The 46,914-nt window shown below is 36.7% G+C and carries 48 protein-coding genes, 1 other RNA gene and 1 pseudogene; 26 read left to right on the plus strand and 24 right to left on the minus strand.

Annotation, left to right across the window (positions count from 1 at the left end; genetic code table 11):
- Nucleotides 1-113: 113 nt before the first annotated feature.
- The 3 genes from VB715_RS20215 to VB715_RS20225 are packed head-to-tail and all read right to left on the minus strand — an operon-like array spanning nt 114 to nt 2,121.
- A complete protein-coding gene (locus VB715_RS20215) occupies nt 114-1,175 on the minus strand; it encodes a glycerate kinase (RefSeq protein WP_323303003.1) in 1,062 nt (353 codons plus the stop codon).
- Between the two features lie 17 nt (nt 1,176-1,192).
- Entirely contained in the window at nt 1,193-1,525 is a 333-nt protein-coding gene (locus tag VB715_RS20220) for a DUF565 domain-containing protein (protein ID WP_323303004.1), read from the minus strand.
- Nucleotides 1,526-1,551: 26 nt separating this feature from the next.
- Complete coding sequence (locus tag VB715_RS20225; protein ID WP_323292931.1) at nt 1,552-2,121, minus strand: DUF3611 family protein; 570 nt, start codon at nt 2,119-2,121, stop codon at nt 1,552-1,554.
- 167 nt (nt 2,122-2,288) lie between these two features.
- Between VB715_RS20225 and VB715_RS20230 the strand changes: the two genes are divergently transcribed.
- The 4 genes from VB715_RS20230 to VB715_RS20245 all read left to right on the plus strand — a co-directional run bounded on the left by VB715_RS20230 (nt 2,289) and on the right by VB715_RS20245 (nt 6,719).
- Nucleotides 2,289-3,488, plus strand: coding sequence for an aspartate aminotransferase (locus VB715_RS20230; protein WP_323303005.1), 1,200 nt, complete (start codon nt 2,289-2,291; stop codon nt 3,486-3,488).
- 105 nt (nt 3,489-3,593) lie between these two features.
- Nucleotides 3,594-4,589: a hypothetical protein gene (locus VB715_RS20235; protein WP_323303006.1), complete on the plus strand. Its 996-nt coding sequence runs from the start codon at nt 3,594-3,596 to the stop codon at nt 4,587-4,589.
- A 35-nt stretch (nt 4,590-4,624) separates the two neighbouring features.
- Nucleotides 4,625-5,329, plus strand: a complete 705-nt coding sequence (locus tag VB715_RS20240; RefSeq protein ID WP_323303007.1) for a PspA/IM30 family protein — start codon at nt 4,625-4,627, stop codon at nt 5,327-5,329.
- A 34-nt stretch (nt 5,330-5,363) separates the two neighbouring features.
- Nucleotides 5,364-6,719 carry a 1-acyl-sn-glycerol-3-phosphate acyltransferase gene (locus VB715_RS20245; RefSeq protein ID WP_323303008.1) on the plus strand — a complete coding sequence of 452 codons (1,356 nt, stop codon included), beginning with the start codon at nt 5,364-5,366 and terminating at the stop codon, nt 6,717-6,719.
- 45 nt (nt 6,720-6,764) lie between these two features.
- Here the strand turns inward: VB715_RS20245 and selD are convergent, their stop codons facing one another.
- A complete protein-coding gene (gene selD, locus VB715_RS20250) occupies nt 6,765-9,029 on the minus strand; it encodes a selenide, water dikinase SelD (protein WP_323303009.1) in 2,265 nt (754 codons plus the stop codon).
- A gap of 139 nt (nt 9,030-9,168) precedes the next feature.
- Between selD and VB715_RS20255 the strand changes: the two genes are divergently transcribed.
- The 4 genes from VB715_RS20255 to VB715_RS20270 all read left to right on the plus strand — a co-directional run bounded on the left by VB715_RS20255 (nt 9,169) and on the right by VB715_RS20270 (nt 12,910).
- Nucleotides 9,169-9,417 carry a hypothetical protein gene (locus VB715_RS20255; protein WP_323303010.1) on the plus strand — a complete coding sequence of 83 codons (249 nt, stop codon included), beginning with the start codon at nt 9,169-9,171 and terminating at the stop codon, nt 9,415-9,417.
- A gap of 11 nt (nt 9,418-9,428) precedes the next feature.
- Entirely contained in the window at nt 9,429-10,151 is a 723-nt protein-coding gene (locus VB715_RS20260) for a 16S rRNA (uracil(1498)-N(3))-methyltransferase (protein ID WP_323303011.1), read from the plus strand.
- Between the two features lie 15 nt (nt 10,152-10,166).
- On the plus strand, nt 10,167-11,258 hold the full coding sequence (locus tag VB715_RS20265; RefSeq protein ID WP_323303012.1) for a tetratricopeptide repeat protein: 1,092 nt from the start codon (nt 10,167-10,169) through the stop codon (nt 11,256-11,258).
- Between the two features lie 401 nt (nt 11,259-11,659).
- Entirely contained in the window at nt 11,660-12,910 is a 1,251-nt protein-coding gene (locus tag VB715_RS20270; RefSeq protein WP_323303013.1) for a DUF3747 domain-containing protein, read from the plus strand.
- 131 nt (nt 12,911-13,041) lie between these two features.
- On the opposite strand, the gene ssrA is transcribed toward VB715_RS20270, so the two are convergent.
- Nucleotides 13,042-13,429, minus strand: a transfer-messenger RNA (tmRNA) gene (ssrA, locus tag VB715_RS20275).
- A 136-nt stretch (nt 13,430-13,565) separates the two neighbouring features.
- On the opposite strand from ssrA, the gene hemB reads away from it, so the two are divergent.
- The 3 genes from hemB (at nt 13,566) to VB715_RS20290 (ending at nt 16,739) form a co-directional block, all read left to right on the plus strand.
- Complete coding sequence (hemB, locus tag VB715_RS20280) at nt 13,566-14,561, plus strand: porphobilinogen synthase (RefSeq protein ID WP_323303014.1); 996 nt, start codon at nt 13,566-13,568, stop codon at nt 14,559-14,561.
- A gap of 139 nt (nt 14,562-14,700) precedes the next feature.
- Entirely contained in the window at nt 14,701-16,098 is a 1,398-nt protein-coding gene (locus VB715_RS20285) for an AAA family ATPase (RefSeq protein WP_323303015.1), read from the plus strand.
- 11 nt (nt 16,099-16,109) lie between these two features.
- Nucleotides 16,110-16,739 (plus strand): hypothetical protein, encoded by a 630-nt coding sequence (locus tag VB715_RS20290; RefSeq protein ID WP_323303016.1) that lies wholly within the window; start codon nt 16,110-16,112, stop codon nt 16,737-16,739.
- Nucleotides 16,740-16,766: 27 nt separating this feature from the next.
- Here the strand turns inward: VB715_RS20290 and VB715_RS20295 are convergent, their stop codons facing one another.
- Entirely contained in the window at nt 16,767-17,327 is a 561-nt protein-coding gene (locus VB715_RS20295) for a Uma2 family endonuclease (RefSeq protein ID WP_323303017.1), read from the minus strand.
- A gap of 189 nt (nt 17,328-17,516) precedes the next feature.
- Between VB715_RS20295 and VB715_RS20300 the strand changes: the two genes are divergently transcribed.
- From VB715_RS20300 to VB715_RS20320, 5 genes are all read left to right on the plus strand, one after another.
- Complete coding sequence (locus VB715_RS20300) at nt 17,517-18,029, plus strand: hypothetical protein (RefSeq protein WP_323303018.1); 513 nt, start codon at nt 17,517-17,519, stop codon at nt 18,027-18,029.
- A gap of 14 nt (nt 18,030-18,043) precedes the next feature.
- Nucleotides 18,044-18,823 (plus strand): photosystem II S4 domain protein, encoded by a 780-nt coding sequence (locus VB715_RS20305; protein WP_323303019.1) that lies wholly within the window; start codon nt 18,044-18,046, stop codon nt 18,821-18,823.
- A gap of 196 nt (nt 18,824-19,019) precedes the next feature.
- Nucleotides 19,020-19,265, plus strand: coding sequence for a hypothetical protein (locus VB715_RS20310; RefSeq protein ID WP_323303020.1), 246 nt, complete (start codon nt 19,020-19,022; stop codon nt 19,263-19,265).
- Nucleotides 19,266-19,420: 155 nt separating this feature from the next.
- Nucleotides 19,421-19,657 carry a type II toxin-antitoxin system HicB family antitoxin gene (locus tag VB715_RS20315; protein ID WP_323303021.1) on the plus strand — a complete coding sequence of 79 codons (237 nt, stop codon included), beginning with the start codon at nt 19,421-19,423 and terminating at the stop codon, nt 19,655-19,657.
- 21 nt (nt 19,658-19,678) lie between these two features.
- A complete protein-coding gene (locus VB715_RS20320) occupies nt 19,679-21,772 on the plus strand; it encodes a hydantoinase/oxoprolinase family protein (RefSeq protein ID WP_323303022.1) in 2,094 nt (697 codons plus the stop codon).
- Here VB715_RS20320 and VB715_RS20325 read toward each other — a convergent pair.
- On the minus strand, nt 21,759-22,115 hold the full coding sequence (locus VB715_RS20325; protein ID WP_416336966.1) for an aspartyl protease family protein: 357 nt from the start codon (nt 22,113-22,115) through the stop codon (nt 21,759-21,761). The two genes, VB715_RS20320 and VB715_RS20325, sit on opposite strands and share 14 nt — an antisense overlap.
- Nucleotides 22,116-22,182: 67 nt before the next feature.
- Nucleotides 22,183-22,422: a hypothetical protein gene (locus tag VB715_RS20330; protein ID WP_323303024.1), complete on the minus strand. Its 240-nt coding sequence runs from the start codon at nt 22,420-22,422 to the stop codon at nt 22,183-22,185.
- A gap of 406 nt (nt 22,423-22,828) precedes the next feature.
- Here VB715_RS20330 and VB715_RS20335 point away from each other — a divergent pair, with 406 nt between their 5' ends.
- Nucleotides 22,829-23,152 (plus strand): hypothetical protein, encoded by a 324-nt coding sequence (locus VB715_RS20335; RefSeq protein ID WP_323303025.1) that lies wholly within the window; start codon nt 22,829-22,831, stop codon nt 23,150-23,152.
- Nucleotides 23,153-23,224: 72 nt separating this feature from the next.
- On the opposite strand, the gene VB715_RS20340 is transcribed toward VB715_RS20335, so the two are convergent.
- Both VB715_RS20340 and VB715_RS20345 read right to left on the minus strand, forming a co-directional pair.
- Entirely contained in the window at nt 23,225-23,575 is a 351-nt protein-coding gene (locus VB715_RS20340) for a type II toxin-antitoxin system RelE/ParE family toxin (protein WP_323303026.1), read from the minus strand.
- Nucleotides 23,565-23,807, minus strand: coding sequence for a hypothetical protein (locus VB715_RS20345; protein ID WP_323303027.1), 243 nt, complete (start codon nt 23,805-23,807; stop codon nt 23,565-23,567). The genes VB715_RS20340 and VB715_RS20345 overlap by 11 nt, the downstream gene beginning before the upstream one ends.
- Before the next feature lie 119 nt (nt 23,808-23,926).
- On the opposite strand from VB715_RS20345, the gene VB715_RS20350 reads away from it, so the two are divergent.
- Nucleotides 23,927-25,483, plus strand: a complete 1,557-nt coding sequence (locus VB715_RS20350) for a hydantoinase B/oxoprolinase family protein (RefSeq protein WP_323303028.1) — start codon at nt 23,927-23,929, stop codon at nt 25,481-25,483.
- 20 nt (nt 25,484-25,503) lie between these two features.
- On the opposite strand, the gene VB715_RS20355 is transcribed toward VB715_RS20350, so the two are convergent.
- From VB715_RS20355 to trmB, 4 genes are all read right to left on the minus strand, one after another.
- On the minus strand, nt 25,504-26,661 hold the full coding sequence (locus VB715_RS20355) for a nuclear transport factor 2 family protein (protein ID WP_323303029.1): 1,158 nt from the start codon (nt 26,659-26,661) through the stop codon (nt 25,504-25,506).
- A 77-nt stretch (nt 26,662-26,738) separates the two neighbouring features.
- The gene (locus VB715_RS20360) at nt 26,739-28,241 is read right to left on the minus strand and encodes a multicopper oxidase family protein (RefSeq protein ID WP_323303030.1); all 1,503 of its coding nucleotides are present in this window, start codon (nt 28,239-28,241) and stop codon (nt 26,739-26,741) included.
- A gap of 61 nt (nt 28,242-28,302) precedes the next feature.
- Nucleotides 28,303-28,860 carry a DUF411 domain-containing protein gene (locus VB715_RS20365; protein ID WP_323303031.1) on the minus strand — a complete coding sequence of 186 codons (558 nt, stop codon included), beginning with the start codon at nt 28,858-28,860 and terminating at the stop codon, nt 28,303-28,305.
- Between the two features lie 93 nt (nt 28,861-28,953).
- On the minus strand, nt 28,954-29,610 hold the full coding sequence (trmB, locus tag VB715_RS20370) for a tRNA (guanosine(46)-N7)-methyltransferase TrmB (RefSeq protein ID WP_323303032.1): 657 nt from the start codon (nt 29,608-29,610) through the stop codon (nt 28,954-28,956).
- A 61-nt stretch (nt 29,611-29,671) separates the two neighbouring features.
- Between trmB and VB715_RS20375 the strand changes: the two genes are divergently transcribed.
- Together VB715_RS20375 and VB715_RS20380 are read left to right on the plus strand one after the other, a co-directional pair.
- The gene (locus tag VB715_RS20375) at nt 29,672-30,763 is read left to right on the plus strand and encodes a metallophosphoesterase (protein ID WP_323303048.1); all 1,092 of its coding nucleotides are present in this window, start codon (nt 29,672-29,674) and stop codon (nt 30,761-30,763) included.
- Nucleotides 30,764-31,286: 523 nt separating this feature from the next.
- Nucleotides 31,287-32,954, plus strand: coding sequence for a hypothetical protein (locus tag VB715_RS20380; protein ID WP_323303033.1), 1,668 nt, complete (start codon nt 31,287-31,289; stop codon nt 32,952-32,954).
- 14 nt (nt 32,955-32,968) lie between these two features.
- Here the strand turns inward: VB715_RS20380 and VB715_RS20385 are convergent, their stop codons facing one another.
- The 6 genes from VB715_RS20385 to VB715_RS20410 form a co-directional block, all read right to left on the minus strand.
- Entirely contained in the window at nt 32,969-34,555 is a 1,587-nt protein-coding gene (locus tag VB715_RS20385; protein WP_323303034.1) for a S8 family serine peptidase, read from the minus strand.
- A gap of 64 nt (nt 34,556-34,619) precedes the next feature.
- The gene (locus tag VB715_RS20390) at nt 34,620-34,850 is read right to left on the minus strand and encodes a DUF4058 family protein (protein ID WP_323303035.1); all 231 of its coding nucleotides are present in this window, start codon (nt 34,848-34,850) and stop codon (nt 34,620-34,622) included.
- A 54-nt stretch (nt 34,851-34,904) separates the two neighbouring features.
- On the minus strand, nt 34,905-35,489 hold the full coding sequence (locus tag VB715_RS20395) for a Uma2 family endonuclease (protein ID WP_323303036.1): 585 nt from the start codon (nt 35,487-35,489) through the stop codon (nt 34,905-34,907).
- Nucleotides 35,490-35,557: 68 nt separating this feature from the next.
- Nucleotides 35,558-36,937, minus strand: a complete 1,380-nt coding sequence (gene trmFO / locus VB715_RS20400; RefSeq protein ID WP_323303037.1) for an FADH(2)-oxidizing methylenetetrahydrofolate--tRNA-(uracil(54)-C(5))-methyltransferase TrmFO — start codon at nt 36,935-36,937, stop codon at nt 35,558-35,560.
- A 60-nt stretch (nt 36,938-36,997) separates the two neighbouring features.
- The gene (locus VB715_RS20405; RefSeq protein WP_323303038.1) at nt 36,998-37,387 is read right to left on the minus strand and encodes a transcriptional regulator; all 390 of its coding nucleotides are present in this window, start codon (nt 37,385-37,387) and stop codon (nt 36,998-37,000) included.
- 35 nt (nt 37,388-37,422) lie between these two features.
- Nucleotides 37,423-37,524: a DUF29 family protein gene (locus VB715_RS20410; protein WP_323303039.1), complete on the minus strand. Its 102-nt coding sequence runs from the start codon at nt 37,522-37,524 to the stop codon at nt 37,423-37,425.
- Between the two features lie 96 nt (nt 37,525-37,620).
- On the opposite strand from VB715_RS20410, the gene VB715_RS20415 reads away from it, so the two are divergent.
- From VB715_RS20415 to psbA, 5 genes are all read left to right on the plus strand, one after another.
- Nucleotides 37,621-38,364: a biotin/lipoate A/B protein ligase family protein gene (locus VB715_RS20415; protein WP_323303040.1), complete on the plus strand. Its 744-nt coding sequence runs from the start codon at nt 37,621-37,623 to the stop codon at nt 38,362-38,364.
- Between the two features lie 9 nt (nt 38,365-38,373).
- A complete protein-coding gene (locus tag VB715_RS20420; RefSeq protein ID WP_323303041.1) occupies nt 38,374-39,621 on the plus strand; it encodes an ABC transporter substrate-binding protein in 1,248 nt (415 codons plus the stop codon).
- Between the two features lie 18 nt (nt 39,622-39,639).
- Nucleotides 39,640-41,004, plus strand: a complete 1,365-nt coding sequence (locus VB715_RS20425) for a mechanosensitive ion channel family protein (RefSeq protein WP_323303042.1) — start codon at nt 39,640-39,642, stop codon at nt 41,002-41,004.
- A gap of 166 nt (nt 41,005-41,170) precedes the next feature.
- Nucleotides 41,171-42,220, plus strand: a complete 1,050-nt coding sequence (locus tag VB715_RS20430) for a leucine-rich repeat domain-containing protein (protein WP_323303043.1) — start codon at nt 41,171-41,173, stop codon at nt 42,218-42,220.
- 209 nt (nt 42,221-42,429) lie between these two features.
- A complete protein-coding gene (gene psbA / locus VB715_RS20435; RefSeq protein ID WP_323303044.1) occupies nt 42,430-43,509 on the plus strand; it encodes a photosystem II q(b) protein in 1,080 nt (359 codons plus the stop codon).
- 113 nt (nt 43,510-43,622) lie between these two features.
- Here the strand turns inward: psbA and trmH are convergent, their stop codons facing one another.
- Entirely contained in the window at nt 43,623-44,282 is a 660-nt protein-coding gene (gene trmH, locus VB715_RS20440) for a tRNA (guanosine(18)-2'-O)-methyltransferase TrmH (protein ID WP_323303045.1), read from the minus strand.
- Between the two features lie 62 nt (nt 44,283-44,344).
- Here trmH and VB715_RS20445 point away from each other — a divergent pair, with 62 nt between their 5' ends.
- Nucleotides 44,345-45,511, plus strand: coding sequence for an FAD-binding oxidoreductase (locus VB715_RS20445; protein ID WP_323303046.1), 1,167 nt, complete (start codon nt 44,345-44,347; stop codon nt 45,509-45,511).
- On the opposite strand, the gene VB715_RS20450 is transcribed toward VB715_RS20445, so the two are convergent.
- The 3 genes and pseudogenes from VB715_RS20450 to VB715_RS20460 all read right to left on the minus strand — a co-directional run.
- The gene (locus tag VB715_RS20450; RefSeq protein ID WP_323303049.1) at nt 45,482-45,895 is read right to left on the minus strand and encodes a DUF2809 domain-containing protein; all 414 of its coding nucleotides are present in this window, start codon (nt 45,893-45,895) and stop codon (nt 45,482-45,484) included. The genes VB715_RS20445 and VB715_RS20450 overlap by 30 nt on opposite strands.
- Nucleotides 45,879-46,622, minus strand: a complete 744-nt coding sequence (locus VB715_RS20455) for a DUF2993 domain-containing protein (protein WP_323303047.1) — start codon at nt 46,620-46,622, stop codon at nt 45,879-45,881. The genes VB715_RS20450 and VB715_RS20455 overlap by 17 nt, the downstream gene beginning before the upstream one ends.
- 123 nt (nt 46,623-46,745) lie before the next feature.
- Nucleotides 46,746-46,914: pseudogene (locus VB715_RS20460) on the minus strand (photosystem II D2 protein (photosystem q(a) protein)); the annotation flags it as partial.

The raw sequence follows: 46,914 nt of genomic DNA on the forward strand, positions 1-46,914 counted from the left end.
TAGCCCACCGGGACAATAGCTCGATGCCAGGATTAATCTTAAAGCCCAAAAGCTCCTCTAAATATTGAGGGGCTTTTTGGTTTAATGAATTTCTGATTTAACATATCCTTGCATCACAGGATAAATGATCTTTTATAAACATTTCCGGGACTGTGATCAGAATTAATTTCAATCACTAAATCCACCAATTTAGAATTTTGGAGTAAAGAAGTGATAAATAATTCTGGGTGCAGTGATTTCCAAAAATAATCTACAAATTCATCAATTTCTTGTTCACTCATTCCTGTTTTGCCTGAAGCAATCATTTGTTGTTCAGCTTCTTTACGCCATTCTTTACTAAAATGATAGTCAAGAGGATAAAGAACCATCAGACTATCTAAGGGTTTCCATAGGGGTAAATAGTCTTTTAACTTCTGATTAATATCCTTGGCAAATTGTCTATCTTCTTCTGTTTTAATGGGATCTGGGGAGTTATTAAAGTTAGTCTCATCGATGGGACTAACTCCCAAAAACCAGCCTTCAAACAGGATAATATCAGCCTGTTTAATTATTTCTGGTTCTATTCTATCACCTTGTCCATTCCAGAGAGATTTATCAAAACGAGGAATAGAAATAGGTTGAGAATTATGAGGATCACGCAATTGATTTAAAACCTTAATTCCTAATTCTATATCATGAGTTCCTGGGGGGCCACGCCAAATTAAACGGGGGTCAATTGCTTTCAGTTTCTGGCGTTCAGCATAGGTTTTATATAAATCGTCAAGAGAAATATCAATTGTTGTGTAACCAAGCTGTTTTAAAATTAAGCGAATAATTGTTGAGAGGGTTGTTTTCCCCGTACCTTGTCCTCCTAAAATTCCTTGAATTAAAGGTCTTTCAAGCTTGTTTCTTTTCTCAGCTAATTGGATTGATAAAGGGAGCCAAAATCTCCATAAGATTGAAAGTATATCATTTCTTTCTAGTTCTAATTTTTGATATGTTTTTTCTAATTCTTTATGAGTTTCTCTAAATAATTTAGCACGATTGTTTATTTTTCCTAATCCATTAGATTGTGTGATTTTAAAGGCTTGACATTGATTAATATTGGTTAGCTCTTCTTGCAATAAAACCTCTAATTCCAGGGACGATAAAAGTTTTTTTTGAGTTAATTTGTTAAGTATTTGTAGATAACTCATAGATAATTAATACGAAATTATGAACCAAGTTTCAGTGCCTCTAAATACAGACTATAGGTGACACCAATTTTAAAAAGGTTTAAAATATCAAGCCAAAGTGATCGCGCCTCGCGCTTGCGACGACGATAAGCTATATTACTAATTGTTTCTGTAAAGAGGAGAAGAATTACTCCCACAGTGACATCCCAATAGGCTTCTTGTCCAGCAGTAAGTGAAACAGCTTGCCCCACAAAAAAGCCTAATAATACACTTATCAGACTTAAGGAAATCCGTCGCCAAGGATTACTAAAAGTTTGATTTAATCGACTTTGTGTAAATTCAACTAAAGTATTCAGTCTAGTTCGCTGCATTCCTTAAATTTTCCTATTTTTTGATTTTATCTATCAAGACGATCTAATAAATATAAACCAACAACAAGCCCAACAAAATGACATAAAACCGTATGGGTATTAGCAAGAAGTAGTAAAATTTCGCTGGGTGTTGGTAGCTTGCTGGTATCATAAACAGCCGCGCCTTGAGGAATATTGGATAATTTCTGCCAGAGAATTCCAACAAATCCTTCTGCCCCAATAATTGAGAAGAAAATACCCACTAAATTAGATAATAACCCTGCCCTAATCAGTTGTAAAGTTGATGCTTTTTTCGGGCGTTGTGTGGCTTCAGGATTTCTCATCAACCGAGCAATTTTTTTATAGCGGAAACAAATAATAATACTGATAATTAGAGCTAAAACACCAGCAATGGAGCAGAAGATACTAAAGCTAGTTCCTTCAGCCGATTTTTGTTGAACGACTAAACCCGCTAAAGAGAGGGATAAAAGAGCAACGGCCAACACTCCTAAAATTAACTGTCCCCAGAAACCAATATTTCCTGCCCATGAGAGAATGGTTGCAGCGCGTTTGACATTAGGGGGAAGAGGGCGAGCAATTTCGTAGTTTTGACTCATAAGGCTTAAAACTAACACAGTTTCCAATTAAACTACTTTTTAATGATGACACAAAGCTCTCAGTCAGGCATTAGTTTAAGATTGACTTAACTGTCATATCCTTCAATAGTGTACATAGATTTTGCTACTATTAAAGTTTAACTCTATTTTCCTAAGCTCCTGTCCCTATGAGTTTGAATTGGATTCGCCGTGCCGATCGCTTAAAGGCTTTACCTCCCTATGTTTTTGCCCGCTTAGATGAACTCAAAGCAAGGGCTAGGGAACAGGGGTTAGATTTGATAGACTTGGGTATGGGGAACCCTGATGGGTTGGCCCCTCAACCTGTGATTGATGCTGCGATCGCGGCGTTACATGAGCCGCAAACTCATGGATATCCACCCTTTGAAGGAACAGCTAGTTTTCGCCAGGGGATCACTACTTGGTATCAACGCTGTTATCGGGTAGATCTCGATCCCAGTTGTGAAGCTTTGCCATTAATTGGCTCTAAGGAAGGGTTGGGTCATTTAGCCCTAGCATATATTAATCCTGGGGATGTGGTATTAGTTCCCAGTCCTTCTTATCCGGCTCATTTTCGGGGGCCATTAATTGCGGGGGGACAAATTTACCCATTGATTTTGTCCGCAGAAAAAGATTGGTTGATTGATCTAAGTTCCATTCCTGAAAATATAGCTCAAGCAGCTAAAATTCTTTATTTTAACTATCCTAATAATCCCACAACGGCAACGGCACCAAGGGAGTTTTTTGAAGAGATTGTAAAGTGGGCCCATCATTATGAAATCATGTTAGTACATGATCTATGTTATGCCGAATTAGCTTTTGACGGATATCAACCAACCAGTTTATTAGAAATTCCTGGGGGGAAAGAAATTGGGGTGGAATTTCATACCTTATCCAAAACCTATAATATGGCGGGATGGCGTGTGGGATTTGTCGTGGGAAATGGGTCGATTATTCAAGGGTTACGGACACTTAAAACTAACCTAGATTATGGGATTTTTGCCGCCGTACAAGCGGCAGCAGAAACAGCCTTACAGTTGCCTGATATTTATATTAAACGAGTGCAGGAACGCTATCAAACAAGACGAGATTTTTTGATTAAAGGGTTAGGAGAATTAGGGTGGAAAATCAAGCCATCTCAAGCAACCATGTATATGTGGATTCCTTGTCCAGTGGGGACAAATTCGACAGATTTTGCCTTAGATGTCTTGGAAAAAACAGGTATTGTTTTTACCCCTGGCAATGCCTTTGGTGAAGGAGGAGAAGGCTATGTTCGGGTGAGTTTAATTGCGGAATGTGATCGCTTGGGAGAGGCGTTAAACCGTCTGAAACAAGCGGGAATTTATTATGACAAAAGTTTGATTGTTTAACTTCTGCAAAGCAACCTAGGCTAATTTTGTCCAAGTGTGCTAAACATTAACAGTAAGTCATCACCCGATCGCTTTTAAGATCTTTTTAGAAACGCCCTAACCACCATGAATCTCTCTGATAACCCTAATTCATCGGAAAAAATAACCCATCAACCTCACCCCAGTTCAATCAACCATTCTGAACCTCCCATTGAGGGGGAAATTATTGCAGAAACCCAGATTAGCCCGAACCAGAGAGAAGCAGTAGACGAAACCCCCATTAATCTCATCTATCAACCTTCAACCTGGGAAGAAGAATTTAGCTTTGAAAAAGACTCCCATAACCCTCTTCCTTTGTGGTTACAACAAGCATTAATGCCCTTTACAAGCCCTTGGGGACTGGCTTCTTTATCATTGATTGTAGCCGCTAATTTAGTCATCTGTGGGGTACAGATATGGAAAGGGAATATCTCAACCCCAGAGACAACCGCTACCTTAACCCCAACAGAAATCTTATCGAAGTTGCCAAACCCTAGCCCCACAAAAGACCCTTCAGACTCAATGGAGTTAGATTCATTGAGTACCGTCTCGACTTCAACTGTTCCTAAGCCACCGAATCCCAAAAATCAAACCTCCGGGCCAAAACCTCAACCTGTTGCGGCGAATGTGGTCAATGTTAATCAACCTTTAAGCCTAAGCAACGCCATTTTACCCCCTTCCTTGCAACCCCAAGTTCCCCCCAACTATGAAGTCTCTGCCACTGCCATTCCCATTCCTCCCCGTCCCGTTCCTCTCCGTCCAATAACCCCCCCCTTGCCCCCCCCTCCACCCCTTAACAGCTTTCAACCCCCTGCGGTTCAACCTGTGGCTATTCAACCCCCACCACCTCCATCAAATGGGATAGAAATAGAAATTTCCGAGGAGGAACAAGTTCGTCAAGCAATTAAACAACAACTCCAGAGGGAAGAAAGCAACAATAGAGAGACACCCCTTGGTTTTAATCATAAGACTCGTTTAGAACTGCAAAATGGGCTTAACCAAGTCCCTCCTGAGTTATTGCCTCGACAAGTTAACCAACTTGAACAACTTCAGCAAAGACAGGTCTTAGATTCGGTAAAGTAGAGTCATACGGGTGATGATAAGTTAGGAGGCTCATAATGGAATGGTTAGAACGGGTTAGTCGGGCGGTACGGGCGCAAATTAATAGCTTGGTGCAGGAAGCAGAAGATCCCGAAAAGCTACTAGAAGAAGCGATCGCCCAAATGGAACAGGAATTAATTGCCATGCGTCGTGCCTTAGCTGAGGCGATCGCTACCCATAAGAGTGCAGAACGCCAATTGGCCCGTTATGAGGCTGCGGCTAGTAAATGGTATGAAAGAGCAGAATTAGCCTTAGAAAAGGGCAATGAAGTCTTAGCAAGAGAAGCGTTAGTTAATCGTCAATCTTATCAACAACAAGCCCAAACTATTCAAAATCAACTGGGTCAACAAACGCAAATTATTCAGAAAGTTAAGCAAGATTTACGGCAATTAGAACAAAAATATAGTGAAGCAAAAGCGAAAAAAAGTCTTTATTTGGCCCGACTTCGTTCTGCGATGGCTTCTCAAAAACTTAATGAAGTCATGGGAAATTTTGTGCCTGGTAGTTCTGATAATCTTTTTGAGAAAATTGATGCCAGAATTTTAGAACTTGAGGCCCAATCAGAATTAATGGGACATCTGGGTGATCCTCTAGAAAAACAGTTTACTGAACTTGAAGGAAACAAAAATATTGAGGCTGATTTAGCTAATCTTAAAGCTAAGAAACTTAAATCTTCTCCTTCAGAACTCGAAGAACTGCGGGCTAAAATTGATAAACTATAACGCGATCAACTAGCACAAAAATCTACAATCTACCATGAGTCAATTATCACAACAAGCTCAACCTCCTTTAGAATTTATTCCTCCGGCTTTTAATCCTTTAATTTTGCGAGGATGTCAAACTATTTTACCATTGTGGTTACAATGGCAAACTAATATTAAACAAATTGATGGGAAAAATATTGAAAAATTAGCCCATCTTTATCAGGAATTTCAATCGGGTAAAATTCGCTTTCTTATGGCGTTTCGTCATCCCAATGTTAATGATCCTTATTGCATGGGATATCTCGTTTGGAAACTCCTACCACGAGTTGCAAAACAGCATAATATTAGCCTGAATTATCCCATTCATTCTCATTTTATGTATGATCGCGGCATTCCTCTTTGGGCAGGTTCAGCAGTGGGTTGGTTATACTCACAATTAGGGGGAACATCGATACAACGGGGGAAATTAGATATGCCTGGTTTGCGATCGGCTAGAGATTTATTTGTTAATAGTAAATTCCCTCTTTCAGCAGCACCAGAAGGGGCAACAAATGGTCATAATGAAATTATTAGTCCCTTAGAACCAGGAATTGCTCAATTAGGGTTTTGGTGTGCGGAAGATCTCCGAAAAGCTAACCGCGATGAGGAGGTTTTTATTGTTCCTATTGGCATCCAATATCATTATCTTACACCCCCTTGGGATGAAATAGAAGCCTTATTAACTCAGTTGGAAAAAGATAGCGGAATTCCTACTAATAACAATCAAAAAAATGGGATAAATGAGGAAGACCTTTATAAAAGATTATATCAGTTAGGGGAACGGATGTTAACGGTGATGGAAGACTTTTATCGTAAGTTTTATCATCGAGATTTACCGAATACATCTGAACAAACTTTACCTGAAAGATTGAATAATTTAATGAATACTGCGTTAGAAGTAGCAGAAACCTATTTTAATCTGAGTCCAAAAGGTAGCATTATTGATCGTTGTCGTCGTTTAGAACAAGCAGGATGGGATTATATTTATCGAGACGATTTTAAACAAATTGATCAATTGTCAAAGGTAGAAAAAGGATTAGGCGATCGCATTGCTGAAGAAGCGAGTTTTAAGATGTGGCATATGCGTTTAGTGGAGTCTTTTGTGGCAGTTACGGGACATTATGTACAGGAAAAAAGTACCGCAGAACGGTTTGCAGAGACAACCTTATTATTGTGGGATTTAGTGACAAGAATTAAGGGTGAAAGTGCCTTTTTCCGTCCCCAATTAGGTCAACAAAAAGTGAAAATAACTATTGGTGATCCGATTTCCGTTTCTGCGCGTTCTGATAATTATAAAAAATCCCGTCGTCAAGTAGTAGAAAGTTTAACTCAAGACTTACAAGAAGCGTTAGAAGATTTGATTGATTAAACCAAATTCAGACTTCAAGTCTGTATGTAGGTGTTGATTTAGCTGTTATTTCACTATCACTTTAATTTCATAATTTTTCTCTAAAACTTCCCCCATAATACTACTTTGATTATATCCTAAATCAATCAGTTTTCGCAAGCATTTTTCAGCATTTTTTTGAGGAATCGCTGCCAACAGTCCCCCAGAGGTTTGCGGATCAAATAATAGGGAGTATTTAGGTAAATTAAGAACTTTTTGTCGATTACTAATATAAGTTGCTACTGCCAAATTCTGGGAATGTAAAGAACTAAAAATTCCTTGTTTTACAGTATCGATAGAACCAAGCAAAACCGGAATATTATCTAAGTCTAATTTGACTGATACTTGAGATGCTTTCATCATCTCTAACAAATGACCTAATAACCCAAACCCTGTGATATCTGTACAAGCAGTTGCCCCAAATTCTAACAAGATTTCTGAGGCTTTTTGATTAGAGATTAACATAGATTCAATGGCATTATCTATCCAGTTTCCTTTCGCTTTGTAAACCATATCAGCAGCAAATAAAGTTCCCGTACCAATAGCTTTCGTTAAAATCAGTAAATCTCCCGGTTTCATGCCGCTTTTTCTTAATAAATTTTCAGGTGAAATAAAACCATTACAAGATAAACCAAATCCTAAATCTGATCCCTGTAATGTATGACCTCCAATTAAAGAAACCTGATCATTATTGAGGACTTTAAGACAACCTTGTAACAGTTGATATAAGATTTCTTCTACAATTTTATCATCACCATAAGGCAAAGTAACAAGAGCTAAAACACTATGAGTAGTCGCTCCCATTGCCCATAAATCACTTAAACAATGATTAGCTGTAATTTGACCAAAAATAAAGGGATCGCTGACTAAATTCGGAAAGAAATCAATGGTTTGTACTAATAATTTTTCACTGTTTAATTTAATTACTGCCCCATCATCAGGAAACTTTAACCCGATAATTACTTCTGGATTTTCAATAAAGTTTAATCTGTTTAAAGTTCTTTCTAAAATTTGACTACCAACCTTTGATGCACAACCAGTACAAGGTAAAAAGTCTTGATTATTTTTGCCATTTAACTGTATTTTTTGAGAGCTATTTAACCCTGATGACATCACAGGTAAATTCTTAAATTGATTCATGAATTTACGGTCAATATAATCCTTCCACTTCCATAAAAAAGCTGCCTCTAGCCCCAAATAACCCCAAGATGCGATCGCCTTCTTATTTCCTGTTCCAATTAAACTCAAATAATAGTTTTGAGGATAATAAGCTTTTAAGGATTTACCTAAAATAATGCGCTGTAAATTCTCAAATAAAGGTTTTCCTTGACGCACAGCAAAAACACCAGCTTTTGGACGCATATAATGTTCTATTGTCGCTATATCTCCCGCAGCAAATATATGAGAATGACAGACAGACTGTAAATAATTATTAACTAATATAAACCCCTTTTTATTAGTAGTTAACCCTGATGCTTTTATCCATTCAGGAGCAGAAGCTTGAGTAACCCAAAAGACAATATCACAACTTACATTTAAACCAGATTCACAGAAAACTTGATAGGAATTTTCTGATATTTTTTCTAGTTTAGATACCTTTGTATTCAGATGAATATTTATGCCTCTAGTTGATAAAATATGTTCTAATTTACTACTCACCCAAGAATTATGTCCTGTTAATAAAGTTTGACCTTGATGAAATATATGAATTATTAAATTGCTTAAAGGTTGCTGAGCTTTTTCTAAAATTGCTTGTAGATGTGTCTGCATATTTAAGGCTAATTCTACGCCACCTGCACCTCCACCAACAATAGTGATTTTATAGATATTTTTGGAATTATTTTCAACAGTTTCAATAAGCTGATTCCAAGCAGCTAAAAATTGGGGTACTGGTTTAGCAGAAATACTATATTGAGAGGCACCTGGTATGGTATTAGTATTAGGGGTACTGCCAATATCAATAGATAAATAATCAAAAGAAATAGGCGGATGATTTTTACAAATAACTTGCTTATTATCTAAGTTTAAACCAATGGCTTGATCAAGATAAAATTGTGCTTGAGAAAACCGAGCAAGACGACGTAAATCTATATGAGTTTCCTCAAAGGTATAGAAACCAGCTACATGACCTGGTAACATACCAGAATAAGGGGTGTGAGACGTATCACTAATTAAAGTTAAACATACCCCAGGAATAGGATTCATTCCCCATCGCTTTAAGAGAATAGCATGACTATGACCACCTCCAATTAAAACTAAGTTATGAGTCAAAGGAATTGGTTTAGATAGCATTGATACTTTTTATGATTATTGATTAACGATAACTGTTATTTATGATAAACTAATCAGGAATAAATTTTAAACCTAAATTAATTTGCGATCTCTTAAGGTGAACTTTCTAAAACTCTTATTGATCATTATCTTCTCATTGATGATGACATTGCCAGTTAATGCAGCATTATGTCATCAGACAGATCATCATACCATTTGTATCTTAAAGATCAAACGGAGTGCTAAGAATTATTGGGAATATCGCGCTGCTGTTACAATTGATCAAGAAGTGAGACCAATGGAGATTTATAATTGTCGAGAACAACACCGCATTACCAAAGAGGGAAATATGATACCCTTTGAGTCTGATGGTGCTGGAACCTATATTTGTCGTGTATTAAAGAGGTAAGTAAGTATAAATTGGTTTACCGAATTGTTATTGATACGACACAATATCACAGGGGAGTTATTCACCTCAACCCTGAGCAAAGACATTATTTGAAAAATGTTCTACGCTTAAAAGATCGGAATACTTTTATTGCCATAGATAGAACAGGAAATACTTATTTAGCACAATTAATTGGTGACAATGCCCAAATTATTCAAAGCATTAAAGAATCAACAGAATTACCCATTCCTGTTACTTTGATGGTGTCTCTTCCCAAGGGAAATGGTTTTGAGGACATTATCCGTAGTTGCACGGAATTAGGGGTAAATACTTTCATCCCAGTGATCAGTGAACGTACCCTTCTTAAACCCAGTAGTCATAAATTAGAACGCTGGCGAAAAATTGCTACAGAAGCCACTGAACAATCAGAACGCCAAATTGTTCCCCAAATTTTTGACCCCGCTTCTTTCTCCGAAACGTTAATAAATGTAGACAAAATTAATAGTGATTGCTATATTTGTGTTACACGTAGAAAAGCTAATCATTTGCTCACCTATTTGTCTAACTCCTTAACGGCTCCCATTACTATTGCCACGGGATGTGAGGGAGGTTGGACAGAACAAGAAGTAAACGAAGCGATCGCCGCAGGATTTGTTCCTGTTAGTCTAGGCTCTCGTATTCTTCGTGCTGTCACTGCCCCCATTGTTTCCTTGTCTTTGATTACCTCTTTCGTCGAAAAACAGTCTTTCCCTTAAACCTTTTTTCTTTCTATGTTTGAGCCAATCATTGAGGCGATCAATAGCCAAGACTATCCTAAAGCATACCAACTTCTTGCACAGTGTAAACAGCAAGAACCGGATAACCTTTGGTTGCCCTTTTATGAAGCAAGTTTAGAAGAGGCACAAGGGAATTTAAGCACTGCCAATGAACATTATCGGCAATTATTACCCCAAGTGGTTAATGCCAAGCTCATGGCTCAAATTCGTCAGGGTATTCAACGTATCGCTAAACTGGAAGAAACTCAACGAAAAAACACCCTCGCTCAAGTTATGGAAGAAGCGGGGAGTTTGGAGATGGGAATATTAGTTTTAGAAGCCATTCCCAATGAATTAAAACAAACGGTAGCGCAAAAATTTGGGAAAATTATGGAGATTGATCCCTATACGGCACGCCTCCAATTACCCAGTCGCTCTTGGCGATTATATCGTACAGGGGCCATTGGTAAACTGCGATTTTATGAGGAGCAGTTAAAACAAGGAGAAATTCCTTGTTTTACAGCCTTAACGCGAGATATTAGCGCGTTAAAGGTTCATCAAGTCTTGTATATCGAGTCCGTTGAGCCTAAAATAACGGTAGTCTATCAACCCAAAAAAGGACAGCGAGACATCTTTACTTTTGATTGGTCAGAAGTCGGACAACGGGTGGAAGGGTTATTGCCTTTGTTTGAAGAATGTGTTGATGTGGGGTTAAGAGGGAAATTGGAACGGAAAACTAAAACTTCTGACTATGCCAAATTCTGTGATCTACATCTACCCCAACACAAGATGATTATTCGTCTCTGTGACCAAACCTATCGTTTCCTAGAAGGTGTTGCCTTTTCTGAGGTTCAAAAAGCGACTGATGGGAGAGCCACAGCTAGGGACAGTTGGCATCATATCCTACAGTTTGTCAAGGAAAAAACCCCAAATATCCCCGTATTGTCCGAATTTACTCCTTTTGGAGAATCAGCCATTGATTTTCAAGAATTACTCAAATCAATTGATCCCCGCATTGACTTATTGCGTCGGGAAGATACCCCTTGGGATGCTGCTTTTCACCTTTACAGTGGGTTGGCTTTTGTGAAGACATTCTCAAACCCCTAAAGGAGACTACAGGTAGACACAGAAAACCCAATATATCATCTTACTTCCCTTTCATGATACAAAAAATACTACAGTTTGTCAACCCCCATTACTGCGTTAATTATTAAGAATTATTTTTAATAAAATAGTAATATTTAATACATTTTTTCTGACTTTGGTAGCAAAAAATACAACATTTTTCAAATTAGGCAAAATTTTGGAAGATAAAAAATACAAATATATTACAAAAAAAGTCAATCAATTAAGCGTCACCCTCATCGCCCAAAAATTTGTTAACTTTGTGGTAGTTCTAGAGAGAGTGGAACTCGACTTCTCTTGAATTGGTCAAAAGAACTCGATCACTGCGATAATCTTTCGCTATTATTCAATAAACCCAAAAGGATAACCTTATACTTCAAGCCATGAAAATATCTACCCTACCTTTAAAATTAGCCACTCTAGCGACTGTCACCTTAAGCAGTCTAATTCCTTTTAATACTCCTGTTAAAGCCTCTACTTTTAGCGAAACTGAGGTCGAGCAAAGTCAAGTCATTGCCATTGCCAGACCCTATGGAGAAGGGAAATATGACCTTTTAGTCATCGAACAAATCCCAGGGAAACAAGCTTGTTGGGCTGAAAATGGTGCCAGTCCCGTGTTAGTTGACCCCTTACTGCTCAAATTTGACTTTACAGGAATCTGCCGACGCTCAACGGACAGTAATGGCTATTCTATTCGTGTTGATGGTAACGACTTAGGTTTAGATTATTTATTGCGTTTAGTTCCCCGTGATGGAGAATTAGTCTTAGTGGGGACTCCCAGAAGTGGCAACTACAGCGAAATTGTCTTAGGTAGTACCAAAGGTCTGGCTTCTGGATTTATGAAAGTGCAACTCTATTCAGGCTGGAAATTTACCAAACGGACTTATCAAGATAAGATACTGGGCCACTTCTATTTTAGCGGTTCTCAGGCGGCGATCGCGGGTGGGGGTGCAATGCCGGAAAATCCTCCCGCAACAGCAACCCCTGTCGCTACCAACAATGCCAGTCCTAGTTTCGTTGATATTAGTAGCAACATCTATCAACCTCAGATTGAAAAAGCAGTACAAATAGGCTTAGTATCTGGCTTTGACGATAACACCTTCCGTCCTGAACAAGCTGTCACCCGTGAACAATTAATCTCCATGGCCGTTGATGCCATTGGCACAGTGTATAAAGTAGATTTAGAAGCTTCCCCTCAACGGGATGTGATTGCCTTCAAAGACGTGGATGGTTCCCGTTGGAGTGCCAAGAAGATAAAATGGGCCCAGTCGAATTTTCTGAACATTGGTAATCCTAACAATACCTTGCAGCCAACTGAATCCATTACTCGTGCTGAGTTAGTTGATACCATGCGTCGTATGGCTATTCATCTGAGAAATAAGCTTAATCTTCCCGAAGAACTGCCACAAACTCAAGAACCCGTGGCCTTTTCTGATATTTCCAATAATTGGGCCGAAGGTACCATTACTCAAATGTCAGGATACTGTGGCATTGCCTCACCGATAGGAGAAAAGGGAATGAAGTTTGCCCCTGATAGCAAAGCAACCCGCGACTATACTACCTCTGTTATGGTAAGGGTTTTAGAATGTGTGCAGTCAGAAGCACAACAAGCAAATCAGCAGAGTCAAAGGTAAGTTAAATTAGGGGCAATGGGTTCATACTTGCCCCTAATTGCTCTTAATCCTTAAAATATTAACATAACGACAGTAAAATCCCCGTTATCCAGGCGATAGCCTCTGACGGGGATTTTAGGGGATTCATAGTATAATGGAGCCGAGCAGAGTCGAACTGCTGTCCAGACTGGGTATTGACTTCCCGCTCATTCACAGGTTTAGTCTTTCTAATCCTCAAGACGGGAACCGTTCCTTATCCCGAACGGTGGGATTCTCTAGTAAAGTCTTTACTTAATAGCCAACCAGAGGTAGCTAGTAAGTGCATCCGTTGGGGGTTACCTCTAATACTTAACGGAGTCACATTAGAAGTAAGCGCACTCTAAGAAAGAGTTTTTTAGGCAGCTACTGCCACGCGCTTGAAGTTTACGATGTTGTTCGCAGTTACTTTTTTGTTTGAGCCTTTGATTTTCGAGAGGAGACTCACTCTCGACCTGAATCACGAATTAGCTTTCGCCAACCTGTCGAAGCCGTTGCGGCCCCTTGTGTTCTATTTATATTATAAACGTCATTTCAAGTTTTGGCAACGTTACAAATCATTGAGGATTGATCAAATTTTGGGGTGGGGAGAAAGCGATCGCCGTACACTAATTAAGCTAGTCGTTATGTATTGATGCTTATGTTTCCCATTAATCGTCCTCGTCGTTTGCGCCAAAATCCCCAATTACGTCGCATGGTGCGCGAAACTATCCTGACCCCTAATGATCTAATCTACCCTTTATTTGCGGTTCCTGGCAACAGTGTAGCCAAAGAGGTGAAGTCTATGCCTGGGGTTTATCAGCTATCGGTTGATAAGATTGTAGATGAGGCTAAAGAAGTCTATGATCTAGGTATTCCTGCCATTATTCTGTTTGGTATTCCTGAAGATAAGGATATTGAAGCAACAGGGGCCTGGCATGATCATGGGATTGTACAAAAGGCTGCAACTGCGGTGAAACAAGCGGTTCCCGATTTAGTAGTGATCGTGGATACTTGTTTATGTGAGTACACGAGTCATGGTCACTGTGGCTATTTAGAAACAGGTGACTTGACGGGACGGGTACTTAATGATCCTACCTTAGAATTGTTGAAAAAAACGGCTGTTTCTCAAGCGAATGCCGGGGCTGATATAATTGCTCCATCGGGTATGATGGATGGATTTGTACAGGCCATTCGTGAAGGTTTAGATGAGTGGGGATTTGAAGATATTCCGATTCTTTCTTATGCTGCTAAATATGCCTCAGCTTATTATGGGCCATTTCGAGATGCTGCGGATTCTTCTCCTCAATTTGGCGATCGCCGTACCTATCAAATGGACCCTGGAAATGCCAGAGAAGCGTTAAAAGAGGTTGATTTAGACATCTCTGAAGGGGCGGATATGTTGATGGTTAAACCTGCTTTATCTTACATGGATATTATTTGGCGGGTCAAGGAAATGACGGATCTTCCTGTGGCTGCTTATAATGTTTCTGGAGAGTATTCAATGGTGAAAGCTGCGGCCTTAAATGGTTGGATAGATGAGAAAAAAGTTACCTTAGAAACTTTAACCAGTTTTAAACGGGCCGGGGCTGATTTAATCTTAACTTATCATGCTAAAGATGCTGTCCGTTGGTTACAAGAAGATGGGTTAGTATAGGTTTTTTACTGCTTTTTAGAGCATCTATTGACAATTTTAGGTAGATGCTCTTTTTTTTGTGCAATTTACCTCTGTAGTGTCAATTCATGAATTGACACTACTTGTTATAATCAAGTCATTGTATTTATAGTGGTGGAATATGAAGTTTGAAATATCTAATTTAGGTTATATAAAACAAGCAGAAATTGAGTTAGGAGACTTAACCATTATCTGCGGTAAAAATAATACAGGGAAAACTTATGTTAATTATGCTATTTATGGATTTTTTACGGCTTGGAAATCTAGAATGGATTTTAAGAAGAAGTTTGATATAGGTATAGAAAATAAACTCAATAAACTTTTTGAAGATGGATTTTTAAGACTTGAGTTATCAAATTATTATGAACAAGTAATTTGTGCTATAAATGATTATGCTCAATTATATTCAGAAAAATTAAATTCTATTTTTAATATTGACAGAAGATTATTATCTAATGTGTCATTGATATTTAAAATAAATGGCTATCAACAAATCTATACTGATAATACTAATATTAATATTAATCTATCGCCAGAGTCATTTGAACTATCAATGCAGCTTCAAGAAAATGATATTTTAGAAATTTTATTTTCTGCATCTGAGACAATAGATGAACGAGATATTGCACTGAATAAAAGTTTTATCCGTTCACAACTGCGTGATCTATTTTTTTCCCAATATTTTCCTAGTACGTTTATTATTACTTCTGAAAGGACAGGAGTTTCTTTATTTTATAAAGAGCTTGATGCTCAGAACAATATGATTTTTGAGGAAATGAAAAGGATAAAAAATATTAATTCGCTTACTTCCGATGAAAAGATAAATGTTGTTTTTAGATTAATTAATCAAATTTCTAGATATTCTCAACCTATTCAAGACGAAATTAATTTTGTTAGAGATTTAGATACAATTAGTAAAAGAACAGGAGAATTGGCTAAAAATAATCCAGAAATAATAAAGTTATTAACAGATATAATAGGAGGTGATTACAGTGTAACAGATTACTCTATGTCTTTTACGTTTACAGAAGATAATAAACAGCAAGAAATCCCTTTATATTCAGCATCTTCAACCGTTAAATCTCTCGTTAATTTATATTTTTATCTTAAACATCTTGCTAAACCAGGAGACATTTTAATCATTGATGAACCCGAACTTAATTTACATCCAGAAAACCAAAGAAAATTGGCTAAACTCTTTACAAGATTAACCAAATGTGGTCTAAAATTATTGATGACAACCCATAGTGATTACTTAATTAAAGAACTCAATAACTTGATTGTCTTAAATAATGACTTTGACAATAAATCTAAGTTAATGGAACAATATAATTATACTGAGCAAGATATTTTAGATCCTGATAAAGTTAGAGTTTATATTGCAGAAAATCATACACTTAATCTTGCTAATATTACCCCATTAGGAATCGAAGTTCCAACATTTGATGACGAAATTATCAACATGACTGATTTTTATGACGAGGTGTATGACAAGGTAATAGATAACAGAGATATATAAATATAATACTTATGATTATTCAGTCACTTGAAAAAATAATTGAACCTCAATATAAGCTTTCTATCAACTCTCATGATCCCAAAAACAATAGTATAATTATCAAGGAAACTCAACAGGATGCAAAACTCAGAAAAGTGGAAATAAATGGATTTTCATCAGAAAAAACTTATGGTTTTACCCTCGATGTAAAGGTTAAAAATAGGGTTATCTTCAATTGTTTTAATAGTGGAGAACCTAATATCAATAAAGTATGTGATGGTATAATCTTTACTGAAATAGAAAACAAAGATTACATTTTTTTCTGTGAACTTAAATCTGATCGACCTCAACCTATCAGTTATTTGGTACAATATCAAAATTCTCAATTATTTGTTGATTATCTGATCAATATTTTAAACAGTTTTTATCTAAAAGGATCTAAAATAACACCAAATTATAAGTATCTATTATTTTGCACCGATACGAAACAAGATAGTAAAGCAAGAATAACTACACAACCAGCAAGATTAGAAGGAGTTAAAATGAGAAGAAATGAAGATAATGGATTTGAAATTCCTATATATACTATTCGCCGTCAAATTCCTAAAAATAGAAACACTACTAATATAAGTTTTGATATCAAGAAAATATTAGAAACTTAGCGATTTGATTTTTCGAGACAAATATAATTAAATTAAACCTGCTTTTTCAAAAATCTCTTGAGGTGTTAAACTTAAATTAGGTAATAAATCATCCCCTAAACTATCATTACTTTGTTTTGTTTGTGGAGGTGAGTCAGGATAAAAAATAGTAATTTTTTTAACTTGTATATCAATTAACCAAACCCGATCAACCCCTGCTTTTAAATAAGCTTCTGCTTTCTCACTAAGCTCACTAAAAGATTGACCAGGAGAAATAACTTCAATAGCTAAATCAGGAGGAATGGGACAAGCATCATCTTCTAAAATAATATCTCCTAATTTCTCAAAAGATACATATAATAAATCAGGAATAGGACACCAATCTTTTCCATTTCGTTTTAAACAAATAGCCCATTCTATGCCAACTTCTCCTTTATTTTGACTCCAATTTTCGAGAAGCAACAATAATTTACCTTGAACACGGGAATGAGAGCGTTTGGGTGACATTTTTTGAATTAATTCTCCATCAAAAAATTCGTAATTTTCATTTGCTAAGGGAGAGGAAAGAAACTCATCTAAGGTAAGAGAAGTTTGGGTTAAAGATGCCATAAAATAATCCACTAATAAAGATTTATTTTTTAGTTTATCTCACATTATCTTATCTAGGGGTCAACGGCCGTTGACCCCTACAGATGTCAGCCTATACAATAAGATGAAAATAGAATTAGCGATCACCTACCAATTTGGACAAGAAAAATGTCACAATAAACGATAGACATTGATCATCTAAATTATCTTATGGATTATCTTATAGCTGTTGTCAGCGATCGCATTCAAGCAGAAGAAGCTTATACTGCCTTAGAAAAAGCTGGCATTCCCACTAATCAAATTAGTATCTTAGGAAAAGGATACAAAAACGCCGATGAATTCGGATTCATTGACCCCGGACAACAAGCCAAAAAACGCGCTATCTTAATGGCATACTGGCTCGTTCCCTTCGGATTTATTGGCGGCTATACCTTTGATTTGATTACAGGAGTCAATAGTTTTGATTGGGCAGTCGAACCCTTTAATCATATTTTAGGGGGCGTTGCTGGTGCCATTGGTGGGGCAATGGGCAGCTTTTTTGTTGGGGGTACTGCCGGGTTATCCCTGGATAGTGGAGACGCTTTACCCTACAGAAATCGTCTTGATGAGGGAAAATATATTATCGTAGTACAAGGAACAACCAGCATTAAAAACAAAGCAACGGGAATTCTTCGTCCTTTAAACCCCGAAAACCTCCAAGGTTACAGTCAACCTGCTGTTTAATTTTAGACTTAATAATGTTGCCAAGAGAAACACTCCTCAAAGGAATCGAAAACCGCGAAGAAATGGCCCAAATTATTGATAAAGCAGAAACAGCTATCAAAACTTGGGAAGTGGTGGTTAGTGATTTTTTGTCCCCTCCTGTTGTTGCAGAAGTGCAAAATGCCTTCAAAAAATTGAGTGAGGTGGAAATCTTGGTCTGGGGAGGTTATCCTCAAGCAGAAAGGCAGCGCATAGGTATAGCCCGCCCTGAAATCCCCCTAGAACAGTCTCAAATTCCCCTAGCTGCCCTGGATATCGCGGGAAACTTTCTTTTTGACCCCGCAACCCATCGAGACTTCTTAGGGGCGATTTTAGGCACAGGTATTGTTAGGGAAAAAATTGGGGATATTATTGTTTTGGGGGAACGGGGAGGACAGGTGATCGTTGTCCCCGAATTGGTGGAATTCCTGGAAACTAGCTTAAATCAAGTGCGATCGGTTCCTGTGAAGACTCAACCGATTGAACTGAGTGAGTTGAAAATTCGTCCCCCCAAAACCAAGGAAATGACAACGGTTGAAGCATCTATGCGTTTAGATGCGATCGCTTCTGCGGGGTTTGGGATGTCTCGTAGTAAAATGGCTGATGCGATCAGTTCGGGAGATGTGCGGGTAAATTGGAAGGACATTACTCAAGCGAGTTACAATGTGCAACAGGGAGATTTAATCACAGTGCGGGGAAAGGGACGCTTAGAGGTGGGAGAAGTCGCCGTTACTAAAAAAGAACGTTATCGGGTGCAATTGACGCGATTTCAATAAATTTTGGCTAAACAATTGGAAACTCAAGTCGACATGATTAAGTTATGAAACGTTGACTTGACTTTTTTATCTAATTTTTTGTAACTTTAGATACAGAAACTATTTTTGTTTTCTGTATCTACGAGGTTGGTAGTCAGCCTTTTAAGGCTAAAGCCTTCACTACAAACTTATTTTATCGGTTGAGAAGGAGGGTGATATGGTAGAAGTTAAGACAGTTACGGGTAATAATAGGGTGCGTTGGTGTTCTCCCTTTTTAAATAATACAAAAAACCCGCCTAAATTAGAAGCAAATATGTGGGTTAGTTTGTTTAATCCTTTGACAGATTTTTGTTACGATGAAGCAATCTTATTGTGTCAAAATTCAGAGAGAGAATGGGTTATTTGGATACCTGATCATGGGGAAGCAAAAATTACCATTGAAGAATTTTGTCTTATGGCATAAAAAGCAACTATCATTAACGTAGGGTGGGAATTGCCCACAATAACCTCTGAATAGGAGTTTTAGCCTTTTGTTGGGCAATCCCCACCGTGTAATTAATTTTGTTTAAGCACTTATCAAATTCAACAATTTATTAATTATCAGCAGGAAGCATAAAAATGTCTTTAGAAAATTATAATTTTGACGGTTTTGTGATTAATTTATATGTAGATGAACAAGGAGATTGGTTAGCCCATTTTCAAGAAATGCCTAACATTTCCGCTTTTGGAGATACGCCTCAAGAAGCTTTAGAAGAATTAAAAATTGCTTGGGAGTTAGTGAAAGAAGATTATCGAGAAAATAATCGGGAAATTCCTATTGCTACTGATAGGATAAAATTATATAGTATAAGATAAGACAATAAATGCTATTCAAAAATGCTAAAATTTTTTGTGGATCGGGGTGGAACTTTTACGGACATAGTTGCCGTTGTCAATGATTCAGAAATCATCAATAAATTATCCCAACAACCAGAAAGATTTTTAATCGTTAACCTTCCTAAACAACAATGTATAATTGTCTATAAATTACTCTCAGAAAATCCTGAACGCTATCAAGATGCTGTTATTCAAGGAATCAGAGACATCTTAGGTATTTCTAGTAATCAACCCATTCCTACAGAGAAGATAGAAGTGGTAAAAATGGGAACAACTGTTGCCACAAATGCCCTATTAGAAAGAAAAGGCGATCGCACTGTTTTATTAATAACCAAAGGATTTAAAGATGCCCTGAGAATTGGTTATCAAAATCGTCCTAATATTTTCGCTCGTCAGATCATTTTACCCTCAATGTTGTATGAGTCAGTCATTGAAGTAGAAGAAAGATATGATACTCATGGTAATGAATTAATCCCTGTTAATTTAGACCAAGCTAGAGAAGATTTACAAACTATTTATAATCAAGGTGTAAGAAGTTGTGCTATTGTTTTGATGCACAGTTACCGCTACCCAAAACATGAAAATCAAGTCGCTGAAATTGCTCAAAGAATTGGCTTTACTCAAATCTCAATCTCTCATCAAGTTAGTCCCTTAATGAAACTGGTTCCTAGAGGAGATACTACTGTAGTTGATGCTTATTTATCCCCAATTTTAAGACGGTATGTTGACCAAGTTTCGGCACAGTTACCAAACACAAAATTGATGTTTATGAAATCAGATGGGGGGTTAATTGATGCTCATAAATTCCAAGGAAAAGATAGTATTTTATCGGGGCCAGCAGGGGGAATAGTTGGGGCAGTCCAAACCAGTTTAAGAGCAGGTTTTAAACAAATTATAACCTTTGATATGGGGGGAACTAGCACTGATGTAGCTCATTTTAAAGGTGAATATGAGCGACAATTAGATAATGAAATCGCTGGCGCAAGAATGCGAGTTCCTGTATTAAGTATTCACACCGTTGCGGCTGGTGGTGGTTCAATTTTATGCTTTGATGGAGCCAGTTTTAAAGTAGGGCCAAACTCCGCAGGTGCTAACCCTGGCCCCGCTTGTTACCGTCGCGGTGGCCCATTAACAGTAACAGATGCGAATGTCATGTTAGGTAAAATTCGTCCTCAATATTTCCCCCATATTTTCGGAAAAGATGGCAATTTACCGTTAGATAAAGAGGTAGTTAATCAAAAATTTGTAGAACTTTCTCAAGAGATTAAAAAAGCAACAAGTTATCAAAATAGTCCTGAAATAATCGCCGCAGGATTTATTAGAATAGCTGTCGAAAATATGGCTAATGCTATTAAGAAAATTAGCTTACAACGGGGTTATGATGTGAATCATTATGCCTTATGTACTTTCGGAGGTGCAGGGGGTCAAGTTGCTTGTTTAATTGCGGATACATTGGGAATAAAAAGGGTGTTTTTGCATCCCTATGCAGGGGCATTAAGTGCTTATGGAATGGGTTTAGGGGATATTCGAGTAATTAAAGAAAGTGCCATCGAAAAACCCTTAAATCAAGACTTAATTACCGAATTAAAACAAATCATCAATAAGCTAGAAAATCAAGCAAGAAATGAACTTGATTTACATGAGTCTATCAAAGGGGAAAAAGTTGTACCAAAAGTCAGTTTAAAATATCAAGGAACTGACTCAACATTATTCGTTGATTTTACTGATAATATTGCTATAATGCAGCAAGAATTTGAAAAAGAACATCAATTAAGATATGGTTTCATTCAACCTCAAAAAATGCTTATAGTTGAATCAGTTTCTATAGAAATAATTCAAATGATGGAGACTCCAGAAGAACCTTTAATGACTCGTATTCGTTCTTTAGATGAGTTACCTAATCCGATAGAAACTGTACAAGTATTTAGTGAAAATAAATGGCAAGACACCCCAATTTATAAACGGGAAGATTTACAACCTAACGATATAATTAAAGGCCCAGCAATTATTGTTGAAAAAATTAGCACTATTATGGTTGAACCTAATTGGAATGCGAGATTAACTGAGTATAACCATTTGGTTATTGAAGCTTAAATTTTGTTGATGACAACGCAACTTCAAAGATAAGCTGAGAACCATAAAAACAGACATCAAATGCCTGAAAAAAATTCACTCTTCCTAATAATAAAGGAATGTTTTGAGCTTGAGTCCATGCAAAAACCAAAGTTACTGAATCAAATCCTTCAATTTGTGCTGATAAAATCACACCTTTAGCTTGAAATTGAGCTAAATTTCCGGTTAAGATAACCTCAGTATTATGTTCATCCCAATTTAATCCTAATTCTAATCCTATCTCATGAGGAAGAACATTAACACTTGCACCTGTATCTAATAATCCTCCTGTATTTAGAGAAACGTCATTATAGATTAATAGCAAGGGTAAATAAGGAATGAAAGCAGTTTCTCCCTTTTGATTGATTCTTTGATTGTATTTAAACTGCCTTTTAATCATGATTAGAATCTTTATTTAACCCTTGAGAATGTTTTTCTAACATTTCCGTTAAGACAGCTTCTGCTGAAAAAGCATCATAAGGGGACCAAACCTCATAGGTTTTATTCTCTGTTAAAGAAGATAAGTTTTGCTCATCATCTTGTTCTAACTGTTTAGCTAAAAACTGAATTGCTTTTAGTTTATCTTGAGGTGATAATTTTTCTAAAGAGGGGATTAGTTGATTAAGATTCATTCTTGAAGTCTGGAGTAAAACTCATCCAATTATATCAAAAAAAGTTGTAAGAATTCTATGAAGTATATTATTGAATTAGTTTCTGTAGAAATTATTCAAATTATGGATAGTCCAGCATAACTTTATTCTGGTTAAACCTAACTGGAAAGCAAGATTAACTGATTATAATCATTTGATTTATTGACATAAAACGCTAGATCTTTTACGATAAAGAAGGCTGTTTACAAAATAAGCAATGATAACTGATTGGTTATTTGGATTAGCATTCTGGTTTCTACAACTATGGAACCGCTTAGATGAAAAAACAAAACGTCAAATCATTGAAGTAGTTATTAAAGCATTTAATGAACTACTTCGAGCTTTTTATAGACAATGGCAAAATAGAAAGAAATAATAAGGAAGAATTATGAGTAGTTTTCAAGAGTTTATGGATAAAGCAGAGGAGTCACCTACCACAGATTTACCAGGATCTAATGTATCTCTTTCAAGCATTGAAACTTCTCTCAAGTCAGTAGTTAGTGACCTCTTGACACCCTTTTCAGTTCGAGTTGATAAAAAGCAAGAATTTGCAGAGAAAGTTTCTAATTTAGTTCGAGATAAAGAGTTTATATCTGAATTTAGTGATCGTATCGGTGAGCCGTCAGAACTTGAAACTGAAGATGAGTTTGTAGAACGTGGTAGCAATGTGTTGAGAAAAATGTTGTACGATAAATTTGGCATTAAGGATTAGTGCGATCCCGCTTTGCGAGTTCGGCTGCACCGACAATTTCGTAGGTTGGGTTGAGGAACAAAACCCAACATTTTAAGCTTTAAAACTATCTAAAATTTTCTTAATGGTATTGGCTGTAATATCTCCTTGATCTGACTTTGAATAAATAGTAACTAAAACAATCTTGGTTGAAGTTTTGAGGTAATAAATGAAACGATAACCGCCACTTTTACCCTTTTGAATATTACTATTTTTAATTCTAACCTTAAATACTGTGTAAGGAATACCTGAAATTTGATCTCCAACAATTTTACCTGCTTGCAGCTGGTCAATAATTGACTGGATATCAGAGCGAATATTACGGTATCGTTTAGCTAGAGTCCGTAAATTTCGCCTAAATTCAGGTGTTACTTTGATCTCAATTTTATTTGATTCATTCTGCATCAATATCATCCCAAAGTTGAGACACAGGCAAAGTATTATCTGTCATCGCTTCTTGCCATCCCTGATGAAAGCTTTCTTCTGCTGATTTCAATGTCACACTCTCACGAAATAAGCGAATTATTTGTAATAAATTAGGTAAATATTCCTGGGGAGTTTGTTTAATTTCCTCAATAACTTGTTCTTGTAATTCTGTCATACTAGCGTTATCGGATATAAAATTTTGCTTTGTCATTTTCGACAGCCTGTTAGTAACAATCTGATTAATTGTAGAAAAAGTTACTATAATTATAGTTGAATATAACTGCTAAGTGCTATTAACTAAATATCATCATCGAATTTCATAACCAGAAAATGTACAACTTATCTAAACCAGACCCCATTTATCTCGAAATCTTCAAAAATCTCTATCAGTTTATTGCCGAACAAATGGGGATTACTCTACAAAATACAGCATCTTCTGTTAATATCAAAGAACGCCTTGATTTTTCCTGTGCTATCTTCGATCAACAAGGCTTATTAGTGGCAAATGCACCTCATATTCCTGTCCATTTAGGGAGTATGAGTGAAAGCATTAAAAGTCTCATTCAAGATAAGGGAAATAGCTTACAACCAGGGGACGTTTATCTATCCAATAATCCTTACAATGGGGGAACTCACTTACCTGATGTAACCGCTATTACTCCAGTTTTTGATGAAGCAAAACAAAGCATTTTATTCTATGTTGCTTCTCGCGGACATCAGGCTGATATTGGAGGAATCACCCCAGGTTCTATGCCTCCTCATTCTACCTCAATTTTAGAAGAAGGTATCTTATTTGATAACTTTTTATTGGTTAAAAAAGGACAGTTTAGAGAACAAGAATTAAGGGAAGTTTTAGCGAATAATCCTTATCCAGCAAGAAATACAGAACAAAATATTGCTGATTTTCAGGCACAAATTGCTGCCAATGAAAAAGGGGTACAAGAACTGCATAAAATGGTTTTAAACTACGGTTTAGAAACTGTTCAAGCTTATATGAATTTTGTTCAAGATAATGCAGAAGAATGTGTCAGAAAAGCTATTGATGTGTTAACAGATGGGGAATTTACTTATACAATGGATCAGGGTTCAATTATCAAAGTCAAAGTGACTATTGATAGTCAAAACCGCAGTGCAACCATTGATTTTACAGGAACTTCTCCCCAACTCAACAGTAACTTTAATGCCCCTAAAGCAGTTACACAAGCGGCTGTTTTATATGTCTTTCGTACCTTAGTTGATGATAATATTCCTCTCAATGCAGGATGTCTTAAGCCCCTTCATTTAATCATTCCTGAAGGCTGTATGCTTAACCCTAAATATCCGGCTGCTGTTGTAGCAGGAAATGTGGAAACATCCCAGGTTATTGTTGATGCTTTATATGGTGCATTAGCAGTTTTAGCAGCGTCTCAAGGAACCATGAATAATTTCACTTTTGGTAACGAAAAATATCAATATTATGAGACAATTTGTGGGGGTTCGGGTGCAGGAATTAACTTTAATGGAACTGATGCAGTTCATACTCACATGACTAACTCTCGATTAACTGATCCAGAAGTGTTAGAATTTCGTTATCCGGTGTTAGTTGAAGAATTTAAAATTCGTGAAAATAGTGGGGGAAAGGGTCGATATTCTGGGGGAAATGGTGTTATTAGAAAAATTAAATTTTTAGAACCCATGACAGCCAATATTCTCTCTGGACATCGCATAATTCCTCCTTTTGGGTTAGCAGGAGGGGAACCTGGAAAAGTTGGCAAAAATTGGGTTAAACGTCATAATGGAACAGAAGAAATTGTAGAAAGTACCGCAACGGTAGAAGTGGAATCTGATGATACTTTTATCATAGAAACTCCTGGAGGGGGAGGCTTCGGGGTAATGGTTGATAGTTGATATTTATTCGTTAATTACCCTTAAATGATTAACCAGAAAGCAAGGCCAAAGAAGGGAATAAATCTTAACCGACGCTGTTGACTATTAGGGGGTATAACTGCCCCCATTAATATCATTTGAAAGATGGCAAATAAGACTAAATCTACGGAAAAAGCAATCACGACACGACTACTATTTAATTGTGTGATAAAATATTGTAATCTTTGGGCTAAATCTCCAAATTCTGGACGACCAATAAATATCCATACAATAGCTATTATACCAATTATTAACCCTATCCAACCAAATAAACGGTCTAAAAGTCCCTTTTTATGGTCTTCTATTGCTTGGGGAATCGGTTGATTAAACCGAAAAGCCATATAGGGAGAAAGAAAGACATTTGTGAGAAACATTGCAACAGTCCAAAGTGCAACTTTTGGGAATTTTCTGACTCTTTTATCTGCCAATAATAAAGGAAGAAACATAAATATCCAAGCTTCGGCAAAGTTAAATTGTGCTTCTATTATTGGATGAACAATAGGAGATTCCATGAGATGAATTCCTGCTATATTTAAGAGGGGTAAAATAAAGAAAAAATTGATAGATTCATTAATCACTTCTTTAATAGTTTCTGGTTGAACTGCCCAAAAAGGTTCCCCAGGTAAGATATAATTAGGAGCAGAACAGAGTAAAATATAAATGTAAGTTCCTGAAAGTAACCAGAAAAAAATTGAAAGTATTGGTTGTCTTTTTTCTGTTGTAGAATCTTGTTTAAGAAACCTTCTAATTAAGGGAGTAACTAAACGAATAATAAAAAATGATAATTTACCCGGTTTAAGCGGGGGTTCGACAATATCTCTGGCAAAAATAAGTTTTCCTGTGGTTTCAGAAATACGATAAAAGCTAACACCCCTCCCATTAGGTATAGGAATATTATCTAATTCAACGTGCCATAATACCCCAACTTTTAAAGGATCTTCTGTGGTAATTTCATCAATCACAAACTTAAAATCATCAGGCACATTTTCGCAAGATTCTTTAAAGAGATTTTTAACCGATTCTTTACCTTCAAAAGCTTGAGAAAAGTTAACATCTTGATAAATACAATCATTATCTACCCATTTTATTGCTTTCTCAATATCTCGGTTATTAATCGCTTGATAAATGGATTCGATGACTTCTTTAGCTGATTTTATCATTAGTTGTTAAGTCAATATCGTTTAATTTTTTGTATTTTTAATTATATCAAAAAAACCATAAGATTACCAGAATTAAATTAACTTGATTTTATTTCTAAATTACCCATCATTCCTAAATCTTCATGATCTAAAATATGACAATGATAAGCTGTTTTTCCTATAAAATCTTTAAAAGCAATTCTAATGCGTACAGTTTCTCCTCGACGTACTAAAACTGTATCTTTCCAAGTCTTATAAGGTTCAGGAATCCCATTGCGACTAAGGATTTGAAATTTATTAATATGAACATGAAAAGGATGATCCATAACTCCTGTATTAATTAATTCCCAATCTTCAACCGTATTTACAGTTACTTGAGTTTGAATGTAATTTTCTTGATAAGGTTCTCCATTAATTAAAAATGCCATTCCCATCCCAGGAAACATCCCATGATTGAGTTCAAATCGTCTTACTTTTTGGGGTCCTGGTAGGGAAGAAATTGGTATTAATTGAGTCGGTAAATTTATCAGATTAACTGATGAATTATAATTAATTGTTGCTAAAATTATCGGTTTTTGATTATTAGAAAAGTGACCGCTTCTATTGCCCATCATTCTTCCCATTCCTCCCATCATACCCATTGAACCTCGATTATAAGGTAGACTGCGTAAGACATATTGACCAGGGATTTGATCGCCTTTAATTAATAGTTCAACCCGTTCACCTGGGGTTAATAATAATTCTGATAATTCCACAGGTTTCTCTAAACTTGCACCATCATTAGCAATCAGATAAAAAGGATGACTCTCTAAAAATAATTGATAAAATCGAGAGGAAGAAGCATTAAGAATGCGTAACCTTAATAAGCCATTTTTAGAAATAGAGAATGAAGGATTAATTTGACCATTAACTGTAATGATATTTCCTTCTCGTCCCATCATTAAAGGCATTTGATTTGATGGAAATAGATTTCCTTCGTCATCTAATGCAAAATCTTGTAGAACTAAAAATTCTTCTTTTGCTGCCTTAATTTCTGGGATTTCATCTAATTGTCCTCGAATGACAAATAAACCTGCTAATCCTCCTGATACTTGTTCTGCTGTTAACTCATGTAAGTGGGGATGATACCAAGCAATTCCAGGTGATTGATTAGGAGAAATATCAAATTCATAAGTAATTTTTTCTTTTGGTTTAATATGCAGAAAAACGTTATCCCCTTTTCCTGTTGGGGGAATATGTAATCCATGATAATGTAAATTGGTGGGTTGAGAAAGATTATTAACAAAATGAATACGCACTTTATCCCCTAGTCTCGCTTCTAAGCGAGGCCCTGGTATTTGTCGATTATAAGTTAATAAATAAGCATTATTGCCTCCTAAATTAATTGTTTGATAATTAGCTTCTAGGGTAGTTTCCAATAAGCCATTTTTACTAACAATTAATTTCTGTGAATCTAAAGAATCGTTTGTTTTTATTACAGGAAATTGATCGGATTTAATTCTTTGAAAAATTTGATGAGATGCTAAAGCAATTCCCGCAGTAGCTGTGCCTATAATGATAAACTGACGGCGATTCATTTGATAGAGATTAATATTTCTCATGATTAATTTTCCTTGAGTTAAACTAACGAGATGCTATATTTAGCATCTCTAAAATATTTTTTTAGTAATTCTGGTATTCTTGAAACACCTCTATTGCACCTGTTTTATTGAAGGCAAAAACAGCAAAAGGTTGTTTTTTTTCTCCTGCTTCCATTCCAGGGGTTCCTAATGGCATTCCAGGGACAGATAAGCCAATCATATTCGGTTTTTCTGTGAGAAACTGTTTAATATCATCAGCAGGAATATGACCTTCCATCACATAGCCATCAATAATAGCAGTATGACAAGATTCTAAATCAGAAGTAATCTGATATTTCTGTTTAATACTTGCCATATCATCTGTTTTAATATCCTTAATTTTAAACCCATGTTTTTCAGCGTGTTCTACCCAAAGACCACAACAACCACAAGAAGGACTACGATAAACGGTCATTTCTTTATTACCATTGTATGACTCATTAATGCTGTCCCAATTACTAGCTAAAATAGTAGAATTGGCTAAGTTATTCACTGTTTTTTGTTCACCTGTTGTTTGGGTTAAATAAACAGTTCCTATCATACCAACTACAGCAAGACCAACAATGATAGGTAAGATCAATTGAGAAAAAGATTTAAGCATTATGAAATATTCACAAAATAATTGTCTTTCTCGATCTTACCTCTTAATTAGGGAATTTGCCTTACCCTGTCGATAGTTAACTCTGGAGGTAATTCATGAATTCCCCTGACAAAAAACTTTTTTTCTTAACAAAATTCGATAAATAGGTTCAGGTTTATTAAGGGTGGCAATTTCTCTTTCTGTCTTAATCAGAAACGGATTTTCTTCTAACCAAGTCTCTTGATGCTGTTGTTCAACACAAGAATTAACTAAAAAATGCTCGGCCATTTCTTTTGCGACTTCTTCAACATCTGATTGTAAAAAAATTGTGCCATTATCAGCTAAATAATCAGCGATCGCCTGAACTAAACTGGGTTGAACAACTCGTCTTTTTTTATGACTGGTTTTCAACCAAGGATCGGGAAATTGAATACTGACCCATTGTAATATCCCAGGTGGAAAGGATTGTAATAAAGGTTCAATAGAGAGATTAATCTGACAAAATAGAAAATGAAGGTTAGACAATCCCAAGCGATCGCGTTGTTCATTCGCTTCTATCACCAAAGGTTCTCGAATTTCCACCCCCAAAAAATTAATCTCAGGATAAAGAGAGGCCATCTTTAACAAAAATTTACCTCTCCCACAGCCAATGTCTAAATGAAGAGGTTGCTGTAAACAAGGATAAATTTGTCCCCAATCAGGTATGGTCAAAGGTAGATGGTATTTACGACTCAAGGGGTTAACGTGTTGACGGACACGAACTCTTGCCAAGATCAATCTCTCCTGTTTATGTTTAATAATTAAGATAGGATTTAGTGAGTAACCCTTTGTGATTAATTTTCGATTTGCTATCATCAGTGATCCCCACGTAGCGGTTCCCCACACCATCTGGAATCATCCCCACCGCTTCCATTTAGTCGAAGTTAGTATTCTTGCGTTAGAAAGGGTGTTAAATCACCTAGAACAGCTTAACTTAGATTTTCTGCTCTTACCAGGAGACTTAACTCAGGATGGGGAACCCGATAACCACAACTGGTTACAAAAACGTCTTCAGTCTTTACCCTTTCCAGTGTATGTGGTTCCTGGTAATCATGATATCCCTAGTCTTTCTCCCACGGAACGCACTATCGGTTTTCAGGAGTTTCCTAGTTATTACCGTCACTGTGGTTATGGGGAAGACCACTTATATTATAGCCAAGAAATTCTGCCAGGGGTGAGAATTATTGCCCTCAATTCTAATCAATTTAATGGGGAAGGAAAACAGTTAGGTTGTTTGGATGAAGCACAATTAACTTGGTTAGAGGAATTATTGCCTCAAGTCAAAGATCAATTATTATTGGTGATGATTCATCATAATGTCATTGAGCATTTACCTGGACAAACTCACCACGAATTAGGTCAAAGGTATATGCTCGATAATGCTCCATTATTGCTAAAAATGTTAAGGTCTGCCCATTGTCAATTAATTTTTACTGGTCATTTGCACGTTCAAGATGTAGCCTATGATCAGGGAATTTATGAAATTACGACAGGATCATTGGTAAGTTATCCTCACCCCTATCGTATTATTGAGGTCAAACGACCACCTCACAGTTCTTTAACTCTTAATGTGACTTCCCATCGGGTTGACAGTGTGCCAGGATGGGAAAATTTGGGGGCAATTTCTCGTCAATGGTTAGGCGATCGCTCTTTTCCTTTTATGGTAAAGTTACTAACGGCATCTCCCCTAAAAGTTTCTGTGGAAGAGGCGGAAAAATTAGCCCCTTTTCTGCGAGATTTTTGGTCAGATGTTGCCGCAGGGGATGGGTTATTTGACTTTCCTGATTTCCCGCCTCCAATTCGTCAATATTTTCAACAATTTAGTGCAATTAAAGCTGATGGAACTCCAGCTTTAATTGATAATCAAGCCGTTCTTAATCTATAAGGTATCTGTCAATAATATTCCCAAAATCCACAAACTGATAAACTTTGTGGTGCCATAGGCTAATACCCATTAAAAATGCGTATTAGCAAGGCAAAAAGAAAAAAGCAAAAGGGGAGTGGATTACAGCCTTTTTTATGAAGTTAAACAATACGCAGTTTAAATGTACAACAGCTTACTATTCGGTTAAAGAAAAATATCAGGGTACACAAAGGATAGGGTTTAGGGTGAAATTCATCCTTAATCCTACCCTTAGCTCTGAGTATTTCCCCCCATATATATACTTAGTTATTTGATACTAGATTTTACTTTATCTTGATAAATGTTGTCTTTTTACCTAAGCATTTTCTTGATACAAGTGAATATTCATGAGATTTGATTAAGCGTTAAAATTATCAATTTTCAGTAAAGAAAATGGCAAAAATCGTCAAGATCACGGATGCTTTTTTTGACATAATTGTAAACAATATATATTAAATAAGTTAAGAATTAATGAAGTGACCTTAACCTTCGGAGGAAATTAATCATGCCGACAGTCAATGAAACCCCTAACCTGTTCAATTACAACTCGTTTGATTCACCTTTTCCCAATCATTCAGGAGAATCTGGATTTTTGCTGACTTCCCAAAACCCAACGGAGCAATCATCTTCCCTAGGAACGAATTTAGAAACACAGTTATCCGAAGTCAGTCAAACCCTACAAACATTCAGTAGTGAAAACACCCTAGAAACAACAACAAATCAAGAATCTAGCACCTCTCCCCTTTCCCAAACAGATGATTTAATTCAGGCTCTTGATAGTAGTACAGAACCCATTACCGGGGTTCAGAATACCGTAACTCCCTTAGTGTTTAGCGATCAAGAAATGGGAAGTTTAGACAGCAATGATAACACCTATCAAACACGGTATCAGGATGAATATATTTTAACTGGTTTCGGCAAAAATCAAGCTGTGACCTTAAACTTAGATAGTTTAGGATTTGGAGCATCTTTGCAACTGGTGAACCGTCAGAATCAAGAAGTAATTGCTAACTATTCCTCTAATTCTCTGACGGGAATTTCTAATGCTCAACTCACCTTTACAGCCCAAGATACCATACAGTATTTAGTTCGCGTCACCTCCAATGGAACATCAACCACGGGAAGCTATGAACTAGGAACAACCTTGGGAGAACTAACCCTAGGATTAAATGATAAAACCATTACAAGCAGTTTAACAACTACAGATAAGCTCAATAATTTACGCTCTGGACGCTATGCTGATGACTACCATCTAACGGATTTATCTCCTTTTCAAACTGTCAATATCCGCTTAGCTTCTTCGCAATTTAATACTTATCTACAAGTGCTTGACGCAAAAACAGGAAAACAAATTGCCTATAACGACAATAACAGCAAGGATGCCGAAAGCACGACAAATTCATTGGTTTCTTTTAAAACAGCCATAGGAGTTGATTATATTGTGAGAGTCACCTCTAATAAATCAGGGGAGACTGGAGACTATAGCTTAAGCGTTGATTCTAACGCCACTCTCTCCGGTGGTTGGGATAAAACTGATGACAGCAATCATCCTGTGATTCAGACTCAACTAATGGATAACTATCTGTTATCTGATGTCAACTCAGGACAAGATATCCATCTGACCTTAGATAGTGGCTCATCATCAGGCCTCGTCCAACTCTTGAATCGAAATACGGGAGAAATTCTCTTAAGTAGCAATAATCAAATTCTAGATTTTACAGCGGTTGAGGGCATTAACTATGGTGTCAGGGTGATTGGTTCTGATGGAGTCAATTATAGTTTAACTACCAATACAGGTTTCTTGTTTGATAGCACCGACATCTCAGCCAATCAAACCATCGATACCAAGCTAGCCAAAACTGATAATGTTAATCTTATGGAATGGCAAACCCGTTCTGCCACAGGTTATTATGCCGATGGCTACTCTTTGATGTCTCAAAATTTAGTCCCTGGACAAAGCATCGAACTTAACTTAATGTCTTCAAAATTTGATGCCTTTTTATATTTGCTAAATGCTAAAACGGGAGAACTCATTGCACGCAATGATGATGGAGGGGAAGGCTCTAACTCCCGTCTCGTTTTCACCCCAGAAGCGGCCATGGATTATTTAGTCATGGCCGCTTCTTACAACGCTAAGACAGGGGATTACACCCTAAGTGCCAAGACTTTGTAATTAAGCAATTTGAGCTATTTAGCCACTGTCCACCATGCTAGGGCATAGGGTTGACTCGGTTCATTAATCTGCTGTGTGTACTGTACCCGCACTTTATAATTCCCTGTAGTTGGCACAGCACAGAAAATATGTTCTGTACTATCAACTTTACTAATGGAAGCGCAGGTACTTTGGGCGGTATTTTTGCCATCAGTCGGCATTAAATAAACATCAAGATTATTTAACCCACGATCTTTAAAGGTTTCTCCGATATCATATTGTTTGTTATTGTTTTTGTCGTTAAGTTCCACTAAGCGATCCCAAACTAGGGTAATAGAAACATAACTGCCTTGGTGCAAAGGTTGTCCGATGACGTAATCTTGATGATTATCTTTGGTAACGGTATTGTAATCCCAACCCATTCCTGGAACAACGGTTTTCGGTTTCCACTGACCCGCACTAAACTGTTGATAGGCGCGAAACACATTAAGATGTCCAATACCCATTTCCATATCAACAGGAACAGCCGGATTATTATAAGCATCGGATTGTAACCAGGTTTTGTTGCCTTTACTAAAAACTGTCCGCATCATGCCCAATAATAGCCCATCTCCTTGATCTTGTAGTTTATCGGCTGAATTGAGTAAGACAACTTTGCTGACTTCGTGACGACGGGAGTCGAGACTCCAATTAGGTTGTTTTTCTCTTAATTGGCGATCGCCGAATTCTTGTAATAAAGCCACAGATGCGGTGATATGGGGGGCAGCAAAACTGGTGCCACTGACTTCATTAATTTTGCCAGCTAAGTCATATAAGGCGACTTTATTACCAGGGGCGACTAAATTAATGGCCCGTCTGGGGCCTGCATTAATTTCCCGTTTAATCAAACTGCGGCCAATGCCGACGGGAAGTGCGCTAATATTGGCAAAATCGACTTTTGTATATTGGCCATTGCGTTTGGCCGTGTAGGCGGTAGTAATGCCATTATAATGGTCGGTAGGAATGGGAATACCACCTTTTCCCTGGTTTCCGGCAATGACGTAGAGGACATCATGTTCTCGTGATGACCAGTCGATACACTGGGTTAATAAGGCGTTGCCATCGAGTTTAGCCCCTTCTCGGTTATCCCGTTCCAAAGATTCCCCAAAACTGAAGTTAATAGCCCGCACATCGCCGCTATTTCGTTGGGCAATATATTGACTTGCGATACATTCTTGAGGTTGTCCCCCTCCCTTGAGGGCCCCCACTGCTGAGGAGTAGAGTCTAGCATCTGGGGCCACTCCTGGGATGCGTTTATCTCGACTCACCATGACGGTTGCTACCATAGCTGCGTGGTTATCTAGGTTGCCGTTAGCTTTGACAGCCCGATCTTGATAATAGACTCCTGCTAACTTAAAGACGGGGTTCCAGGCGGCTATTTTATCAAAGCCGAATTGTCCAGGCCTGCCAATTTCGACTTGGCCAATAGCGATTTTACGCCCCGTTAAATTATAAGGTTCTTGATGTAGGCGATCGGCATAAATTCCTGCTTCTCCCACTGAGGTGTCTAGGGCCCAAGCTGGTGCGACGATGGCTGAAACTGTTGTTAAACTACAAGTTAACCACGCAATGGTGTGTCTCATTTAGATAGTGTGATTGAATTCCTCTACGTCTTCTATTCTATCCAAGAGCAATCGCTTTTATTCCCTAAAGATTTTGTGAAGGTTTGAAAACAACATTATCAGGAATACCAACTAACTCAAAATTATTACCATTGTCTGTTTCTGTATATACTCTCTGTTCAATTTCCATAGGATATTTAGGACGAATTTGAGGATTTATTTCATCGGCGATCGCCACAATTAAACGATTATGAACTTGTGACCAAAATTGAGGACTTTCTAAATAAGGGTTCATTCCAGGAAAAGGTGAAGGCATTATTATCTCCTTTTATTAATTAGGTTATTACAGTAAGGTCGGCGGTGCATCGGCCTACTCAACTTGAGTTTCATCTATTAAAAGAACGTCCTCATAAATCAATTCAATGGGACAATTAAAATCAACTGAAGTTAATCTTAATTCATCATTTTCAGCAAAACTGTATAACTCCCAAATTCCCTGATCATTAATCAGAAAACATTCAATTAATTTCTGTTCTGAACTCACTAAAACATATTCTTTTAAGGTTTCAATTTTACGATAATTACGAAATTTTTTACCTCGATCAAATCCTTCTGTACTCGGAGAAAGAACTTCAACAATTAAACAAGGATATTGAAGAAATTTCATCGCTTTTTTATCCCGTTCATCACAACTCACGATAACATCAGGATAATGATAGGGGCCTTTTTCTGATACTTGTACTTTAGCATCAGAAATTAATATTTTACATCCTTTTACCCGTAGATGGTTTCTTAAAGCAGAAGCAAAATTAAAAGCAAGTTCAGCATGAGGAAGTGTTCCCCCTGTCATCGCATAAACTTCCCCATCCATATATTCATATTTAAGGGGTTGTTTTTCCTCCCATTCTAGATATTCTTCGGGAGTCATATAATAATGTTCTTTTGCTGCCACCATGTTAATATCTCCTGGTAAAAAGTTAATTTTTGAACCTGTAGGGGCGAATGGTATTCGCCCTTAATTTATTACAAAATAACTAGATTGTTTTGCTTACAATTTAATTGTAATTGCCATTCATTCAAATCAGCTAAAGCCCGATCACGATATTTCCCGTATCTTTCCCGTTTATTGCGAATTCTCACAGGTAATTCCGGTAAAATGCCAAAATTTGGGGGCATAGGTTGAAAATGTTTCGGAGATGCACTACTAATAAACTCAAATAACGCCCCCATCATCATACTTTCAGGGAGAGTTACTGTCTCTAACCCTAACATCAGTCGCGCTGCATTTGTCCCCGCTAACCAACCTCCTGCGGTTGCTGCGGTATATCCTTCTGTCCCAATTAATTGACCTGCGGCCAAAAGCGTCGGACGGGTTTTAAACTGTAAAGTAGGATCAAGTAACTGCGGTGAGTTAATGAAAGTATTACGGTGCATTACTCCCATACGGACAAATTCAGCGTTTTCTAAACCAGGAATGAGCCTAAATACCCTTTTTTGTTCTCCCCACTTCAAATTAGTCTGAAATCCGACCATATTCCATAATTGCCCCTGTTTATCTTCTTGGCGTAGCTGTACCACCGCGTAGGGGCGTTTTTCTTTGTTTTCTGGTTCCCGAAAGTCCCCTAAACGTGCATCAAAGAGGCCAACGGGTTTCAGGGGGCCATAACGCATGGTTTCTTCTCCCCGTTTAGCTAATTCCTCGATAGGGAGACATCCTTCAAAAAATTTGGCTGTTTCTCGCTCAAAATCCTTTAATTCAGCTTGTTCTGCTTGACATAAGGCTTCTCGAAACTGTAAATATTGGTCTTTGTTGAGGGGACAGTTAAGATAGGCAGCGTCACCTTTATCATAACGGGAAGCTAAAAAGGCGATGTCTTGATTTATGGTTTCTCCGACGATTATAGGGCTTGCTGCGTCAAAAAAGCTCATATATTCCATCCCTGTGAACCGTTGTAAGTCTTCCGCTAGGGAGGGAGTGGTGAGGGGGCCAGTGGCTAAAATGATGATGCCTTCTGGGGGAATTTCGGTAATTTCTGAGCGTTTTAGTTCAATGAGGGGATGATTAGCTAAGGTTTGGGTTAATTGATGGCTAAAGATGCCTCTATCAACGGCTAAGGCACCGCCAGCAGGGACGGCGTGTTGATCGGCAGTTTGGATTATAATGGAACCGAGACGGCGTAATTCTTCATGGAGAAGGCCAGCAGCCCGATCGCTTGACATAGCCCCAAAGGAGTTGCTACAAACTAATTCGCCTAATTCTTCGCTATGATGAGCGGGACTGGTACGAAGGGGGCGCATTTCGTGTAATATCACGGGTATACCAGCTTGAGCGACTTGCCAAGCGGCTTCGGTTCCTGCTAAACCGCCACCAATAACTTGAACTTTTGTGGTTGAATATGTCATTAATTAGGTTTTAGTTTCTTTTTTGTTCACTTTGAATGCTTTTATTTTAGTATAGCTACCTTATACTTTGATTTGAGTAAAGTTATGAGAAGTTAAAGCGAGTTTTGGACTCAAATGATTAAAAAACTCAGCCAAAGACTCCGCTTGAGATGGACTAATTTCTTGTTTTTCTGTCATAATTGCTTCTAGGGTCTTAATATCTCCAAAAATATCAATAATACTCTCATAATTAACATCGAATTCATGAATTAATGATTCTAAAGTAGCGGTAAGATTTGTTTTATTTATCGGATAATATTGTTGTTCATAAGCTTCAATTAATAATACTAATAACTCAAATAATATATCTTCATCCTTAGTTAGAGTCCGTGACATCATCTCCTCAATAATGCCTAAAAATTGTTCATAATCTTGTTTGGTTTTAATTGGTTTTGGCTGATATTTAACCATCTGGGTGACGTTCCCAAAATTCTCGTAACTTAACTTTACTGATAACGTGCATTATCAACTTGTTCAAATCGTTTTAATTTCAATAGTTCTACTTGTTCTTTTGTCCATGTATAATAATCAGAAATGTAATTCGTCATGATTGTTGTTGCTTATTGTACTTTCTATCTATTTTATAAATTCATTATAAGCATCTCTACACCGATAACGTATGTCAATTGTAACCTAATTTTTCTATGACAACCAATAATCCCATTCCTTGGCGTTTTATTCCCTTAATGGTGGCTTCTGGACAGCTTCAGATGGCTATTGATGCTTGGTTATTGCAACAACATCTAAAAGAAAATCATCCCCCAACCTTGCGTTTTTATCGTTTTGATCCCGTTACCATTTCTCTCGGTTCCCTACAACGTACTTATCCCTCACACTGGGACACTTTACAATGGCAAAATCAACCCATTGACCTAGTTTATCGTCCGACAGGAGGTAGAGGGGTTCTACATAGCGGAGATTTATGTTATAGCATTATTACGAGTAATATTAAGGGGAAACGCTCAGAAATCTATCAATATCTTTGTGAGTTTCTGATTCAAGGTTGGCGGACTTTTGGTTTAGATTTATTTTATGGTAAAGCAGGACGGGGCTATATTCATAATGCTAGTTGTTTTGGCACAGCGACGAATGCTGATCTCGTGGATAGTTGGGGTAATAAATTTATTGGTAGTGCCTTACGATGTAGTGGTAAAGGCATTTTGCAACAAGGATCTATACAATTAGCTACCGATCCTAACTTATTTAAGACTGTATTTAGTGAAATTGCCCCTAAACCTCAATTTAGCGGTAGTCTGGATGATCCAACTTTTTTAGAAACTGCGATCGCTACTTTAACAGAAGCAGCTTGTCAGTGTTTTAATATTGAGTTTTTTTCTGAACCACTTTCTAATGATGAGTTAAAATTGATTAGAGACTTCAATCCATAATCATTAAACATGATTTTCAAAAGTTTACTGAAAATACTTTTAATTATACTTTTATTCCTTTATGGTTGTAGTAGTCAACCCCAGGAAAGAATAGATATTGAGCCGCAAAAATCAATGCTTCAGGGAGAGATTTTAGAATGGGTAGAAATTCCCTTGGGACTAACTAAAGAGCAAAGCGCACAATTTCAAAGAATTGTTACTGATAGTGTTCAGGATTTCATGAAACTGAATCCTAGGGTTAAAATAGTCATAGAATTTGTGCCATCAGATGAAACTTTATTTAAGTTAAATCAACAAATTTCTAGAGGGGCAGGGCCCAATCTTTTTGCAATTTCTCTATTAAGAAAACAACTACCGTTATTGATTCGTTCAGGATACTTAAAACGTCTTGATCAAGATAATTTAGATTTATCGCAGTTTCGGCCAGAAACCCTAAAACAAGTGAGTTATCAGAGTTATCTTTACGCTTTACCTGTTAATTTAGCGACCCAAGTTCTCTGTTACAATAAAAGTAAAATACAGGAAACCCCAAAAACTTTAGATGATTTAATTAGTCAGGCCCGTCGTGGATATTCCGTAGGACTACATTCTAGTTTTCGTGAGGCTTTTTGGGGAACAGGGGCTTTTGGTGGTAAGTTATTTGATGAATCAGGTAACATTGCTCTGGCAAAAAATGAAGGTTGGGTGCAATGGATACAATGGTTGAGAAATGCTGGCAATGAACCGAATTTTTTTCTGATTGAAGATGCAGAAACGTTACAAAAAAGCTTTGTAGAAGAGAAGTTAAGTTATATCACTTGTTTATCTGACTGGCTTCCTAGCCTGACGGAAGCTTTGGGTAATAATAAGTTAGGGGTTACTCTATTACCAGGCCGAGAAAATCAAGCTGCAACCCCTCCTTTATGGACAGTAGGCTTTATTTTTAATCGCGCTTCTAGTGCTAATCAACATCAATTGTCCTTAAAACTTGCTCAGTTTTTGAGTAATGCTCAATCTCAACAAAAGGTTCAGGTAGAAGTTCCTTTTTTGATTCCTGTTAATAAAAATGTTACGGTTGATTTTCGTTTGTTTCCGATGCAAGCAGTTTTGGTAGAACAATCTCAAACAGGGGTTATAGTTTCTCTGGATCAAATAGATAAAAATCAAGCTTTTTTAGAATATGGTGATATTATTTATCATAAAGTATTAGGGGGGGAAATTACGGCTGAGGAGGCAGCTTTACAGATTACTCAGGTGATCAATAATCAATTTAATTAATTATAATTGTGGTAATTTATGAGGAATAATCTTGTGCTTGATGCTAGTTATTTTTGGGAAGAATGGTTGAGAATTACGATTATTTTACAACGTCCTGCTGTTCAAGTCCAACTCTTGGCGATCGCTATATCAATTTTTATCACGTGGATAGTTTCTCACTGGGTGTGGAGTCAGTTTAGCCAACTATTTCCCCAACTTACTGAATTTTGCAAAAAAGATAAACGAATTTATTGGCAACAGTATGGGGCAGCTGTACTTTATTATATATTTCCACCATTGTTTTGTTTGATAATAGTTAGTTTACTACAAATTATTTTTGTACAACAAGGATGGTTTACGGGTTATTTTCAAGATAGTATTAAACTTTTATGGCTTTATTGTTTCTATCGTATTTTTTTGATTTCTTTATATTCTTCCTTTAATCGGTCGGCAGTTCAATACTATCATCATCATCTTTTTGCACCGTTATTTGCTATTTTGATTATTGCTAAAGTCATCAATCTTTTTACTGATTTAGAAAATCTTTTACGAGTTTCTTTTGTTCAACTATTTGGTGATTCAATTACTCTAGAATCTATTTTTGTTATCGTTGGGGGATTATATTTTTGGGTTATTGGTTGCTCTCTTTTAGAAAAATTATTACTCTATTTTTTCCCATTAGATATTCGCAAAAATAAAAGAACATCTCAAGCAATTTCTCTGATTCTTCGCTACTTTTTAATTACACTAGGCGTTGTTATAATTTTTGGCTATGTTGGGGTTAGTGGTACAGCTATTGCTGCTATTACTGGTGGTTTATCGGTTGGTATTGGTTTTGGTTTAAAAGAAGTGATTAGCAACTTTGTAAGTGGGATCTGGCTACTCTTTGAAGGAGCTTTAAAACCAGATGATATTATTAGCATAGACAATGAAATGAGTCAAGTAAAAAAATTAGGAGTAAGAGCAACAACCGTTCAAGTTATACGAGATAATTCCGAAAAAATTATTCCCAATCAATTCTTTTTTACTCAAAATTTCACTACTTTTACAGGGAGCAATAATTTAGTTTATAGTTCGGTAATTGTTGGGGCAAATTATGATTGTAACCCTCAGAAAGTTATCAATATTTTACTAGAAGTAGCTAATAATAACTCTGCTATCTTAAAGATTCCCAATCCTGTGGCTTTTGCCATTAGTTTTGGTGATTCTAGTATTGATTTTGAACTAAAATTTTGGCTCAATGATCCTTTAATTAGTAAACGAATAAGCAGTAATTTGATTTGTGAAATCTGGCAAGCATTTAAGGAACATGATATTGAAATTCCTTATCCTCAACAAGATTTACATATTATTAATGGTATTCAAATCAATGATTCTGAGTTTCTAGATATTCCCAAGTTGTGATCAAGATCAACATTTTTTAGTACCTAGATCACTGCGTAATATTTATTATATTTTTTTGAATTTATCTGCTAAACTCGTAAAAATACTGTTGCAACTTACCTAAAAATTAAGTCATCAGAATTTAAAATCATGACTCGGTTTATCTCTTAGTTATTAGGACAGTCTCATGTCACGTTTAAAAACGGTTATTCTTTCCTCTCGAATCGTTCAATTTTTATTCGGTTTGTTGTTTTCCTTAATTATCAGTGAAACCCTACTTAATTTTACGTCTGTCAATGCAACCACTGCTTTTACAGAATTATGTTTAAACAAAGCACATTTATCAGAGGACTCACAATATACTATTTCAATTTTACTGGAAAATTCTAAACAACCTGATTGTGAAACATCTGCTCGTTACCTATCACAAAAAAAAGAGTTAGATTTATCGGGAACGGCAATTAAAGATTTAACTCCATTATCTTCTTTTAAGCAATTAACAGCCTTATATTTAGCTGATAATCAAATCTCTGATATTACTCCCATCGCTTCCTTAACAAATTTAGAGAAGTTAGAGTTATCTAATAATCAAATTAGTAACCTAACAGCTTTATCGAAAATGGATAACTTAAAAACCCTGTGGATGTGGAATAATAAAGTCAGGAATTTAACCCCGCTTTCTTCCTTACGAAGTCTGACTCGTCTCTATCTTCCTTTCAATCAAATTTCTAACCTTAAACCTTTATCATCCTTGAGTAATTTACAAGTTTTGATTCTTGATAATAATAAAATCTCTCAAGTGTCTTCCCTATCTTCTCTTTATCAATTAAGAGGACTTTCTCTGATCAATAATAAGATTGAAAAAATTGATGAATTAGGGAAACTAGAAAATATCAAAACATTAATTGCTCCTGATAATCAAATCAGCGATATTAGTTTTCTTACTCAGCTACCCCAACTCTCTTTATTAATTCTTGATAAAAATAACATCAGTGACATTACTCCTTTGTCAAGTCTAAGCAACTTAGAAAAAGTTTACTTATCCAACAATAAAATTAAGGATATTACCCCCTTGTCTTATCTCAACAATTTATCATATATTGAACTAAGTCATAACCACATCATTGATGTTTCATCTTTAGCCTTATTAACGAAATTGACCAATCTTACCCTCTCTAATAATCCCCTGCAAAATTTAACTTGTCCGATTAACCCTGATTCAATTTGTAAATTTTAAAAATTCCCGCTCTTGTTAATATAACTTCACCTTGATTTAATTTAACTTAATATTTTACGACAAAAATTTACTCGATTTTTACAAAAATATACTAAAAACAGTGGATCATAATCAAGAGATGTAAATATACTTAATACATAATGAGGCAAGGTAGTAATTATTACAATCTTTCCTCAGATAAATTGTTGTGATTTAGTTATTATTTTCCAATGACAACTACCATACAAAGCCAAAATATTTCTCCATGGGAGCAGTTTTGTCAGTGGGTAACTAGCACCAATAACCGCCTTTATATTGGCTGGTTTGGCGTTATTCTTATCCCCACCATTCTGACTGCCACCATCTGTTTCATCATTGCCTTCATCGCCGCGCCTCCCGTTGATATTGATGGAATTCGTGAGCCTGTGGCCGGTTCTCTGCTCTATGGAAACAATATTATTTCTGGAGCCGTTGTTCCTTCTTCTAACGCCATCGGACTGCATTTCTATCCCATTTGGGAAGCAGCTTCTCTTGATGAATGGCTCTATAATGGCGGCCCTTATCAGTTAGTTGTTTTCCACTTCCTGATTGGCATTTTCTGCTGGATGGGACGGCAATGGGAACTTTCCTATCGTTTAGGAATGCGTCCTTGGATTTGTGTTGCTTATAGCGCACCTGTCTCTGCTGCGACTGCTGTTTTCCTCATCTATCCCATCGGACAAGGTTCTTTCTCTGATGGTATGCCTTTAGGAATCAGTGGAACCTTTAACTTCATGTTTGTCTTCCAAGCAGAACATAATATCCTGATGCACCCCTTCCATATGTTGGGTGTGGCCGGTGTGTTTGGTGGTTCCTTATTCTCTGCCATGCACGGTAGCTTAGTCACCTCTAGCTTGGTGCGTGAGACAACGGAAACCGAATCCCAAAACTACGGTTATAAGTTCGGACAAGAAGAAGAAACCTATAATATTGTGGCGGCTCACGGTTACTTTGGTCGTTTAATCTTCCAATATGCCTCTTTTAATAACAGTCGTAGCTTACATTTCTTCTTAGGAGCTTGGCCAGTGGTTGGTATCTGGTTCACCGCAATGGGTGTCAGTACCATGGCCTTTAACCTCAACGGGTTTAACTTTAACCAGTCAGTCTTAGACTCCCAAGGTCGTGTCATTAGCACCTGGGCCGATGTTCTTAACCGTGCTGGTATTGGGATGGAAGTGATGCACGAGCGCAATGCTCACAACTTCCCCTTAGACTTAGCTAGTGGAGCGCAAACCCCTATTGCCTTAACGGCTCCTGCTATTCACGGATAAATTTTAACCCTTAACTAAGTCAAGGTGTTCTCTACTCTGAGGACACCTTTTTTGTTTGCTCAATTGTACCAAGTAGAGGCAATTCATGAATTGCCTCTACAAAAAACACAAATTTACTGAATAATTTGCCCATTTTCCCCTAAAGAGGGATAAGGTTCCCCTTTTTCTTGATACTTAGCCGCGATATCTGGATAACTCCATTCAAATAAAATTCGCTGATAGGTTTCAGGCGCAAGACGGGTATTATCATACATTTTAGCCCCTAATCTTTGGCGTTGTGCTTCAAATAAAATAACCGCAGCAGCAACAGAAACATTCAAAGATTGCACCATTCCTAACATGGGAATAATAATATGTCCATCGGCTAATTGGGCAGCTTCTTGACTCACTCCCCATTTTTCTGCCCCTAATAAAATGGCTGTCGGTTGAGTATAATCGATTTGCCGATAGTCTACAGATTGCTCGCTAAAATGAGCGGCATAAATCCTGAAATTTTGTTTTTTAAGATGATTAATTGCCGTTTTTATGTCAGGATGAGGATTAAGAAAAATCCATTTATCACTACCTTTGGCTACTAGAGAAACTTCTGGGAATTCATCAATAACATTCAGGGTATGCACCTCTAAAATTCCCACAGCATCACAGGTACGAATAATGGCAGATAAATTATGAGATTTATGAACATCTTCTGTTAAGACAGTTAAATCCGGTTGTCGTTGATTGAGAACTTGTTTTATGCGATGATAGCGTCGAGGAAGCACGTTTTTTTTCAATTAAGGCTTTTAAGATTTTATCAAGATAGTGGTAAAATAAGGCAAGAAATTTAGAAAAATATATGAAAACTTACGATTGGATTGTGATTGGTGGTGGTATTACAGGTTCCGCCCTAAGCTATGAGTTAGTTAAGAAAGGATTAAAGGTTTTACTCTTAGAAAAAGATCCAAATTTTGATAATGCTACCCGCTTGAGTTATGGCGGACTTTCCTATTGGTCAGCAACCGATAATTTATCCATTGAATTATGTAAAGAAGGACGAGAAATTCAGCAAAATTTATCAGAAGAATTAGCAGCAAATACAGAATTTCGTGAACTTGATTTGATGTTAGTCATTGCCTCAGAAGATACGCCGGAAACTATTGCTAAAACTTATCAAAAATTTGCTATTAAACCTCAACTTTTAACGCCACAAGAAGCTTGTGAACAAGAGCCTTTACTTAACCCTAATGCTATATCTGGCTGTCTTCAATTACCCCATGGACATATTAATCCTCAAAAAACAAATAACGCCTATCAGCAAGCATTTTTAAGATTAGGTGGGGAGATTGAATATGAAACAGTCAGCCAATTTTTATGGCAAAAAGATAAGATTGAAGGAGTTCAAACTCTGTCTGAAAAACATTATAGCAAAAACACGGTTGTTTGTGCGGGAGGATTAACTCGTCTTCTGCTGAAAACGGTTGGTATTAATGTTAATATTTACTTCACCCATTCTCAATCAATTGTTACCCCACCTCTTGATCTTAAGCTTCGCACTTTAGTGATGCCATCTGCTTTACAAAGACTAATGTTAGAAGAAAAATCTAGGGATGTTGAGCAACAATCATGGTGGAATCATCCTAGTTCTAATATTATAGCTGATACGATGGAACCTGGGGCAATTCAATTTATGGATGGTAGTTTTTCTTTGGGACAAATTAGCCAAATTTGTCCTGATACCAAGGCTAATATTGATAGAAATAGCAGTGAAAAAAGAATTCGTCAAGCTGTGGGTAAAATTCTACCCTCTTTACAAAATATCCCAGGAAAATTACATCATTGTTTAGTAGCTTTTTGCCCTGATTCTAACTTTTTAGTCGGTCAAATTGAAGGGTTTCAAGGATTACATATATTTTCAGGGTTTACTAGCACGCTAATTTTTGCTCCACCATTGGCAAGACATTTTGCTTCTTGGGTAACAGAAAATCCTGGAAAATTACCAGTAATTACTGCGGATTCTTGTTAACCATAACCAACCCAAAAAACATCCGACCAAATAATGAGGAAAATCCCACCAAGAAAAAGTAGTTCCTAGTAATAATTTACCCAAAATATGAGAACGAATTAATAGAAGTAAAGGGGGATTCCAAAGTTGTAAAACTTCTAATAAACAAGTAATAATAAATACACAAATAGGAATTAATTTGATAAACTTTGCCTGAAAAAAGAAATAAAAAGCGAATAAACACCAAAAAATTTCATACCAAATAGCTGCCCCATAATCATTAACCCATTGATGGCCGATTCCCTGATAATATTTAGAATATAAACCAAGGGAACTATCAAGATAGATAAAGTAATTAAGAAGTGTTTTCCTGTTATGAATTGCATTATTAAGAATTGGGAAAATGTGTCATTCCTGCTTCAGCTTGTAATTTTAAAGATCCTTTTGTAATATTAACTTCTTGAATTTTCAGAGAAAATCCCTCAATTTTAAACTTCTTAAGATTAAAAATATTTTTGGCTTCTTCTAAAATTGGATTCAAGACAATAGAAGATAATTCAGGTTCTTGAAAATACTCAATGTCTTCAATAATAACCCCATTACCTGCTTGACAAATGCGGGGAGTAATCTGTAAGCTAACTTCTCGACTTTCTCCTGTATTTTCAACTTTAACATTAGCTATAATCAGCATTTTTCCTGTCTCTAATAACCGACAATTAACCTGTTGAAGATGTACCATAACAACTTTTTCATCAAGGATAACTTGGGTATTTTTGGGATTTTTTCTCAAAATTTCCGCAGCAAATGCTCTGGTAATATCTACTTCAGTTAACAGAATACAAGCTTTTCCCTCGCTCGGTTGGGTTAATTGAATATTGCCCATCAAAGCTTTAAAAGGACTCACTGCAATGGTATTAAGGGTAATATTTATTGTCTCCATTCTCAGGGAGTTTTCCACAACCAATCCTTGACAATCAATGACCAAAGATTCTAACATTCCTTGGGCCAATAAATTGGGGTCTGTTTTGACATTAACGCTTAATTTCTCCGTCTGCTCTAACTGAGTTGACAGGGCAACTTCCGCAATTTTATTAATCGTTTTTTCGCCTAAATTATCCAACTTTAAAAACATAATTCTCTCAAGGTTTAGAATAATAAAAATAGTTAAAAAGAAACCCCATAAACGGGGCGAATGTCAAAGGATTTACATGAACTAAGAAGGATGAGATAACCCACCCTTCTCACTAATTTTTCCTTAGAGAGCGTTACCACGAGGTAGAACTTCTTCAGGGAAGATAAAGTTCTGGTGGGGTTGGTCTTGGGGAGCCATCCAAGCTCTTAGACCTTCGTTTAATAAGATATTCTTGGTGTAGAATGTCTCAAATTCGGGATCTTCTGCTGCCCGTAATTCTTGGGAAACAAAG

The sequence above is a fragment of the Crocosphaera sp. UHCC 0190 genome (genome assembly GCF_034932065.1).
GTDB lineage: Bacteria > Cyanobacteriota > Cyanobacteriia > Cyanobacteriales > Microcystaceae > UHCC-0190.

Coding starts and splice junctions, on each gene's coding strand:
- VB715_RS20215 (WP_323303003.1), bottom strand. CDS start 1,175: ATGAGTTATCTACAAATACTTAACAAATTAACTCAAAAAAAACTTTTA.
- VB715_RS20220 (WP_323303004.1), bottom strand. CDS start 1,525: ATGCAGCGAACTAGACTGAATACTTTAGTTGAATTTACACAAAGTCGA.
- VB715_RS20225 (WP_323292931.1), bottom strand. CDS start 2,121: ATGAGTCAAAACTACGAAATTGCTCGCCCTCTTCCCCCTAATGTCAAA.
- VB715_RS20230 (WP_323303005.1), top strand. CDS start 2,289: ATGAGTTTGAATTGGATTCGCCGTGCCGATCGCTTAAAGGCTTTACCT.
- VB715_RS20235 (WP_323303006.1), top strand. CDS start 3,594: ATGAATCTCTCTGATAACCCTAATTCATCGGAAAAAATAACCCATCAA.
- VB715_RS20240 (WP_323303007.1), top strand. CDS start 4,625: ATGGAATGGTTAGAACGGGTTAGTCGGGCGGTACGGGCGCAAATTAAT.
- VB715_RS20245 (WP_323303008.1), top strand. CDS start 5,364: ATGAGTCAATTATCACAACAAGCTCAACCTCCTTTAGAATTTATTCCT.
- selD (WP_323303009.1), bottom strand. CDS start 9,029: ATGCTATCTAAACCAATTCCTTTGACTCATAACTTAGTTTTAATTGGA.
- VB715_RS20255 (WP_323303010.1), top strand. CDS start 9,169: ATGATGACATTGCCAGTTAATGCAGCATTATGTCATCAGACAGATCAT.
- VB715_RS20265 (WP_323303012.1), top strand. CDS start 10,167: ATGTTTGAGCCAATCATTGAGGCGATCAATAGCCAAGACTATCCTAAA.
- VB715_RS20270 (WP_323303013.1), top strand. CDS start 11,660: ATGAAAATATCTACCCTACCTTTAAAATTAGCCACTCTAGCGACTGTC.
- hemB (WP_323303014.1), top strand. CDS start 13,566: ATGTTTCCCATTAATCGTCCTCGTCGTTTGCGCCAAAATCCCCAATTA.
- VB715_RS20285 (WP_323303015.1), top strand. CDS start 14,701: ATGAAGTTTGAAATATCTAATTTAGGTTATATAAAACAAGCAGAAATT.
- VB715_RS20290 (WP_323303016.1), top strand. CDS start 16,110: ATGATTATTCAGTCACTTGAAAAAATAATTGAACCTCAATATAAGCTT.
- VB715_RS20295 (WP_323303017.1), bottom strand. CDS start 17,327: ATGGCATCTTTAACCCAAACTTCTCTTACCTTAGATGAGTTTCTTTCC.
- VB715_RS20300 (WP_323303018.1), top strand. CDS start 17,517: ATGGATTATCTTATAGCTGTTGTCAGCGATCGCATTCAAGCAGAAGAA.
- VB715_RS20305 (WP_323303019.1), top strand. CDS start 18,044: ATGTTGCCAAGAGAAACACTCCTCAAAGGAATCGAAAACCGCGAAGAA.
- VB715_RS20310 (WP_323303020.1), top strand. CDS start 19,020: ATGGTAGAAGTTAAGACAGTTACGGGTAATAATAGGGTGCGTTGGTGT.
- VB715_RS20315 (WP_323303021.1), top strand. CDS start 19,421: ATGTCTTTAGAAAATTATAATTTTGACGGTTTTGTGATTAATTTATAT.
- VB715_RS20320 (WP_323303022.1), top strand. CDS start 19,679: ATGCTAAAATTTTTTGTGGATCGGGGTGGAACTTTTACGGACATAGTT.
- VB715_RS20330 (WP_323303024.1), bottom strand. CDS start 22,422: ATGAATCTTAATCAACTAATCCCCTCTTTAGAAAAATTATCACCTCAA.
- VB715_RS20335 (WP_323303025.1), top strand. CDS start 22,829: ATGAGTAGTTTTCAAGAGTTTATGGATAAAGCAGAGGAGTCACCTACC.
- VB715_RS20340 (WP_323303026.1), bottom strand. CDS start 23,575: ATGCAGAATGAATCAAATAAAATTGAGATCAAAGTAACACCTGAATTT.
- VB715_RS20345 (WP_323303027.1), bottom strand. CDS start 23,807: ATGACAAAGCAAAATTTTATATCCGATAACGCTAGTATGACAGAATTA.
- VB715_RS20350 (WP_323303028.1), top strand. CDS start 23,927: ATGTACAACTTATCTAAACCAGACCCCATTTATCTCGAAATCTTCAAA.
- VB715_RS20355 (WP_323303029.1), bottom strand. CDS start 26,661: ATGATAAAATCAGCTAAAGAAGTCATCGAATCCATTTATCAAGCGATT.
- VB715_RS20360 (WP_323303030.1), bottom strand. CDS start 28,241: ATGAGAAATATTAATCTCTATCAAATGAATCGCCGTCAGTTTATCATT.
- VB715_RS20365 (WP_323303031.1), bottom strand. CDS start 28,860: ATGCTTAAATCTTTTTCTCAATTGATCTTACCTATCATTGTTGGTCTT.
- VB715_RS20380 (WP_323303033.1), top strand. CDS start 31,287: ATGCCGACAGTCAATGAAACCCCTAACCTGTTCAATTACAACTCGTTT.
- VB715_RS20385 (WP_323303034.1), bottom strand. CDS start 34,555: ATGAGACACACCATTGCGTGGTTAACTTGTAGTTTAACAACAGTTTCA.
- VB715_RS20390 (WP_323303035.1), bottom strand. CDS start 34,850: ATGCCTTCACCTTTTCCTGGAATGAACCCTTATTTAGAAAGTCCTCAA.
- VB715_RS20395 (WP_323303036.1), bottom strand. CDS start 35,489: ATGGTGGCAGCAAAAGAACATTATTATATGACTCCCGAAGAATATCTA.
- trmFO (WP_323303037.1), bottom strand. CDS start 36,937: ATGACATATTCAACCACAAAAGTTCAAGTTATTGGTGGCGGTTTAGCA.
- VB715_RS20405 (WP_323303038.1), bottom strand. CDS start 37,387: ATGGTTAAATATCAGCCAAAACCAATTAAAACCAAACAAGATTATGAA.
- VB715_RS20410 (WP_323303039.1), bottom strand. CDS start 37,524: ATGACGAATTACATTTCTGATTATTATACATGGACAAAAGAACAAGTA.
- VB715_RS20415 (WP_323303040.1), top strand. CDS start 37,621: ATGACAACCAATAATCCCATTCCTTGGCGTTTTATTCCCTTAATGGTG.
- VB715_RS20420 (WP_323303041.1), top strand. CDS start 38,374: ATGATTTTCAAAAGTTTACTGAAAATACTTTTAATTATACTTTTATTC.
- VB715_RS20425 (WP_323303042.1), top strand. CDS start 39,640: ATGAGGAATAATCTTGTGCTTGATGCTAGTTATTTTTGGGAAGAATGG.
- VB715_RS20430 (WP_323303043.1), top strand. CDS start 41,171: ATGTCACGTTTAAAAACGGTTATTCTTTCCTCTCGAATCGTTCAATTT.
- psbA (WP_323303044.1), top strand. CDS start 42,430: ATGACAACTACCATACAAAGCCAAAATATTTCTCCATGGGAGCAGTTT.
- VB715_RS20445 (WP_323303046.1), top strand. CDS start 44,345: ATGAAAACTTACGATTGGATTGTGATTGGTGGTGGTATTACAGGTTCC.
- VB715_RS20455 (WP_323303047.1), bottom strand. CDS start 46,622: ATGTTTTTAAAGTTGGATAATTTAGGCGAAAAAACGATTAATAAAATT.